This window comes from Streptomyces sp. NPDC007157, assembly GCF_040634235.1.
Classification (GTDB): domain Bacteria; phylum Actinomycetota; class Actinomycetes; order Streptomycetales; family Streptomycetaceae; genus Streptomyces.
The window spans coordinates 1-57,671 of sequence record NZ_JBEYFE010000042.1 but is presented as its reverse complement, the minus strand read 5'-3'; the positions used below and the strand labels follow the sequence as shown (position 1 = coordinate 57,671).

At 71.4% G+C, this 57,671-nt stretch carries 47 protein-coding genes and 1 pseudogene; 25 read left to right on the top strand and 23 right to left on the bottom strand.

All coding sequences use genetic code 11. The features are described 5' to 3' along the window. Positions 1-222: 222 nt before the first annotated feature. Positions 223-1,692, top strand: coding sequence for a regulator (locus ABZ642_RS43345; RefSeq protein WP_360496236.1), 1,470 nt, complete (start codon positions 223-225; stop codon positions 1,690-1,692). Positions 1,693-1,928: 236 nt separating this feature from the next. On the opposite strand, the gene ABZ642_RS43340 is transcribed toward ABZ642_RS43345, so the two are convergent. Together ABZ642_RS43340 and ABZ642_RS43335 are read right to left on the bottom strand one after the other, a co-directional pair. Next, the gene (locus tag ABZ642_RS43340) at positions 1,929-3,287 is read right to left on the bottom strand and encodes an NAD(P)/FAD-dependent oxidoreductase (protein WP_360496233.1); all 1,359 of its coding nucleotides are present in this window, start codon (positions 3,285-3,287) and stop codon (positions 1,929-1,931) included. Positions 3,288-3,447: 160 nt separating this feature from the next. Further along, positions 3,448-4,341, bottom strand: coding sequence for a TIGR01777 family oxidoreductase (locus ABZ642_RS43335; RefSeq protein ID WP_360496230.1), 894 nt, complete (start codon positions 4,339-4,341; stop codon positions 3,448-3,450). A gap of 72 nt (positions 4,342-4,413) precedes the next feature. Here ABZ642_RS43335 and ABZ642_RS43330 point away from each other — a divergent pair, with 72 nt between their 5' ends. Then, the gene (locus ABZ642_RS43330; RefSeq protein ID WP_360496227.1) at positions 4,414-4,902 is read left to right on the top strand and encodes a GNAT family N-acetyltransferase; all 489 of its coding nucleotides are present in this window, start codon (positions 4,414-4,416) and stop codon (positions 4,900-4,902) included. A 17-nt stretch (positions 4,903-4,919) separates the two neighbouring features. On the opposite strand, the gene ABZ642_RS43325 is transcribed toward ABZ642_RS43330, so the two are convergent. Further along, on the bottom strand, positions 4,920-6,104 hold the full coding sequence (locus ABZ642_RS43325) for a MarP family serine protease (RefSeq protein WP_360496224.1): 1,185 nt from the start codon (positions 6,102-6,104) through the stop codon (positions 4,920-4,922). Positions 6,105-6,294: 190 nt separating this feature from the next. Between ABZ642_RS43325 and ABZ642_RS43320 the strand changes: the two are divergent. Then, positions 6,295-7,077, top strand: a pseudogene (locus ABZ642_RS43320) (peptidoglycan recognition protein); the annotation flags it as partial. Positions 7,078-7,500: 423 nt separating this feature from the next. Beyond that, entirely contained in the window at positions 7,501-7,746 is a 246-nt protein-coding gene (locus tag ABZ642_RS43315) for a hypothetical protein (protein WP_360496255.1), read from the top strand. 3 nt (positions 7,747-7,749) lie between these two features. Here ABZ642_RS43315 and ABZ642_RS43310 read toward each other — a convergent pair whose 3' ends face one another. The 7 genes from ABZ642_RS43310 to ABZ642_RS43280 all read right to left on the bottom strand — a co-directional run bounded on the left by ABZ642_RS43310 (position 7,750) and on the right by ABZ642_RS43280 (position 18,575). Next, positions 7,750-8,268, bottom strand: a complete 519-nt coding sequence (locus ABZ642_RS43310) for a DUF4240 domain-containing protein (protein WP_360496252.1) — start codon at positions 8,266-8,268, stop codon at positions 7,750-7,752. Between the two features lie 56 nt (positions 8,269-8,324). Beyond that, entirely contained in the window at positions 8,325-9,314 is a 990-nt protein-coding gene (locus tag ABZ642_RS43305) for a WYL domain-containing protein (RefSeq protein WP_360496221.1), read from the bottom strand. A 78-nt stretch (positions 9,315-9,392) separates the two neighbouring features. Beyond that, a complete protein-coding gene (gene aceE, locus ABZ642_RS43300; RefSeq protein ID WP_360496219.1) occupies positions 9,393-12,095 on the bottom strand; it encodes a pyruvate dehydrogenase (acetyl-transferring), homodimeric type in 2,703 nt (900 codons plus the stop codon). Between the two features lie 429 nt (positions 12,096-12,524). Continuing rightward, the gene (locus tag ABZ642_RS43295) at positions 12,525-13,148 is read right to left on the bottom strand and encodes a GntR family transcriptional regulator (protein WP_360496216.1); all 624 of its coding nucleotides are present in this window, start codon (positions 13,146-13,148) and stop codon (positions 12,525-12,527) included. Positions 13,149-13,513: 365 nt separating this feature from the next. Beyond that, the gene (gene sucB / locus ABZ642_RS43290; RefSeq protein ID WP_360496213.1) at positions 13,514-15,274 is read right to left on the bottom strand and encodes a 2-oxoglutarate dehydrogenase, E2 component, dihydrolipoamide succinyltransferase; all 1,761 of its coding nucleotides are present in this window, start codon (positions 15,272-15,274) and stop codon (positions 13,514-13,516) included. Between the two features lie 60 nt (positions 15,275-15,334). Continuing rightward, positions 15,335-16,723, bottom strand: coding sequence for a dihydrolipoyl dehydrogenase (lpdA, locus tag ABZ642_RS43285; protein WP_360496210.1), 1,389 nt, complete (start codon positions 16,721-16,723; stop codon positions 15,335-15,337). A gap of 325 nt (positions 16,724-17,048) precedes the next feature. Then, positions 17,049-18,575, bottom strand: coding sequence for a leucyl aminopeptidase (locus tag ABZ642_RS43280; RefSeq protein ID WP_360496207.1), 1,527 nt, complete (start codon positions 18,573-18,575; stop codon positions 17,049-17,051). Between the two features lie 515 nt (positions 18,576-19,090). On the opposite strand from ABZ642_RS43280, the gene ABZ642_RS43275 reads away from it, so the two are divergent. Then, positions 19,091-19,903, top strand: a complete 813-nt coding sequence (locus tag ABZ642_RS43275; RefSeq protein WP_360496204.1) for an endo alpha-1,4 polygalactosaminidase — start codon at positions 19,091-19,093, stop codon at positions 19,901-19,903. Positions 19,904-19,997: 94 nt separating this feature from the next. On the opposite strand, the gene ABZ642_RS43270 is transcribed toward ABZ642_RS43275, so the two are convergent. Next, on the bottom strand, positions 19,998-20,792 hold the full coding sequence (locus ABZ642_RS43270) for an adenosylcobinamide-GDP ribazoletransferase (RefSeq protein WP_360496201.1): 795 nt from the start codon (positions 20,790-20,792) through the stop codon (positions 19,998-20,000). Positions 20,793-20,852: 60 nt separating this feature from the next. Here ABZ642_RS43270 and ABZ642_RS43265 point away from each other — a divergent pair, with 60 nt between their 5' ends. Beyond that, the gene (locus ABZ642_RS43265; protein ID WP_360496198.1) at positions 20,853-21,620 is read left to right on the top strand and encodes a hypothetical protein; all 768 of its coding nucleotides are present in this window, start codon (positions 20,853-20,855) and stop codon (positions 21,618-21,620) included. On the opposite strand, the gene ABZ642_RS43260 is transcribed toward ABZ642_RS43265, so the two are convergent. The 3 genes from ABZ642_RS43260 to cobT form a co-directional block, all read right to left on the bottom strand. Beyond that, entirely contained in the window at positions 21,557-22,282 is a 726-nt protein-coding gene (locus ABZ642_RS43260; RefSeq protein WP_360496195.1) for a hypothetical protein, read from the bottom strand. The genes ABZ642_RS43265 and ABZ642_RS43260 overlap by 64 nt on opposite strands. A gap of 10 nt (positions 22,283-22,292) precedes the next feature. Further along, positions 22,293-24,071: a phosphatidylglycerol lysyltransferase domain-containing protein gene (locus tag ABZ642_RS43255; protein ID WP_360496192.1), complete on the bottom strand. Its 1,779-nt coding sequence runs from the start codon at positions 24,069-24,071 to the stop codon at positions 22,293-22,295. Positions 24,072-24,145: 74 nt separating this feature from the next. Next, entirely contained in the window at positions 24,146-25,240 is a 1,095-nt protein-coding gene (gene cobT, locus ABZ642_RS43250; RefSeq protein WP_360496189.1) for a nicotinate-nucleotide--dimethylbenzimidazole phosphoribosyltransferase, read from the bottom strand. A 141-nt stretch (positions 25,241-25,381) separates the two neighbouring features. On the opposite strand from cobT, the gene ABZ642_RS43245 reads away from it, so the two are divergent. Then, a complete protein-coding gene (locus ABZ642_RS43245) occupies positions 25,382-26,356 on the top strand; it encodes a class I SAM-dependent methyltransferase (protein ID WP_360496186.1) in 975 nt (324 codons plus the stop codon). Between the two features lie 171 nt (positions 26,357-26,527). On the opposite strand, the gene ABZ642_RS43240 is transcribed toward ABZ642_RS43245, so the two are convergent. Continuing rightward, positions 26,528-27,727, bottom strand: a complete 1,200-nt coding sequence (locus ABZ642_RS43240) for a bifunctional adenosylcobinamide kinase/adenosylcobinamide-phosphate guanylyltransferase (RefSeq protein WP_360496183.1) — start codon at positions 27,725-27,727, stop codon at positions 26,528-26,530. Positions 27,728-27,929: 202 nt separating this feature from the next. On the opposite strand from ABZ642_RS43240, the gene ABZ642_RS43235 reads away from it, so the two are divergent. Further along, positions 27,930-28,142 (top strand): hypothetical protein, encoded by a 213-nt coding sequence (locus tag ABZ642_RS43235; protein WP_360496180.1) that lies wholly within the window; start codon positions 27,930-27,932, stop codon positions 28,140-28,142. 42 nt (positions 28,143-28,184) lie between these two features. Here the strand turns inward: ABZ642_RS43235 and ABZ642_RS43230 are convergent, their stop codons facing one another. From ABZ642_RS43230 to ABZ642_RS43220, 3 genes are all read right to left on the bottom strand, one after another. Continuing rightward, entirely contained in the window at positions 28,185-29,264 is a 1,080-nt protein-coding gene (locus ABZ642_RS43230) for a trypsin-like peptidase domain-containing protein (protein WP_360496177.1), read from the bottom strand. Positions 29,265-29,335: 71 nt separating this feature from the next. Beyond that, positions 29,336-30,037: a methyltransferase domain-containing protein gene (locus ABZ642_RS43225; protein ID WP_360496174.1), complete on the bottom strand. Its 702-nt coding sequence runs from the start codon at positions 30,035-30,037 to the stop codon at positions 29,336-29,338. A gap of 83 nt (positions 30,038-30,120) precedes the next feature. Continuing rightward, on the bottom strand, positions 30,121-30,795 hold the full coding sequence (locus ABZ642_RS43220; RefSeq protein ID WP_360496171.1) for a DUF3043 domain-containing protein: 675 nt from the start codon (positions 30,793-30,795) through the stop codon (positions 30,121-30,123). A gap of 296 nt (positions 30,796-31,091) precedes the next feature. Here ABZ642_RS43220 and ABZ642_RS43215 point away from each other — a divergent pair, with 296 nt between their 5' ends. The 6 genes from ABZ642_RS43215 to ABZ642_RS43190 all read left to right on the top strand — a co-directional run bounded on the left by ABZ642_RS43215 (position 31,092) and on the right by ABZ642_RS43190 (position 39,912). After that, the gene (locus tag ABZ642_RS43215) at positions 31,092-31,883 is read left to right on the top strand and encodes a PspA/IM30 family protein (RefSeq protein WP_360496168.1); all 792 of its coding nucleotides are present in this window, start codon (positions 31,092-31,094) and stop codon (positions 31,881-31,883) included. Positions 31,884-31,911: 28 nt separating this feature from the next. After that, positions 31,912-32,190, top strand: coding sequence for a hypothetical protein (locus ABZ642_RS43210; RefSeq protein WP_360496249.1), 279 nt, complete (start codon positions 31,912-31,914; stop codon positions 32,188-32,190). Positions 32,191-32,336: 146 nt separating this feature from the next. Further along, positions 32,337-33,581: a sensor histidine kinase gene (locus tag ABZ642_RS43205; RefSeq protein ID WP_360496165.1), complete on the top strand. Its 1,245-nt coding sequence runs from the start codon at positions 32,337-32,339 to the stop codon at positions 33,579-33,581. After that, positions 33,578-34,261, top strand: coding sequence for a response regulator transcription factor (locus ABZ642_RS43200; protein WP_360496163.1), 684 nt, complete (start codon positions 33,578-33,580; stop codon positions 34,259-34,261). Before ABZ642_RS43205 ends, ABZ642_RS43200 begins: the two co-directional genes overlap by 4 nt. 197 nt (positions 34,262-34,458) lie before the next feature. Beyond that, on the top strand, positions 34,459-37,572 hold the full coding sequence (locus ABZ642_RS43195; protein ID WP_360496160.1) for an efflux RND transporter permease subunit: 3,114 nt from the start codon (positions 34,459-34,461) through the stop codon (positions 37,570-37,572). A 114-nt stretch (positions 37,573-37,686) separates the two neighbouring features. After that, complete coding sequence (locus ABZ642_RS43190; protein WP_360496157.1) at positions 37,687-39,912, top strand: PQQ-binding-like beta-propeller repeat protein; 2,226 nt, start codon at positions 37,687-37,689, stop codon at positions 39,910-39,912. A 15-nt stretch (positions 39,913-39,927) separates the two neighbouring features. Here the strand turns inward: ABZ642_RS43190 and nadA are convergent, their stop codons facing one another. After that, positions 39,928-41,124: a quinolinate synthase NadA gene (gene nadA, locus ABZ642_RS43185; RefSeq protein ID WP_360496154.1), complete on the bottom strand. Its 1,197-nt coding sequence runs from the start codon at positions 41,122-41,124 to the stop codon at positions 39,928-39,930. A 314-nt stretch (positions 41,125-41,438) separates the two neighbouring features. On the opposite strand from nadA, the gene ABZ642_RS43180 reads away from it, so the two are divergent. Continuing rightward, a complete protein-coding gene (locus ABZ642_RS43180; RefSeq protein ID WP_360496151.1) occupies positions 41,439-41,795 on the top strand; it encodes an iron-sulfur cluster assembly accessory protein in 357 nt (118 codons plus the stop codon). A gap of 89 nt (positions 41,796-41,884) precedes the next feature. Here ABZ642_RS43180 and ABZ642_RS43175 read toward each other — a convergent pair whose 3' ends face one another. Together ABZ642_RS43175 and ABZ642_RS43170 are read right to left on the bottom strand one after the other, a co-directional pair. After that, the gene (locus tag ABZ642_RS43175) at positions 41,885-43,822 is read right to left on the bottom strand and encodes a hypothetical protein (RefSeq protein WP_360496148.1); all 1,938 of its coding nucleotides are present in this window, start codon (positions 43,820-43,822) and stop codon (positions 41,885-41,887) included. Positions 43,823-43,927: 105 nt separating this feature from the next. Next, positions 43,928-44,137: a hypothetical protein gene (locus tag ABZ642_RS43170; protein ID WP_093503947.1), complete on the bottom strand. Its 210-nt coding sequence runs from the start codon at positions 44,135-44,137 to the stop codon at positions 43,928-43,930. A gap of 133 nt (positions 44,138-44,270) precedes the next feature. Between ABZ642_RS43170 and ABZ642_RS43165 the strand changes: the two genes are divergently transcribed. Next, a complete protein-coding gene (locus tag ABZ642_RS43165; RefSeq protein ID WP_360496145.1) occupies positions 44,271-45,245 on the top strand; it encodes a carbohydrate kinase family protein in 975 nt (324 codons plus the stop codon). A 72-nt stretch (positions 45,246-45,317) separates the two neighbouring features. On the opposite strand, the gene ABZ642_RS43160 is transcribed toward ABZ642_RS43165, so the two are convergent. Next, positions 45,318-46,697: an aminotransferase class V-fold PLP-dependent enzyme gene (locus tag ABZ642_RS43160; RefSeq protein WP_360496143.1), complete on the bottom strand. Its 1,380-nt coding sequence runs from the start codon at positions 46,695-46,697 to the stop codon at positions 45,318-45,320. Positions 46,698-46,999: 302 nt separating this feature from the next. Here ABZ642_RS43160 and coxB point away from each other — a divergent pair, with 302 nt between their 5' ends. The 4 genes from coxB to ABZ642_RS43140 all read left to right on the top strand — a co-directional run bounded on the left by coxB (position 47,000) and on the right by ABZ642_RS43140 (position 51,499). Next, on the top strand, positions 47,000-47,962 hold the full coding sequence (gene coxB / locus ABZ642_RS43155) for a cytochrome c oxidase subunit II (RefSeq protein WP_360496140.1): 963 nt from the start codon (positions 47,000-47,002) through the stop codon (positions 47,960-47,962). After that, positions 47,959-49,689, top strand: coding sequence for a cytochrome c oxidase subunit I (gene ctaD / locus ABZ642_RS43150; RefSeq protein WP_360496137.1), 1,731 nt, complete (start codon positions 47,959-47,961; stop codon positions 49,687-49,689). Before coxB ends, ctaD begins: the two co-directional genes overlap by 4 nt. After that, the gene (locus ABZ642_RS43145; RefSeq protein ID WP_046727399.1) at positions 49,686-50,084 is read left to right on the top strand and encodes a cytochrome c oxidase subunit 4; all 399 of its coding nucleotides are present in this window, start codon (positions 49,686-49,688) and stop codon (positions 50,082-50,084) included. Before ctaD ends, ABZ642_RS43145 begins: the two co-directional genes overlap by 4 nt. Positions 50,085-50,236: 152 nt before the next feature. Further along, positions 50,237-51,499: an Ig-like domain-containing protein gene (locus ABZ642_RS43140; protein ID WP_360496134.1), complete on the top strand. Its 1,263-nt coding sequence runs from the start codon at positions 50,237-50,239 to the stop codon at positions 51,497-51,499. 104 nt (positions 51,500-51,603) lie between these two features. On the opposite strand, the gene ABZ642_RS43135 is transcribed toward ABZ642_RS43140, so the two are convergent. Further along, a complete protein-coding gene (locus ABZ642_RS43135) occupies positions 51,604-52,005 on the bottom strand; it encodes a hypothetical protein (RefSeq protein WP_360496132.1) in 402 nt (133 codons plus the stop codon). A 187-nt stretch (positions 52,006-52,192) separates the two neighbouring features. On the opposite strand from ABZ642_RS43135, the gene ABZ642_RS43130 reads away from it, so the two are divergent. From ABZ642_RS43130 to trpD, 5 genes are all read left to right on the top strand, one after another. Continuing rightward, on the top strand, positions 52,193-52,813 hold the full coding sequence (locus tag ABZ642_RS43130; RefSeq protein WP_351695412.1) for a heme-copper oxidase subunit III: 621 nt from the start codon (positions 52,193-52,195) through the stop codon (positions 52,811-52,813). Between the two features lie 77 nt (positions 52,814-52,890). Then, positions 52,891-53,703 carry a cytochrome c gene (locus ABZ642_RS43125; RefSeq protein WP_360496129.1) on the top strand — a complete coding sequence of 271 codons (813 nt, stop codon included), beginning with the start codon at positions 52,891-52,893 and terminating at the stop codon, positions 53,701-53,703. After that, positions 53,700-54,758 carry a Rieske 2Fe-2S domain-containing protein gene (locus tag ABZ642_RS43120; RefSeq protein ID WP_360496126.1) on the top strand — a complete coding sequence of 353 codons (1,059 nt, stop codon included), beginning with the start codon at positions 53,700-53,702 and terminating at the stop codon, positions 54,756-54,758. Before ABZ642_RS43125 ends, ABZ642_RS43120 begins: the two co-directional genes overlap by 4 nt. After that, entirely contained in the window at positions 54,755-56,392 is a 1,638-nt protein-coding gene (locus tag ABZ642_RS43115) for a ubiquinol-cytochrome c reductase cytochrome b subunit (RefSeq protein WP_360496123.1), read from the top strand. Before ABZ642_RS43120 ends, ABZ642_RS43115 begins: the two co-directional genes overlap by 4 nt. Before the next feature lie 131 nt (positions 56,393-56,523). Beyond that, the gene (trpD, locus tag ABZ642_RS43110) at positions 56,524-57,588 is read left to right on the top strand and encodes an anthranilate phosphoribosyltransferase (RefSeq protein ID WP_360496120.1); all 1,065 of its coding nucleotides are present in this window, start codon (positions 56,524-56,526) and stop codon (positions 57,586-57,588) included. The last annotated feature ends 83 nt before the right edge of the window (positions 57,589-57,671 follow it).

Genomic DNA, 57,671 nt, shown 5'->3' with positions numbered 1-57,671 from the left:
TGTGTCAGGCACATAACGCGCCCAAGCCACTGTACGTCCGCCCGTCGCGCGTCAGCCCTGGGGTCAATCCTCACACGATCGGATGAATGAACGTCGAAATGTGCGATCGGCTGCTCACTCTCCGCTACATTCGCGCCGTCCATGAGCACCAAAAGGGCTGCTCACCGGCAATCCGGGCACAAGCTACCCAGCTGAGCCAGAAGGCAGGAGACCGCACCGCAGATGACGGACCGACCCGCGCAGCGCACCCCCAACCGCCAGCTCGCCGCGCTCATCGCAGAAGCAGGGTTCTCCAACGCGGGTCTGGCCCGTCGGGTCGACCAGCTCGGTCTCGAACACGGGCTGGATCTCAGATACGACAAGACGTCGGTCACCCGATGGCTACGGGGCCAGCAGCCCCGGGGCACCACCCCCGCCCTGATCGCCGAGGTCTTCACCCGGCGCCTCGGCCGCCGGCTCACCGCCCAGGACCTGGGCCTGGACGCCTGCGCCCCGGTGTACGCCGGGCTGGAGTTCGCGGCCACCCCCGAGGAGGCCGTCGACATCGTCGGCGGGCTGTGGCGCAAGGACTCCGGCAGCCACGCCGAACTCCGCAAGATCGCGTTCACCCCGGCCGGGCTCGTGGTGCCCAGCCGGGACTGGCTGATCGGCCGCGCCGACGACCGGGTCGCCCGCGGCGAACCGGCACCGGCGGCGGTGGCCCGGGTCCCGGCGCAGACCCGCCCCGCCGTGCCCAAGCAGACGCTCGCGCCGGGACGCCCGCGCGGTCAGGCCGAACGCGGGCCCGGCCAGCGGGTCACCGGCGGGGACATCGCCGCGCTGCGTTCGGTCGGCGAACTGTTCCGCACGCTCGACGACGCGTACGGCGGCGGGCACGCCCGGCAGGCACTGGTGCGCTATCTGGAGCACGAGTGCGAGCCGATGCTGCGCGGCACGTACGGCGAGCAGACCGGCCGCAAGCTGTTCGGCGCGGCCGCCGACCTGACCCGGCTCGCGGGCTGGACGTCGTACGACATCGCCGCGCACGGGCTCGCCCAGCGCTACTTCGTCCAGTCCCTGCGCCTCGCCCAGGCGGCCGGGGACCGCTCCTACGGCTCCTACGTCCTCGTCACGATGAGCCGCCAGGCCGTCTACCTCGGCCACGGCCGGGAGGCGGTGCAGTTGGCGCGGGTGGCCCAGCAGGGCGTGGGCACCAACGCCCCGCCGGTCGTGCAGGCGCTGCTGCACGCGGCCGAGGCCCGGGCCCACGGGGTCCTCGGCGAGGTACGGGCGTGCACCGGCGCGCTGGTCCGGGCCGAACGCGCCCTGGAGGCGGCCCGGCCCGGCGACGAAGTCCCCTACTGGGCCCGCTTCTTCGACGAGGCGCAGCTCGCCGACGAGTTCGGCCACTGCCACCGGGATCTCCAGCAGTTCCGGGCGTCCGCGCAGCACGCGGAGCGCTCGCTGCAACTCCGTGCGCCCTCCTATGCGCGCAGCCGCCTCTTCTGCCGGGTCGTCCTCGCCACGGCCCGTCTGGGCCTCGGCGAACTCGACCAGGCGTGCACGCTCGGCGCGGAGGCGGCGGGCGCCGCGGCGGAGATGCGCTCGGTGCGGGCGATCGAGTACGTCAAGGACTTCGAACGCCGACTGGAGCCGTACAAGGACGCGGCACCGGTGAAGGGCTACCGCGACAAGGTCGCCGCGCTGAGCTGAACAGGCTTCAGCGCGGCACCCTTTCCGCTCCGTGCCCTGCTCGCCGCGGCTGAGATTTCTTTCCGCCGCGGCGGTGAGCGGCCACGACGGCATGGTCCGGCGGTGCCGGGCCGGTCGGCGTCACTCGCCGTTGCCGGTTCCGGTCGGTCGCCGGGTGTCGCGCCGTCGTGGCCGGTCGCGCCCGCGCGGCGGAGCCGCAGATCGAATGCGGCCCCGCGCCCCTGTAAGGGGCGCGTCTACGCTGCCCGGCGTTGCGCCGGCTCCGCCACGTGCATCGAGTCCGATACGCCAAGGTCGGTCAGGATCGCCGCCGTTGCCCGGTGGGCCGAGTGCAGGGCGCCCTGGACCGTGCTGGTGTCGCGGTGGTCGCCGCAGACGTAGAGGCCGGCCAGGAGGCGGACCGGGCGGCGGAGGTCGTGCGGCGGGCGCATCGCCGGGATCGCCTCCGGTGTGTGGTGGACGGCCAGGGTCTCCCAGCGGTGCGTCGACGTGCCGTAGAGCCGGGCCAGGTGCATCCGGACCGCCGTGTCGATGTCGGAGGGCGGTGGCCCGAGGACCGTCGAGGAGATCAGCGCGCGGCCCTGCGGCGCCCGGCTCGGGTCGATGTTGCTGACCACCGAGGTGTGGGAGACGGGCCCGCCCCGGTCCGCGTCGAGCAGGAGCGACGCCCCCGTCGTGAGCGCCGCCGGCTCGTCCGTCGTGTGGTGGACCACCGTCACCTGGTGGAAGTCCGGCACCCGCAGACCGGGCAGCAACCCGGCCGCGGCCCGCGCGTCCGTGGCCAGCAGCACCGCCCGGCAGCGGATCACACCGTGCTCGGCCGTCGTCACGGACGTCGTCGAGACCGCGGTGACCCGTACGCCCGTGTGCACCGTGCCGGGCGGGAGGGCGCGGGCGAGGAGCTCCGGGAGGACCTCGGCGCCTCCCTCCGGCACGCACAGCCGCCCGCTCGCGAAGGACCGCAGGGCGAGGTCCGCGCACCGGCTGGACGTCGTCAGCTCCGGGTCGCAGAGCAGGGCCGCGAGCAGCGGGCGCAGAAAGCCGTCGATCGTACGAGCGGGCACCCCGCGCTCCGCGAGGGCGTGCGCGGCCGGGAGTTCGGGGCGGGCGAGGATGCGTTCCACCGGGGTCGTGGCGATCCGGCCCAGCGCCGCACCGAGCCGCGCCTGGTCGACCGCGCTGCCCATCGGCGCGGTCGCCCGGGCCGGCGACACGGCCGAGCCGCCCCTGGGGGCGCTTGCCAGGGCGCGCACCGCATAGAGTGCGCCCCTCGCGCTTCCGCCGCCCGCCGGAGCGCCGGCCCGGTGCCTGCGCCCGTCGCGATGCAGCAGTACGCCGGGCGCGAACCGGCGCAGAACCAGGGCGTCCAGTCCCGGTGCCAGCCGTAGCTCCGGGTAGGACGTGGACAGGAGCTGTCCTATCCGGTCGAGCCGGAAGCCGTCGACCTTCTCGGTCGACATACGGCCGCCGGCGTAAGGGGCGGCCTCCAGGACCGCGGTCGTTACTCCTGCGCTGTTCAGCCGATGAGCCGCGGAGAGACCGGCGACACCGGCTCCCACGATGACGACGTCCGCCTGGTACGCGGGCTCATGCACGAGGCCCCTCCTCGATTGCGCGTCCGGTGGAGACGTGATGCCCCCAACCGGCTCTGGGGATACCCGAGTTCGGGTCGAGGTTAGGACGGTGATCGGTCAAGGACAGTCGCGCATGGACAGGGCACGGTCGCACGCCGGTCGCATACGGTCACATGGGTGGTCAGGCCGCGCGGATCGCGTCCTCGATGCCCGGGAACGCGAAGGTGAACCCCGACTCCAGCAGCCGCTTCGGCACCACCCGTTGGCTGCCGAGCACGTCCCCGGCCATCTCGCCGAGGGCCAGCCGCAGCGCCTGCGAAGGGACCGGGAAGAGGGCCGGGCGGCGCAGCACCCGGGCCATCGCCTCGGTGATCTCACGGTTCGTCAGGGGATGCGGCGCGGTGAGGTTGAAGGGGCCCTCAAGACCCTCGGTCTCCATCAGGAACCTGATCGCGGCCACCTCGTCGTGCAGCGCGATGAACGACCAGTACTGCCGGCCGTCGCCCAGCCGGCCGCCGAGCCCCGCATTGAACAGCGGGAACAGCCGGCCCCAGGCCCCGCCGCCGCGGGCCACCACCAGGCCCGTGCGGACGAACACCGTCCGGATGCCCGCCTCCCGGGCCGGGGCCGCCGCCTCCTCCCACTCCACGCACAACGACGGCAGGAAGCCGTCCCCGGGTGGCGCGTCCTCGTCGACGACCCGGTCGCCCGTCTCGCCGTAGAAGCCCATCGCGCTGCCGCTCACGAACACCCGTGGCGGCTCGTCCAGGGCGGCCACCGCCTCCGCGAGCGCGGCCGTGCCGAGGACCCGGCTGTCCCGGATCCGCCGCTTGTAGGCGGCCGTCCAGCGCCGGTCGCCGATCCCGGCCCCGGCGAGGTTCACCACCGCGTCGCAGCCGGCCAGCCCGGCCGCGTCCACGTACTGCCCTTCGGGGTCCCAGCAGACCTCACCGGCGCCGTGGGCCCCGCGCCGCACCAGGCGCACCACCTCGTGCCCGTCCGCCCGCAGGGACCGCACCAGGGCGTTGCCGATCAGGCCGGACGCGCCGGCCACCGCGATACGAGAGCGTTCCATGTGTCCCAGCATGCCGGGAACGGCGCCGGAAAACGCGTGGGACCCGGGTGCCGCCGGACTTAGGGTGACCACATGCCGGAAACGTACATACGCACCGCTCTGCCCGACGACGACCAGGAACTCCGCGCCCTGGACCTCGCCACCTGGTCGTACCTGCACGCCGTGCACCCCGAGCCGCAGCCGCCGTACGACCCCTTCTTCGACGAGCGCCACGCCCCTGAGGACACCCTGGTCGCCGAGGTCGACCGGCACATCGTCGGCTACGTCCGCCTCGGGTTCGCCTACAACATCGCCTCCAACGCGCACGTCCGGCAGATCCAGGGCCTCGCGGTCGCCGAGGAGGCCCGCGGTCACGGGGTCGCCCGGGCGCTGCTGCGGGCGGTGATGGAGGAGGCCCGCCGCCGTGGCGCCCGCCGGATCCGGCTGGGCGTCCTCGGGCACAACGGTCCGGCGCGCCGGCTCTACGAGTCGGAGGGCTTCGCCGTCGAGGGCGTGCTGCCGGGGGAGTTCTTGCTGGGCGGCGAGTACGTCGACGACGTGATCATGGGCCGGGCGCTGTGACGGTCAGGACGTGAGGGTCAGGACGTGATCAGCTCGCCGGTCTGCACCGGCGCCGTGGCGTCCGCCGCGCGGGTGGCGTCCGAGGCCACCTCGTCGGCCGTCAGGACGTACCCGGTCTCGTCGTCCGACGTGGAGCGGGCGAACACCACGCCGTACACCTTGCCGCCGGTGGTCAGCAGCGGGCCGCCGGAGTTGCCGGGGCGGACCGTGGAGCGGATCGAGTAGATGTCACGGGTCACGGTGGCGTCGTTGTAGATGTTCCGGCCGGTGGCCGGCACCTTGGCGGCCACCGTGGCCGCCTGCAGGTTCAGGTCGCCGTCCTGCGGATAGCCGGCCACCACCGCCGAGTCGCCGCGCGCCGCACCGGTGTCGAACCGCAGCACCGGCGCGCGCAGCCGCGGCACGTACAGCACCGCCACGTCCCGGTCCGGGTCGAAGAGCACCACCTGCGCCTCGTACGACGCCCCGACCCCGCCGATCCGCACGCTCGGGTCGGTGATGCCGGCCACCACGTGGGCGTTGGTCATCACATGCTCCGGCGCGAACACGAACCCGCTGCCCTCACGGCCCTGGGTGCCCGACACGCCCTCGATCTTGACCGTGCTGCGCTTGGCCGCCTCGGTGGCGGCCGCCGTGACGCTGTCGCCCGTCGGTTTGGCGACCCGGGCCGTCGACTCGTTCTCGAACGGGTTGAAGACCTGCGGGAACCCCGCCTCCGTGAGCGCCGAGGTGGCCCGCGAGAACCAGGCCGGCGTGGTGTCCGGCATGGTGTTCTGCACCGCGCCGAGCAGCTTCGAGTCCTGTATCGCCGTCGTCACCGCCGCCGACGAGGAGGCGCCCAGCACGCTCGCCGCCACCCAGGCCACGATCAGCACCGCCACCGAGTTGGCCGCCGCCCCGCCGATCCCGTCGGCCACCCGGAGCGGCCCCTGGTCCAGCTCGCGGCGCAGCCGCAGCGCCAGTCGCCCCGCCAGCTCGTGCCCGACCACACCCGGCACCAGCACCGTCAGCACGGCGACCACCGTCGCCGTCGCGGTCCCGCGGGTGACCAGTTCCATCACCCACGGCAGCACCCACACGCCGATGACCGCGCCGCCCACGAACCCGGCCAGCGAGACGCAGCCGGCCACCAGCCCGCGCCGGTAACCGGACGCCGCGTAGACGAGGACCACCAGGAGGAGCACCAGGTCGAGCAGGTCCACGGAGCCGCCTTTCTCTCGGTGCCCTTAATACGGTCGGGACAGGTCCAGTGATCAGTCCACGCGCGCGGGAACCTCGGGAACCGGCCACGCGTACGTGTACCCCCTGAAACGCCTCGGACCGGGACGTTGGTTCCACCAGGTGGCACAGCACACATCGCGGGCGGAGTGGATCAACCCGAGAGTGGTTGCCATGCGTGTCTTCCCCAGAGCAGGGCGGCGCACCAGAATCACCGTCCTGACGCTGCTCGGCTGTCTGCCCGGCCTCGCCGCCGCCCTCGCGCTGCTGCTGTTCGCCCAGGGCACCGACCGCCCCGTCGCGATCCACCTCGCCGCGCCCGCGCCCGCCAGCCCGGCCACCCGCTACCGGGCGCCCCGGCCGCTCATCGTGCCGCGCTCGGCCTGGCTGAACGCCACCGTCCGCCGCACCCAGCCGCCGCCGCGCTACGACGACAAGGTGGTCGCCGTCTTCGTGCACCACACCGACTCGCCCAACGGCTACTCCTGCGCCGAGGTGCCCGAGATCATCCGCCGCCTCTACACCGGCCAGACCGGCGACCGGGCGTGGGACGACATCGGCTACAACTTCCTCGTCGACCGCTGCGGCACCATCTACGAGGGCCGCGCGGGCGGCACCGAACGGGCGGTCGTCGGCGCCCACACCCAGGGCTTCAACCACCGCACCGCCGGTATCGCGGCCCTCGGCACCTTCACCGCGGGGGTGCCCGTGCCGCGCGCCATGACCGACTCGATCGCCGCCCTCGCCGCCTGGAAGCTAGGCCTGGCCGACGTCGACCCGCGCGCCAGGGCCCGCCTGGTCTCCAGCAACGGGCTCAGCCGCTACCGGGCGGGTGCCGTCGTCGCCCTGCCCGCCGTGGCCGGCCACCAGGACGGCTACATGACCAACTGCCCCGGCGCCGCCCTCACCGCCCGCCTCCCCGAGATCAGGGAGACGGCGGCCCGGCTCCAGGGCAGGGTGCCGCCGGCCGCGGCCACGGCGATCCCGCCGGCACCGCCCACGGCGATCCCGGCAGCGCCCACGGCGGTCCCGCCGCCACCGCCCACGGCGATTCCGCCGGCAGCACCCACGGCGATCCCGCCGCCACCGCCCACCGCGATCCCGCCGGTAGCGCCCACCGCGATCCCGCCGGCAGAGCCCACGGCGAACCCGGCCCGAACACCCCTGGAGACACCCCTCACCGCGCCCCTCACCGCGCCCCTCAAAGCACCCCTCGAAGTACCCCTCAGGTTCCTGAGGACACCCGTGGGAGCGCCCGTGGGAGCGCCTGCGGAAGCATCCGTGGGCGCGTCCACAGGAAGGCCATAGGCGGTACGCAGGCCGTTCAGATCCCCGCGTCCTAACGTCATGGACAACACAGGCCGACCGGAGGCGGGGATCATGAACAGCAGCCGTACCGAAGCCCGCGGGGACATCAAGGGCACCACGGAGAAGGACGGTTGGGTCAGGTCCGCGCGCGGCCCCTGGGCCGTGGTCTGCGCGGTCGTGACGGTCGTCCTCGGCCCGGCCGCGGTCACCGCGTCCGCCCTCGACCAGGCCAACGCGGCGCCGATGCACCACGCGGTCAGGGCCGAGCAGACCCAGGCGTACATCCCCTCGGACATGACCCGCCGTCGCACGGCGTAGCACTCACTCCTTGAAGCGGTCCCAGAGTCTCGGGAACCGTTCCGCGAGCGCCCGCTCGTTCTCGAAGTCGACCGGGCTGCCCTCCGGTTCGGAGGGCGCGGGGGCGATGCCCAGGTCCGGGGCCACGGTCCCGGTGAGCTGCTCGTACGCCTCGTCCGCGGCGTACCCGAGTTCCTCGCCGTCGCCGTCGATCTCCTCGTCGAAGTCGCCCAGCGACTCCGCCAGCCCGTCCGGGTCGTGCAGGGCGCCCTCGAAGACCTCCCGGCCCTGGCCGATCAGCCAGCACCGGAAGAAGTCGAACGCGTCGTCGCTGGCCCCGTCGAGCAGCACCCACGCGGCGCCCCACAGGTCCCAGCGGTAGGCGCGGTTGTAGCGGGCCTCGAAGTGACGGGCGAAGTCCAGCACCATGTCCGGGTCCAGCTGGAGCAGCCGGTCCACGAGCAGGTCCGCCTGGTCCTCCGGGTCGCCCTCGGCAGCCTCGCGGGTGCCGTCGACCAGTTCCCAGAACTCCGTCTCGTCCATCACGGGTCCAGCATCGTGCCTGTGCGCCGGGGGCGCACGCGGAGTGGTGCGGATTGTTATCCGCCGTCCTCCGCCGGTGGGTACAGCCCCGCCAGACGCCGCGCGTCCGCCGCGAAGCGTGCCCTCAGTCCCGGCGGCGCGAGCACCTCCGCCTCCGGGCCGAGCGCGGTCAGCTGACCGTGCGCGACCTCCTCGCTCTCCACCGGCAGGGTCACCGTCACCCACCCCCGCGCGTCCGGGCCACCGGCGCCCGCGAGCGCCTGCCGCGCGGTCACCGGATCGACGGCGTAAGGCAGTCTGCGCAGGCCGACCGCCGACAGCCGCACCACCACCTCGGCATGCAGGATCGACCGTGCGAACTGCTCCGCCCGCCGGTCCCAGAACCCCGGCAGGTCGAACTCCTCGTCCCGCGCGAACCGCTCCTCGCCGGCCTCGACCGAGGTGAACCGGTCGATCCGGTACACCCGGTAGGAGTCGGTCTCCGTGACCCGCGCGCACAGGTACCAGACACCGGCCTTCAGCACGAGCCCGTACGGCTCCAGTTCCCGCCGTACCTCCGACTCCCCGCGCCGGTAGTGCGCGACGACCCGACGGTCGTCCCAGACCGCGTCGGCGACGGCCGGCAGCAGTGCGGGCGTGCCGGGCTCCGCGAACCAGCTGGGCGCGTCCAGATGGAACCGCTGGGCCGCGGTCCGGGACGCGTCGCGCAGGGACGGCATCAGCGCGGCGGACACCTTCAGCCGGGCGGCACTGGCGGCGTCCGCCAGCCCCATCTCCCGCAACGCCCCCGGCACCCCGCTCAGGAACAGCGCCTCGGCCTCGCTCCGCCCCAGCCCCGTCAGCCCCGTCCGGTACCCGCCGACCAGCCGGTACCCGCCCGCCCGGCCCCGGTCCGCGTACACCGGCACCCCCGCCTCCGACAGGGCCTGCGCGTCCCGCATCACGGTCCGCTCGGACACCTCGAGCTCGGCGGCCAGTTCACCGGCGGTCATGGCGGACCGGGACTGGAGCAGAAGCACCATTCTGATCAGACGGGCGGCACGCATGCGTCCCATGATGCCGGGCCGGAAAAAGCTTCTCCGCCGCAACGGCGAGCCGTTGCGGCGGAGAGAGGTCCGCGCTTCCTACAGGCCGTAACGCTCCCGGGCTTCCTTCACCGCCGTCGCCTTGACCTCGCTGCGCCTGGCCAGCTGGGCCAGGGCCGCGACGACGACCGACTCGGCGTCGACGCCGAAGTGACGGCGGGCCGCGTCCCGGGTGTCGGAGAGACCGAAGCCGTCGGCGCCCAGGGAGGAGTAGTCCTGCTCGACCCACTGCGCGATCTGGTCCGGGACCTGGCGCATGTAGTCGGAGACGGCCAGCACCGGGCCCTCGGCACCCTGCAGGGCCTGCCGGACGTACGGCACCCGCTCCTCGCCGCGCAGCAGGGCGGCGTCCGCCTCCATGGCGTCACGGCGCAGCTCCGTCCAGGAGGTGGCGGACCAGACGTCGGCCGCCACGCCCCACTCCTCGGCGAGCAGCCGCTGCGCCTTGAGCGCCCAGTGGATCGCCGTACCGGAGCCGAGCAGCTGGATGCGCGGGGCGTTCGCCACCACCGAGAGTCCGGCCGACTCCGCCGTGTTGAAGCGGTACAGGCCCTTGACGATGCCCTCGTCGACGCCGAGCCCGGCCGGCTTCGCGGGCTGCGGCAGCGGCTCGTTGTAGACGGTCAGGTAGTAGAAGACGTTCGGGTCCTCGCCCGGGGCCGACTCGCCGTACATACGGCGCAGACCGTCCTTGACGATCGCCGCGATCTCGTAGGCGAAGGCCGGGTCGTACGACAGCGCGGCCGGGTTGGTCGCGGCGATCACCGGGGAGTGGCCGTCGGCGTGCTGGAGGCCCTCGCCCGTCAGGGTCGTACGGCCGGCGGTCGCGCCGACGAGGAAGCCGCGGCCGAGCTGGTCGCCGAGCTGCCACATCTGGTCGGCGGTGCGCTGCCAGCCGAACATCGAGTAGAAGATGTAGAACGGGATCATCGCCTCGCCGTGCGTCGCGTACGCGGTCGACGCGGCGATGAAGTCGGCCATCGAACCGGCCTCGGTGATCCCCTCGTTGAGGATCTGGCCGTTCTTGGCCTCCTTGTAGTACATCAGCTGGTCACGGTCGACCGGCTCGTACGTCTGCCCCTTGGGCGAGTAGATGCCCAGGGAGGGGAAGAGGCTCTCCATGCCGAAGGTGCGCGCCTCGTCCGGGACGATCGGCACCCAGCGCCTGCCGGTCTCCTTGTCGCGGACCAGGTCCTTGACGAGCCGCACGAAGGCCATCGTCGTCGCCACGTTCTGCGAGCCGGAGCCCTTGTCGAAGGAGGCGAAGGCCTTGTCGGCCGGGGCCGGCAGGGGGGCCAGGGCGTGCGTACGGCGGGCGGGGGCCGGGCCGCCGAGGGCCGCCCGGCGCTCCTGGAGGTAGCGCACCTCGGGGGAGTCGGCGCCGGGGTGGCCGTAGGGCACCTGGCCGTCGGCGAAGTCGCTGTCCTTGATGGGCAGTTCGAGCAGGTCGCGCATCGTCTTGAACTCGTCCACCGTCAGCTTCTTCATCTGGTGGTTGGCGTTCTTCGACGCGAAGCCCTGGCCGAGGGTGTGGCCCTTGACGGTCTGGGCCAGGATGACGGTCGGCCCGCCCTTGTGGTCCAGGGCCGCCTTGTAGGCCGCGTACACCTTGCGGGCCTCGTGGCCGCCGCGCGAGAGGTGGAAGCACTCGATGATCTTGTCGTCGCTGATCAGCTTCGCCAGCTCGGCGAGCGCCGGGTCCTTGCCGAAGAAGTCGGCGCGGATGTAGGCGGCGTCCCGGGTCTGGTACGTCTGCACCTGCGCGTCCGGTACCTCACGGAGGCGCCGTACCAGCGCACCGGTGGTGTCGAGCGCGAACAGCTCGTCCCACGCTGTGCCCCAGAGCGACTTGACGACGTTCCAGCCGGCGCCGCGGAACTGGGCCTCCAGCTCCTGCACGATCTTGAAGTTGGCGCGTACCGGGCCGTCGAGACGCTGCAGGTTGCAGTTGATGACGAAGGTCAGGTTGTCCAGGCCCTCGCGGGAGGCGAGTGCGAGGGCGGCCGTCGACTCCGGCTCGTCCATCTCGCCGTCACCGAGGAACGCCCAGACGTGGGACGACGTGAGGTCCTTGATGCCGCGCGCCGTCAGGTAGCGGTTGAAGCGGGCCTGGTAGATCGCCGAGAGGGGGCCGAGGCCCATGCTCACCGTCGGGAACTCCCACAGCCAGGGGAGGCGGCGGGGGTGCGGGTACGACGGGAGGCCGTTGCCGCCGGCCTCCTGGCGGAAGTTGTCGAGGTGCGCCTCGGTCAGGCGGCCGTCGAGGAATGCGCGGGCGTAGATGCCGGGGGAGGCGTGGCCCTGGATGTAGAGCTGGTCACCGCTGCCGTCCCCCTCCTTGCCCTTGAAGAAGTGGTTGAAGCCGGTCTCGTAGAGCCAGGCCGCGGAGGCGAAGGTGGCGATGTGGCCGCCGACGCCGTGTTTGCTGCCGCGGGTGACCATCGCGGCCGCGTTCCAGCGGTTCCACGCGGTGATCCGCCGCTCCATCTCCTCGTCGCCGGGGACGGCCGCCTCGGCGGCGGTGGGGATGGTGTTGACGTAGTCGGTCTCCAGCAGCTTCGGCAGCGCGATGCCGCCCGCCTCGGCGCGCTCCAGCGTGCGGCGCATCAGGTACGCGGCGCGGTGCGGCCCGGCCTCCCTGGCCACGGCGTCCAGTGAGGCCTGCCATTCGGCGGTCTCCTCCGGGTCCCGGTCGGGGAGCTGGTCGAGCGCGCTCGGCTGGATGGCCTGGGGGTCGGTCATGTCGCCGCCTTCCTCAGTCGAAGGGGGTTCCCTCATCGGTAAGGGTTCGGGGGTGCCCTTGGTCTTTGGCAGGACAGGGCGGCGGGCCCGGGTGCGGGCCCGTCGGCGACAATAACTCCCTGATCGATGATCGATCAAAGGGTTGAGGGGCAAAACTTCTCGATTCCGAGAAAGTCGGCACGGGGTGCCTTCGTCGGTGGCACCGGGTGACGCGTCCGCGGCGGGGTTTCTGCAGGTGAGACGGTGTTTGAGCGAGGGAGCGCTCTTGTGTGGGGGAGGGGGTGAGAGAGGCCGGAAGGGGGCCTACGGCGTTCGAAGCGTCGCCGGCCGGGCATCCTTTTCCGCCGCGACGGTGATCAGCCGCGACGGCGCCCTTCGACGGTGCCGAGCTCGCCGCGACCTTGAAGGCTCACGCCTCCTGCCGACGGCTCACGGCCTCGGGGCGCAGCCCAGCACGTGGGACTTCACGATGTCGGCGATTCTCGGGTCGCGGCGCTGGAACGCGGCCACCAGCTCCTCGTGCTCCTCCGCGTACGACTGCTGGACCGTCCCCAGCCAGCGGATCGACAGCGCCGTGAAGACCTCGATGCCCAGGCCCTCCCAGGTGTGCAGCAGCACCGAGTTGCCGGCCGCCCGGACCAGCTCGCGGTGGAAGCCGACCGTGTGCCGGACCTGCGCCGTCCCGTCGGCGTTCCGGTCGGCCTCGTACAGCGCCGTGACATGCGGATCGAGCGCCGAGCAGTCCGACGCCAGCCGCTCCGCCGCCAGCTCCGCCGCGATCGCCTCCAGACCGGCCCGCACCGGGTAGCTCTCCTCCAGGTCGGCCGCCGTCAGGTTCCGCACCCGCACGCCCTTGTTCGGCGCCGACTCGATCAGCCGCAGTGACTCCAGCTCCCGCAGCGCCTCCCGCACCGGCGTCTGGCTGACCTCCAGCTCGGTGGCGATCCGCCGCTCCACGATCCGCTCGCCCGGCTTCCAGCGCCCGCTGACGATTCCCTCCACGATGTGCTCGCGGATCTGTTCGCGCAGCGAGTGGACGACGGGCGCGGTCATGGGAGCTCCTTAAGGGCGTTGACGTTTAGACAATACGGCCGGACCGCCTCTCGGGAGAGGCGCACGGGGGCGCTTTCGCGCAGGTGAGACGAGACTTACACGCCTGCCGGCCGGGCGGGATCCGTACCCGGGCAGGTAGCCGCCCCCACAGCCGTTACCGGTGCGCGTCGTCCGGGAGCTGACCTCCCGGGACCGTCTCGGCGCGACGTACGACGTCCTCGGGGCCTACCGGACCCGGCACCTGACCCCGGCGCCCGTGGGCGGCGACGCCGGTCGGCCGGTCCGACGACCGGCTCATGCCCCGGTGATACGACGGTGCCCCGCCCGGAGCAGCTCCGGACGGGGCACCGTACGCCTTCGGCAGGTCAGAGACCGAGCTCGACCTCGAACTCGCCGGCCTCCAGGATCGCCTTGACGGCCGTCAGGTAGCGGGCCGCGTCGGCGCCGTCCACCAGGCGGTGGTCGTAGGAGAGGGTCAGGTACGTCATGTCGCGGACGCCGATGACCGTGCCCTCCTCCGTCTCGATGACGGCCGGACGCTTGACCGTGGCACCGATGCCGAGGATCGCGACCTGGTTCGGCGGCACGATGATCGTGTCGAACAGCGCGCCGCGCGAGCCGGTGTTGGAGATGGTGAAGGTCGCGCCGGACAGCTCGTCCGGGGTGATCTTGTTCGCCCGGACCTTGCCCGCGAGCTCGGCGGTGGCCTTGGCGATACCGGCGATGTTGAGGTCGCCCGCGTGCTTGATGACCGGGGTCATCAGGCCCTTCTCGGAGTCCACCGCGATACCGACGCTCTCGGTGTCGAAGTAGGTGATCGTGCCCTCTTCCACGTTGATCCGGGCGTTGATGGCCGGGTGGGCCTTGAGCGCCTGGGCCGCCGCCTTCACGAAGAACGGCATCGGGGAGAGCTTGACGCCCTCGCGCGCGGCGAAGGAGTCCTTGGCCTGGGCGCGCAGGCGCATCAGGCGGGTCACGTCGACCTCGACGACCGAGGACAGCTGGGCCTGCTCGTGCAGCGCCTTGACCATGTTGTCGCCGATGACCTTGCGGATGCGGGGCATCTTGACGGTCTGGCCACGGAGCGGGGAGACCTCCAGCTTGGGGGTCTTCTTCGCACCGGCGGCCGGAGCGGCGGCGGCCACGGGGGCCGGAGCGGCCGCGGCGGCCTTCGCGGCCTCGGCGGCGGCGAGCACGTCCTGCTTGCGGATACGACCACCGACGCCGGTGCCCTTGACGGAGCCCAGGTCGACACCGTTCTCGGCGGCGAGCTTACGGACCAGCGGGGTGACGTAGGCGCCCTCGTCGACCGGAGCGGCCGGAGCCGGGGCCGCGGCCGGGGTGACCGGGGCCGGAGCCGCCGGCGCGGGGGCCGGGGCGGCCGGAGCCGGGGCGGCGGCGACCGGGGCGGGAGCCGGAGCGGCCGGGGCGGGCGCCGGGGCAGCGGCGGCGGGCGCCGGAGCGGGCGCGGCCGGAGCCGGGGCGGCCGCCGGAGCGGCACCCGGGGCGCCGATGACGGCGAGCTTGGCGCCGACCTCGGCGGTCTCGTCCTCGGCGACCACGATCTCCAGCAGCACACCGGCGACCGGCGCCGGGATCTCGGTGTCGACCTTGTCGGTGGAGACCTCGAGCAGCGGCTCGTCCTCCGCGACCTCGTCGCCGACCGACTTCAGCCAGCGGGTGACGGTGCCCTCGGTGACGGACTCACCGAGCGCGGGCAGGACGACGTCCGTGCCCGAGGCGCCACCGGCCGGCGCGGCCGGAGCGGCGGCGGGGGCCGGGGCGGGAGCGGCGGGGGCCTCGGCCACCGGGGCCGGGGCGGGGGCAGCGGCCGGCTCCGGGGTCGGCTCGGCGGCCGGGGCCGGGGCGGCCGGAGCGGGCGCGCCGGTGCCGTCGTCGATGATCGCCAGCTCGGCGCCCACCTCGACGGTCTCGTCCTCGGCGACCTTGATCGAGGCCAGCACACCGGAGGCGGGGGCCGGGATCTCGGTGTCGACCTTGTCGGTCGAGACCTCGAGCAGCGGCTCGTCGGCCTCGACGCGTTCACCCTCGGCCTTCAGCCAGCGGGTGACGGTGCCCTCGGTGACGCTCTCGCCGAGCGCCGGAAGGGTTACGGAAACCGCCATGGTTTCGGTTGCTCCTTACGAATTGCGGAAGTCTGAGTCGTCGCGTGTGTCGACCGAGGGTCAGTCGTGCGAGTGCAGCGGCTTGCCGGCCAGGGCCAGGTGGGCTTCGCCCATCGCCTCGTTCTGCGTCGGGTGGGCGTGGATGAGCTGGGCGACCTCGGCGGGCAGCGCTTCCCAGTTGTAGATCAGCTGGGCCTCGCCGACCTGCTCGCCCATGCGGTCGCCGACCATGTGGACGCCGACCACGGCACCGTCCTTCACCTGGACGAGCTTGATCTCGCCCGCGGTGTTGAGGATCTTGCTCTTGCCGTTGCCCGCCAGGTTGTACTTCAGGGCGACGACCTTGTCCGCACCGTAGATCTCCTTGGCCTTGGCCTCGGTGATCCCCACGGAGGCGACCTCGGGGTGGCAGTACGTCACCCGGGGGACACCGTCGTAGTCGATCGGAACGGTCTTCAGACCGGCCAGACGCTCCGCCACCAGGATGCCCTCGGCGAAGCCGACGTGCGCGAGCTGGAGCGTCGGGACCAGGTCACCGACGGCGGAGATGGTCGGGACGTTCGTCCGCATGTACTCGTCGACCAGGACGTAACCGCGGTCCATGGCGACACCCTGCTCCTCGTAGCCGAGGCCGGCCGAGACCGGGCCGCGGCCGACGGCGACGAGCAGGACCTCGGCCTCGAACTCCTTGCCGTCGGCGAGGGTGACCTTGACGCCGTCGGCGGTGTACTCGGCCTTCGAGAAGAAGGTGCCCAGGTTGAACTTGATGCCGCGCTTGCGGAAGGCGCGCTCAAGAAGCTTGGAGGAGTTCTCGTCCTCGACCGGGACGAGGTGCTTGAGGCCCTCGATGACGGTGACGTCGGCACCGAAGGACTTCCAGGCGGAGGCGAACTCGACGCCGATGACCCCGCCGCCCAGGATGATCGCGGACTTGGGCACGCGGTCCAGGACGAGGGCGTGGTCGGAGGAGATGACGCGGTTGCCGTCGATCTCCAGACCGGGCAGCGACTTCGGCACGGAGCCGGTCGCGAGGAGCACGTGGCGGCCCTGGATGCGCTGGCCGTTCACGTCGACAGAGGTCGGGGAGGAAAGACGCCCCGTGCCCTCGATGTACGTCACCTTGCGGGACGCGATCAGACCCTGCAGGCCCTTGTACAGGCCGGCGATCACGCCGTCCTTGTACTTGTGCACGGCCGGCACGTCGATGCCCTCGAAGGTGGCCTTGACGCCGAACTGCTCGCTCTCGCGGGCCTGGTCGGCGATCTCGCCCGCGTGCAGCAGGGCCTTGGTGGGGATGCAACCCCGGTGCAGGCAGGTACCGCCGACCTTGTCCTTCTCGATCAGGGCGACGTCCAGGCCCAGCTGCGCTCCGCGCAGGGCCGCGGCGTAACCGCCGCTACCACCGCCGAGGATCACTAGGTCGAAAACGGTGCTGGCGTCGTTCGCCACGTCACGTCCTCCATGCATGTGCGCCGTACGCCGGTCAACGGTGACCGGGCGGCGGCTGGTGTCCGGCCGCTCTTCTTCGGCCCTGTGGTGGGGGCCCTGTCCTGCCGAGCCCCATCTTCGCACTTGTCGGAGGTGAACGAGACGCCGGGCTGGGGTGTGAGACACCACACGCTGACTTGATAACGCCCGAGGTATCAGCGTCCCGCCGGGGGCGCGGGGAACTGCGCGGTCAACCACGAACCGCCCGCAGTCGCCACATAGAAAGTCCTCAGTCAATGGGCGACGGGACCCCGCCCTACCCGCGCGCGGGGTCCCGTCGGCGACATCAGCCCAGGTCACCCTCGGCCGTCAGCTCGGCAAGCCGCACCAGCGTCCGCACCGCCGACCCCGTCCCGCCCTTCGGCGTGTACCCGAAGGGCCCGCCCTCGTTGAACGCCGGCCCGGCGATGTCGAGGTGCGCCCAGGTGATCCCCTCACCCACGAACTCGCGCAGGAAGAGTCCGGCCACCAGCCCGCCGCCCATCCGCTCGCCCATGTTCGCGATGTCCGCCGTGGGCGAGTCCATCCCCTTGCGCAGGTGCTCCGGCAGCGGCATCGGCCACGCCGGCTCGCCGACCTCCTCGGCCGCCTCGTGGATCGCCGTACGGAACGCGTCGTCGTTGGCCATGACACCGAACGTCCGGCTGCCCAGCGCCAGCATCATCGCCCCGGTCAGCGTCGCCACGTCGACGATCGCGTCCGGGTTCTCGGCCGACGCCGCCCACAGCGCGTCGGCGAGGACCAGCCGGCCCTCGGCGTCCGTGTTGAGGACCTCGACCGTCTTGCCGCTGTACATGCGCAGCACGTCACCCGGGCGCACGGCCGAGCCGGACGGCATGTTCTCGGCGAGCGCCAGCCACCCGGTCACATTGACCCGCAGGCCGAGCCGCGCCGCCGAGACGACGGCCGCGAAGACCGCCGCCGCGCCGCTCATGTCGCACTTCATCGTCTCGTTGTGCCCGGCCGGCTTGAGCGAGATGCCGCCCGAGTCGTAGGTGATGCCCTTGCCGACGAAGGCGAGGTGCTTGTCCGCCTCGGGGCTCGTGTACGACAGCTTCACCAGCCGCGGGGTCGCGGCCGAGCCGCCGCCGACGCCGAGGATGCCGCCGTAGCCGTCCTTGGCGAGCGCCTTGTCGTCCAGGATCTGGATCTTGAGGCCGTGCTCCTTGGCCGCGCGCTGCGCGATCGCGGCGAACGCGGCCGGAGTCAGGTCGTTCGGCGGGGTGTTGATCAGGTCGCGGGCGCGGTTGAGCTCCTCGGAGACCGCGGTGGCGCGGGCGAGGGCCGCCTTGTGGGCGGCGTCCCGCGGCTTGCCGCCGAGCAGCGTGGCCTCGGCGAGCGGCGCCTTGCCGTTCTTCGCCTTCGCGCTGCCGCCGTTGTCCTTGTAGACGTCGAAGGAGTAGGCGCCCAGCAGCACGCCCTCGGCGATCACGCCGACGGCGGCCGCGTCCTCGACGGGCAGCGCGAAGGCCGCCTTCTTGGCGCCGTTCAGCGTGCGGGCCGCGACGCCGGCCGCCCGGCGCAGCGCCTCGGCGTCGTAGCCGGCGCCGCCGTCGGGCTCGGCGCCCAGGCCGACCGCGATGACGAGCGGGGACTTGAAGCCGGCCGGCGAGGGCAGCTTCGTCAGTTCGCCCTCGGCACCCGAGGCACCGAGGGTCTCCAGGACGTCGGCGAGCTTGCCGTCGTAGGCCTTGTCCACGGCCTCGGCGCCCGGCGTTACGACCGGGCCCTTGGCGCCCTTGGCGACACCGATCACGATCGCGTCGGCCCGGAGGCCGGGCGCCGCTGAGGTGCTGAGAGTGAGAGCAGTCACGGTGGTGGAATCTCGCTTCCGATGTTGAGTTGCTGTGGCCGAGTGGGTGGGTCGACCGGGCCCGGGAGGCGACCCTAGGCAGTGGCCTCGGGGCGCATTACCACCGGGGCCTTCACCCTGTCGGCGAACACCCGGGACGAGCCTACGCGTGTGTATGCGTTCGCTCATTCCTACGGGCGTTCACCTGAGGGTGGCGTCGAGGCCACCTTCCCCCCTCCCGCCAGGTGACCTGGGTCACACTCGTCGCGTTCCGGCGGGTGGGGCCACCTGCCGCTTCGCATGATTTCCACTGATCCTGCCGGGAACCTCCACAAGGAGGCGCAAGGGGATTTTCCGGGAGAGGGGACCCGCGTCGGCGCATGCCGCGCATCGAAGGAGAACCGCGGCGACGGCCATGACCGCGGCCGGCGCCGGGACTTGACGCGCCCGGCGCCTCGGCCGCCACCGCACCCCGCATCGTGGTGTACCCGACGAGGCCCCGTTCGGGGCGCGTTCCCCGGGGTGGGAGATCATCGATGGGGTCCCCTGCCGCACACCCTGGAGCCCGCCCGGTGAAACTCCGCACCAGCACACCCCTGCTCGTCCCGCTGGCCCTGCTCGCCGGCTGCACCGGGGGCACGGACGGCGCCGGGCGCTGGCAGCCGAGGCCCGGGGTCACCTGGCAGTGGCAACTGAGCGGCCGCGTGGACACGTCCGTACGGGCGTCGGTGTACGACATCGACGGCTTCGACCAGTCCAAAGCGACGGTCGGCACGCTGCACGCCAAGGGCCGCAAGGTCATCTGCTACCTCTCCACCGGCGCCTTCGAGGACTGGCGGCCGGACGCGAAGAAGTTCCCCGAGTCGGTGCTGGGGCGCGGCAACGGCTGGGAGGGTGAGCGCTGGCTGGACATCCGCCGTACGGACGTCCTGGAGCCGTTGATGGCGGCCCGCCTCGACATGTGCAAGGAGAAGGGCTTCGACGCGGTGGAGCCCGACAACATGGACGGCTACAGGAACCGCACGGGCTTCCCCCTCAAGGCGGCCGACCAGCTCCGCTACAACCGGCTCATCGCCCGGCTCGCCCACGACCGGGGCATGTCGGTGGGCCTGAAGAACGACCTGGACCAGATACCGCTACTGGTCGCCGACTTCGACTTCGCGGTCAACGAGCAGTGCGCCCAGTACGGCGAGTGCGACGACCTGAAGCCGTTCACCGAGGCGGACAAGGCCGTCTTCCACGTGGAGTACGAACTGCCGACGACCAAGTTCTGCGCACGGTCCCGGCAGCTGAAGCTGAGTTCACTGGAGAAGAAGTACGAGCTGGGAGTGTGGCGCCGGGCCTGCTGAGCGCTTTTGAAGGGGCGCGGGGCAGCATTGGGTCCGCGGCTACCGCCGCGGGGCGCGACCGGCCCCTGCCGGCCCGCGGCCGCAACTCGATCCGTCAGCCCCCCAGGGAAAACACCACCAGCGCCGTGGTCGCCGCCGTCTCGGCAAGCGCCCCGAACACATCCCCCGTCACCCCGCCGAACCGCCGCCGGCACAGCCGCAGCAGCACATCCGTCGCCGCCTCCGCCACCACCACCGCGAGCAACGCCCGCAGACTGTCGGCCGATCCCACCAGCGCCCCGGCCCCCGCCGCCACCACCATCACCGCGACCGTGACCACCGACGCCCCCACCTTCGGCACCACCCCGGCCACCGCCGCCCCCAGCCCCTCCGGCCGGGCCGCGGGCACCCCCTGCACCGCGGCCAGGCTCATCGCCAGCCGGGCCACCATCGCCGAGACGACCGCGGCCAGCACCCCCCGTCGCCACGAGCCGCCGTAGGCCTGGGCCAGCGCGGCCACCTGCCCGAGCAGCACGAGGACGAGCGTGATCACGCCGAACGGCCCGATGTCCGACTGCTTCATGATCCGCAGCGCTTCCTCGGCGGGCTTGCCGCTGCCCAGCCCGTCGGCGGTGTCGGCGAGCCCGTCCAGGTGCAGTCCCCGGGTGAGCACGGCCGGTACCGCGACCGCGGCCACCGCGGCCAGCAGCGCACTCGCCCCGGCCAGGACCAGCAGCGCCCCGACCGCGCCCGCGCAGAGCCCGACGGCGAGGCCGGCCAGCGGCGCGAGCAGCATGCCGCCCCGGGCGGCCTCGCGGTCCCAGCGGGTCACCTTCACGGGGAAGACGGTGAGGGTGCCGAAGGCGAAGCGGAGGCCGTCACGCCAGGGAGTCGCAGAGGTCGCAGCCACCGGCGCAGGTTACCCGGTGGTCAGCGGGGCACAGTTCATGGCCGGGGATAAAGTGCGCACATGGGACATTGGCTGGAGCGGAACATCATCGAGCCGGGCAAACTCCCTCTGTTGCTCGCCCTGACGGCCTTCGTCCTGACCTTTGTGATCACACGGGTCATCACCCGGCTGATCCGTGCCGGAAAGGGCCCGTTCGGCAATGTGAAGGCGGGCGGCCTGCACATCCACCACGTGGTCCCCGGGGTCGTCCTCATCGTCATCGGCGGTTTCGGCGCGGTCTCCAGCGGCCGGCAGGGCTCCGGCGCGGCCCTCGCCGCGATCGTCTTCGGCATCGGCGCGGGGCTCGTCCTCGACGAGTTCGCCCTGATCCTGCACCTCGACGACGTCTACTGGACGGAGGAGGGCCGCCAGAGCGTGGAGGTCGTCGTGGTCACCGCCGCGATGGTCGGGCTGCTGCTCGCGGGGTTCTCGCCGTTCGGCGTCAACGACCTCTCGGCCGACGAACTCCAGGACCGGAGCGCCGTCATCGCGAACATCGTGGCGAACTTCTTCTTCTCGCTCGTCGCCCTCAGCAAGGGCAAGACCCGGATCGCGATCTTCGGGGTGGTCGTCCCGTTCGTCGGTGTCGTCGGCGCGGTCCGCCTGGCCCGGCCCGGCTCGGCCTGGGCCCGCCGCTTCTACGCCAACCGGCCGCGCGCCCGGGCCAGGGCCGGGCTGCGCACGTACCACCACGACCGCCGCTGGGCCCGGCTCAGCAGGACCCTTCAGGACTGGATCGGCGGCAAACCCGACCGCCCGGAACCGGCCCGGCTGCCCGGCCGCCGCTGACGCCACCGGCGCCGCAGCCGGCGCCCCGCCGCCACCGCCGCGTACAGCGCCACCACGCCCGCGATGGCCGCCAGATGCTCCTTGCCGGCGAGGTTGTCCTTGAGCGCCACCTCGACCACCATCGCCGCCGCCACCGCACCCGCGGTGACATACGCGCCGTACCGCCGGCCGAGGACGATCGCGAGCCCGACGACGGCGGCCGAGGGCCCGGTGTCCACCACCCAGGCGTCCGAGGCGGGCAGGCCCAGGGGGCTGTGCGGGCCCAGCGCGATGCCGACGCGGGCGTACAGCGTGCCGGCGAGGGTCGCGACGTACGCGACGGTCAGCGTCTGCCGCCGGCCCAGGCACACCTCGGCGATGCCGAACGCGACCAGGATCTGCGCCAGCGCGCCCCACACCGGCAGGTCCAGCGCCGGCACGAACAGCGACAGGGGAGTGCGCAACAGGGCCGGCCAGAACGGGTCCGCGGCGCGCACGCCCCCGATGTCCTGCACGAACCGGTAGCCCCACGACTGGTTCTGGACGAACTGCAGCAGTGCCGTCAGACCCACCGCCGCCGCCGACATCGGCACCGCCCGCAGTCGCCGCTTCACCAGCGGGCCGCTCACGGTGGCGTACAGCGGACCCCACTCGGCGCGGGCCCAGCGGGCGAGCGGCTTCATGCGGTGGTCCTCATCCGTGCGGGTCCCGGTCGGCGTCCAGATGCCGTCGGCGCAGCCATCTCGGCAGCACCGACACGGCCCCCAGGAACCCCTCCGCACGGGCCGACGAGAGGCCGATGCGCGGCAGGTCCGCGCTCTTCTCGAAGAGCAGGAACCGGGGTTCCCAGATGGGCCGGTACTTGGCGTTGGCCCGGTACAGGGACTCGATCTGCCACCACCGGGAGAAGAAGCTCAGCAAGGACCTCCACAGCCGCAGCACCGGACCCGCGCCGAGCCGCGCGCCACGTTCGAAGACCGATCGGAACATGGCGAAGTTGAGCGAGACCTGCGTGATCCGGATCTCTGCGGCACGCCTCAGCAACTCGATGACCATGAACTCCATCAGACCGTTGTCGGAGTCCCGGTCCCGCCGCATCAGGTCGAGGGAGAGCCCGCCCGGCCCCCACGGCACGAACGACAGCAGCGCGCGCAGCCGGCCCTGACCGTCGGTGCACTCCAGCATCACGCACCGCCCGTCCCGGCCGTCCCCGAGCCGCCCCAGCGCCATGCTGAACCCGCGCTCGGTGGCGCCGTCCCGCCAGTCGTCGGCGCGCCGCAGGAGGTACGCCATCTCGTCGGCGGGGATGTCCTCGTGCCGGCGGATCCGCACCGAGTAGCCCGCCCGCCCGACCCGGTTGTGGGCCTGCCGGACGGTCCGCATGGCCCGCCCCTCCAGCGTGAACTCGGCGACCTCGACGATCGCCTCGTCCCCGAGCTCCAGCGCGTCGAGCCCGTGCCGCGCGTACACGGTCCCGGCCTCCTCGCTCGCCCCCATCACCGCCGGGATCCACCCGTGCGCCCGGGCCTCGCTCAGCCACGGCGCGATCGCCCCCGGCCAGGCCTCCGGGTCCCCGATCGGATCCCCGGAGGCGAGGCTCACCCCGCCCACCACCCGGTAGGCCACCGCCGCCTTCCCGGTCGGCGACCACACGACGCTCTTCTCCCGGCGCAGCGCGAAGTACCCGAGCGAGTCCCGCTCGCCGTGCCGCTCCAGCAGCTCCCGCAGCCGCTTCTCGTCGTCCTCGGTGATCGGGTCGACGGCGCGGCGGGAGCGGAAGGCGGCGTAGAGGACGGCGAGGACGAGGAGCGTGCTCAGCACGTTGACGGAGACGTTCACCCAGTTGGGTGGCGCGATGTACGGGAACCGGGAGGGGTCGGCGGCGACCGAGACCAGGCGCAGGGTGCCGTAGTGCCAGCGCTCCGCGAACGTCGAACGGGCGGCGTGCGGGGCCTGGTTGGTGACGGTCACGAGGAGGGCGGCGAGCAGCGAGGCGAGGAGCCCGCCGCCGACGGCCACGGTCGCGGCGAGCCGCGGGTTCGACCGGTCGCCCTTGGCGTAGAACTCCCGGCGGCCGAGGAGCAGCGCGCACACGAAGGCGGCGGTCAGCGCGATCGAGATCCAGTTCTGCGGGTACCGCCGGATCTCCGCAAACGCCATGGCGAACGCGAACAGGGCGAGGAACAGCCCGCTCAGGACGAGGTTGAGGATCCAGGCGGCCCGCTTGCGCCGCCGCATCGTGATCGCGAGGAACGCGGTGAACACACCGGAGGCGAAGCCGGCGGTCAGCAGGTACGGCGTGAAGAAGTCCTCCTGGTTGTGCCGCCGCACGTCCTGCCCCAACGACACCCACACCGCGCTGAGGAAGTTGACGAAGGCGACGGCCCGCAAGTACCACACAGCAAAGGCGGCGGCCCGCCGGGAAACCCCGCCGGCCCGCCACCGCTCAACGGCAATTCGGACATCTCCCATGGAGATGGATCATATGGGCGCTCCCGCGGCGAACGCCGTCACACGCACGGACCTCGCCGTCGCCGGTGATACCTCTACTCCTCCGGCTTCTCCTCTTCCCCCGCCTCTTCCCCTGACTCATCCTCAGGCTTCTCCGGGAGTTCCGCCGCCAGGGCCGCCGCGGACTGGACCAGGGGGAGGGCGAGCAGCGCTCCCGCTCCCTCACCCACCGTCACGCCCTGTTCCAGCAGGGGTTCCAGGGCCATCCGGTCCAGCGCCTTCGCCTGCCCCGGCTCCCCGCTGTCGTGGCCGGCCAGCCACCAGTCCGGCGCCCGGAACGCGATCCGCTGCGCGACCAGCGCGCACGCGGCCGCCACCACCCCGTCGAGCACCACCGGCAACTTCCGCACCGCCGCCTGCAACAGGAACCCGGTCATCGCCGCGAGGTCGGCCCCGCCGACCGTCGCCAGCAACTGCAGCTGGTCCCCGAGCACCGGCCGCGCCCGCCGCAACGCGTCCCGGATCGCCGCACACTTGCGCATCCAGGCGAGGTCGTCGATGGCGAGCCCGCCCCGCCCGGTCACCACGGACGCGTCGGTCCCGCACAGCGCCGCGACGAGGACACAGGCCGCCGTGGTCCCCCCGACGCTCACATCGCCGAGCACCACCAGATCGGTCCCCGAGTCGGCCTCCCCGTCGGCCAGCGCCATCCCCGCGCGGAAGGCCTCCTCGGCCTCCTCCAGGGTCAGCGCGTCCTCGATGTCGATACGGCCGCTGCCCCGCCGCACCCGGTGCCCTGCGACCTCCGCGGGCAGCGTGTCCGGGTCGCAGTCCAGCGCCATGTCGACGATCCGCAGGGGCACTCCGAGCCGCCGGGCCAGCACCGCGACCGGGCTGGCCCCCTCCAGGATCGCCCGCACCAGCAGCCCGGCGGTGCCCGCGGGCCGCGCCGACACGCCGAGTTCGGCGACGCCGTGGTCACCCGCGAAGAGCAGGACCCGCGGCCGTTCGACCGGCCGTACCGGTACGCGACCCTGCGCGGCGGCCAGCCACTCACCCAGGTCGTCGAGGCGTCCCAGCGACCCGGGCGGCACGATCAGCCGCTCCCGGCGTGCCTCTGCGTCACGGCGCACACCGCCGTCGGGGCGCTCGATCAGATCGGTGAAGTCGTCGAGATTAAGCGAGCTCATTCGCCGAACAGTACCGGCACCGAACGAACGCTTCGGTGTCAGATCGCCACCCCACCCGCACGGCGTCTTGGCAGGCAAGATCGGTATCCCATACGTTCCGGTTTGCAGGGTATTGCGTACAGGGAGCACAGGGAGCCGCCCATGCCGCCCACACCCGAACTCCTCCCGGGCACCGACCGGTTCCACGAGCCGCGCCGCGAGGACTGTCCCTGGTGCGGTTCCAGACGCCTGCGCACCCGGCTGCGCACGTCCGACCTGCTCCACCACCGGCCCGGCAGGTTCGCCGTCGACGAGTGCCGCGACTGCGCCCACGCCTTCCAGAACCCCCGGCTGACCGCGGAGGGCTTCGTCCTCTACCACCGGGACTACTACGAGGGCCGTCTGGAGGACCACGCCGACGGCCTGCTCGCGACCCGCGGCGGCCGCCGCAGACACCGCGCCGCCGCCCGCGCGATGCTGGCGCTGACGGAGCCGGAGAGCTGGCTGGACGTCGGGACGGGCCACGCCCACTTCCCGCGGACGGCGAAGGAACTCTTCACGTACACCTCGTTCGACGGCCTGGACTCGACCCTGCGGGTGGTGTGGGCCCAGGCCGAGGGACACCTCGAGGAGGCCCACTGCGGCCACCTGACCGCACCGGAGGTGCTGGCCCGGCTGCGCGCCCGCTACGACGTCGTCAGCATGTTCCGGCACCTCGAACACGCCCCCGACCCGCGCGCCGAACTCCGCGCGGCGCTCGCGGCGCTACGGCCCGGCGGCCATCTCCTGATCGACATCGCCAACCCGCGCAGCGCCTTCGGTGCGCTGCTCGGCAAGTGGTGGGTCCCGCACGGCCAGCCCCGCCACCTGCATCTGCTGCCGCCGGCCAACCTGCGGGCAGAGCTGGAGTCCCAGGGCTGCGAGATCCTGCAAGCCGACCGGAAGGCGCCGCACATCCCGTACGACATCTCGGCGGCGCTCGCGCTGCTGCTGGGCCGGGTGCTGCCGAAGCGTGCGCTACGCGCGACGGCCCCGCTGGTGGCCGTGGCGGCGGCCGTCGATCAGGCGTTGGCCCCGCTGGTGCGCCGCACGCCTTTCTCCAACGGGTACCGGATCATCGCGAGAAAGGGGCGCTGACGGCCTGTCGCGCGGCCGCGGGCCGGTGGGGGCCGGTCGCGCCCACGCGGCGGTAGCCGCGCATCGAATACGTTCCCGCGCCCCTCACGGGGCCCGTCGTAGCCGCGGGCAGTCGTGCCGCTGGGGCGGCACTCTGCCGGCGCCGGCCAGCGACCCACCCCCCGCCCCCCACTACCGCAGTTCCACCGCCTGGCCGGCCACCACCAGCACCATGTGCTCGCACTCGGCCGCGAACGCCGTGTTCAGCCGGCCCAGTTCGTCGCGGTAGCGGCGGCCCGACGCCGTCGCCGGCACGATGCCCGACCCCACCTCGTTGGAGACGGCGACCACCGTCCGCCGGGTCGAGCGCACCGCCTCCGTCAGCTCCCGCACCCGCTCCCGCAACGCCTTCTCCCCGCCCGACGCCCACTCCGTGTCGTCCCACGCCCCGACGGAGTCCATCGCGTCCGTCAGCCACAGCGACAGACAGTCCACCAGCAACGGCGGCCCGTCCTGCGCCAGCAACGGCACCAGGTCGCACGTCTCCGTCGTACGCCACGACCCCGGCCGCCGCTCCCGGTGCACGGCGACCCGCGTCGCCCACTCGGTGTCCCCGCCGCGCGTCCCGCCGGTGGCGACGTACAGCACGTCGGGGAAGGACTCCAGCCGCCGCTCGGCCTCCACGGACTTGCCGGACCGGGCCCCGCCCAGCACCAGCGTCCGGCGTGGGACGTCGGGCACGTCCTCGTACACCCCCACCGTCAGCGTCGTACCGTCCGGCACGGCCCGCGCCCCGGCCGCCGCCAGCCGCCGCCGCAACTCCGGTCCTGGCGGCACGTCGTGGTCGAGATGGACGGCGATGACGTCGGTGGCCGGGCCCACCGCCGCCACCGCCCGCAGACGGGCCAGCGCGTCCGGGCGTCCCACGACGTCCAGGAGCGCCATGTCGTAAGCCTCCGTGCTCCCGTTCTCCAGCCCGGCCGGCGCACCGCCCGGCGGCAGGTACAGCAGCCGCTGCCCGTCGGGGCCGGTCACCGCGTACCCGGTGCCGCCCGCGTCCATCGCCAGCGCCCGCACCCGGTGCCCGGTCAGCAGCGCCAGCTCCCGGCCGTCCGGCACCCGCCCCGGCTGCGGCAGCCCGGCCGGCACCTCGACGGCGGGTCCGTCGTGCGGGTGCGAGAGCAGCACCTGCCGTACGCCGGTGAGGGACCGCCCGGCGCGTGCCGCGGCGAACGCCGCGCCCGGCGTCAGGTCGAGCAGCAGCGTTCCGTCGACGAGCGCCGCCGTGGCGGCCCGGACGTCCGCCCCGACGGCGCGGGCACAGGCCGCACAGGGACAGTCCGGGCGGGGCAGACCCGCGGGAGCACCGGTACCGAGCAAAGTCACTTCCACGGAACCGATTCTCACCCGCCCGCGCGGCCGACGCTGACCGCAGCGCCCCTGAAAGGGGCGCGGGGCTGTGGCGACGGGCGGCTCCGGCGCGTGGACGCGACCAGCCCCCACGGGCCCGCACCCGCCACACAACCAGCGGAGTCATATCGGCGTCCCCACCGAACCGCATACGATGCATCAGTTGGATCAAAGGGAGGCCTACATGGCGGCATGGACGTGGCGGTTCGAGAAGGCCGACGGGACGGAGGTCCAGCCCGCGGTGGAGCCCGAGGAGTTCACCACCCAGGGCGACGCCGAGTCCTGGATCGGCGAACAGTGGAAGGAGCTGCTGGCCGGCGGCGCCGACCAGGTGCGGCTCTATGAGGACGCCACCGAGATCTACGGCCCGATGAGCCTGCACGCGGACGAGTCCTGAGAGGTGCCGGTCCGGGGCGGCCCCGAGCGGGTCGCCCCGCCGTCACTGCTCGCCCAGTGTGACGTCCACCGTCCGCTGGACGTCCTCCCGGCTGTACGTCACCGTCGTCTTCTGCCCCGGCCGGTCCACGGCGAGCGACTCGGCCAGTGAGGTGATGGTGGTGATGTCGGTGTCACCCACTTTGGTGATGATGTCGCCGGGCCGGATGCCCGCCTTGTCGGCCGCGTCCCCCGGCCTCACGGTCACGACGGCCACCCCGGCGGGCTGGTAGTTCACGTCGACGACCGTGCGCCCGCTGATGCCGAGCGCGGCCCGCCCCGAGTCGGTCACCTTGCCCTGCTTGACGATCTGGTCGGCGACCGTCTTCACCATCGACCCCGGGATGGCGAACCCGATCCCCGGCGCCGCGGTGCCGCCCAGGTCGGGGTCGCTCGCGGCGAGCGTCGGGATGCCGATGACCTCGCCGTTGAGGTTGACCAGGGCGCCGCCGCTGTTGCCGGGGTTGATGGCGGCCGAGGTCTGCACCATGTTGGGGATGGTGGCCCCGGTGCCGCCGCCCTCCTTGTTCTCGCTGACGGTCCGTCCGGTCGCCGACACGATGCCCTCGGTGACGCTGGACGACAGCCCGAGCGGCGAGCCCATGGCGAGCGTGATCTGCCCGACCTCGACCTTCGCGGTGTCCCCGAAGGCGGCCGCCTTCAGCCCGTCCGGGATCTTGTCGAGCCGCAGGACCGCCAGATCCTGCTCGGGGTAGGAGTAGACGAGCGTCGCGGTGAGCGGTTCCTCGTTGTTCGCGGTCGTCACCTTGAACTTCTTCTCGCCCTCGACGACATGCGCGTTGGTGACGATGTGTCCCTTGTCGTCGTAGACCACGCCGGAGCCCAGGTCGCTGCTGGCCTGGATCTGCACCACCGACGGCAGGACTTCCTTGATCACCTTCTGGTACCGGTTCTGCAGGTCGACCGCCGCCATGGGAACGGCCGCCACCTGGGCGGCCCGGGTGGTCGAGCCGTCCTCGGCCGTGTCGCCGCCGAAGGCGGAGCAGCCGGAGACGAGGGCCAGACAGCAGGAGCCGAGCGCGGCGGCCGTACGGAAGGTCCGACGAGTGCGGGAAGCGTCCATGCCCCCGAGTCTCGTCGCGGGGTGCCGGTCCGGCTCGTGATGCTGACCCGAACGAGCAGCACACGGCGGGTTCAGCCGCGGACCCCGCACAGGTGCAGCAGCGCCGCGACCGAACGGTACGGATCCGTCCGCCCGGCCCGCTCCTCCGCCGCCAGCAGCGTCTCCAGGTCGGCGGGTGGTCCGGCGCCGTCCGCGGCCGTGTCCGTGAACACCCGTACGCCGTACCAGGAGTGCAGCGGCGCGGCGATGCCGGCGAGCGCGGCGGTGAGGGTGGCCAGCCGGTCGGCCCGCACCTCAAGGCCCAGCCGGTTGCGGTAGGAGACGGTGTCGAAGGCGCCCATCGCCCCCGTCCAGTCCCCGCTCAGCCCCGGCCGCATGGCCAGCGCGTCGGCGTTGCGCACCAGCAGCGAGAGCAGGCCGCCCGGGGCCAGCATCCGGGCCAGCCCGGCCAGCAGCGCGTCCGGCTCCTCGACGTACATCAGCACGCCGTGACAGAGCACCAGGTCGAAGCTGCCGGGCAGAAAGTGGACGCCCGTGTCCCGTCCGTCCCCCTCGACGATCCGTACCCGTTCGCGGATCCCCTCCGGCTCACCGGCCAGGGCCTCCCGCGCGGCCGCGATCATCGTCGGTTCCCGCTCGACGCCGGTCACCTGGTGCCCGGCGCGGGCCAGCCGCAGCGCCTGAGTGCCCTGGCCCATCCCCACGTCGAGCACCCGCAGCCGCTGACCGACCGGGAACCGCCCGGCTATCTGCTCGTCGAGCTGCCGGGCCACCAGCTCCTGTCTTACGACGTCACGCAGCCCGCCCAGCCTCGTCAGCCAGGCCTTCGCCGCACCCCCGGAGAAAGGCTCTGTGCTCAGGGCCGCTCTCCGCGCTTGACCTGCGGCTTGGGCAGCCGGAGCCGGCGCATCTGGAGGGAGCGCAGCAGACCGTAGGCGACGGCGCCCTTCTTGTTCTGGTCCGGGAAGCGCTCGGCGAGGCGCTTGCGCAGCCGGAAGCCGCTCACCGCCGCGTCGAGCACGATCAGCACGATCACGACCAGCCACAGCAGCAGCGCGATGTTCTTGATCGCCGCGTTGTTGACCACGCTCATCACCAGGATGATCACGGCCAGCGGCAGGAAGAACTCCGCGACGTTGAAACGCGAGTCGACCCAGTCGCGGGCGAGCTTGCGGACCGGGCCCTTGTCACGGGCCGGCAGGTACCGCTCGTCGCCGGTGGCCAGCGCCTGGCGCTGTCGCTCCATGGCGGCACGCCGGTCGTCCCGCTGACGTTTGGCGGCGTCCTTGCGGTTGGTCGGCGTACTGGCCACGCTGCGGCGCTGGGTCTGGGCCGCACTGCGCTTGGGCGTGGGCCTGCCCTTGGGCGCCTGCGGGTCACGGGTCTGCTTGGAGTCGGTCACCGCCGCCTTGTCGGCGGGGGCCTTCTCTTCCTTGGCACGGCTACGGAACACAAAACCCAAGGGTACGGGGTGGACGGGTGTGGGCCCTAGTCCGGCGGGGAACGATCCCGCAACGCCAGTCGTCTCCATAGGGGACAGAGGGGACGTTGCAGACGGTTCGCCCGGTTCGTACGACGTCTGTCCGGAGTCGATCCGGTGTTGTACGAGGGTTGTACGGCGGTTGCGGGCGGGTTCACCGGGGGATCGTCCCGGGAGACCCTGGGGGGCCACCTACTACCTGTGCCGGATCGGACGCGCCCGCAGTCGTCCTTGGGGATGAGCGCATCGGTCCCCGAACAGTGCGGTAATGGATGCAGGGCCCGTACTGTGGGTTCTGTCGCAGGATCTGTGAGCTGGAGTCCGTCAGAAGGGGGCGCGCGAAGCCCATGAGCGGTGTCATGAAGCGTATGGGGATGATCTTCCGCGCGAAGGCGAACAAGGCCCTGGACAGGGCCGAGGACCCGCGCGAGACCCTCGATTACTCGTACCAGAAGCAGCTCGAACTGCTCCAGAAGGTGCGCCGCGGGGTGGCCGACGTCGCCACCTCCCGCAAGCGGCTCGAACTCCAGCTCAACCAGCTCCAGCAGCAGTCGACCAAGCTGGAGGACCAGGGCCGCAAGGCGCTCGCGCTCGGCCGCGAGGACCTCGCCCGCGAGGCGCTGTCCCGCCGCGCCGCCCTCCAGCAGCAGGTGACCGACCTGGAGACGCAGCACGCCACCCTCCAGGGCGAGGAGGAGAAGCTCACCCTCGCGGCCCAGCGCCTCCAGGCCAAGGTGGACGCCTTCCGCACGAAGAAGGAGACCATCAAGGCCACTTACACCGCCGCCCAGGCCCAGACCCGCATCGGCGAGGCCTTCTCCGGCATCTCCGAGGAGATGGGCGACGTCGGCCTCGCCATCCAGCGCGCCGAGGACAAGACGCAGCAGCTCCAGGCCCGCGCCGGCGCCATCGACGAACTGCTCGCCTCCGGTGCCCTCGACGACCCGACCGGCATGGCCAAGGACGACATCGCCGCCGAGCTGGACCGCCTCTCCGGTGGTACGGATGTAGAGCTGGAGCTCCAGCGGATGAAGGCGGAGCTGGCCGGCGGCCAGCCGCAGCAGGCGATCGAGGGCGGCACCGGCCAGGGTCAGCAGGCGCAGCAGCCGCAGGACACCCCGCGCTTCGACAAGCAGTAGCCGACGCCTGGAGGGCGACATGGCCGACATGGTCGTAAGGATCATGGGGGAGGGCCAGGTGAGGCTGGCCGACAGCCACCTCACCGAACTGAACAAGCTGGACGACGAGCTCATGGCGCAGACGGAGTCCGGCGACGAGTCGGCCTTCCGCCGCACCCTGGGCGCCCTCCTGGACAAGGTCCGAGAACTCGGCACCCCCCTCCCGGACGACGCCCTGGAACCCTCGGACCTGATCCTCCCCTCCCCGGACGCCACCCTGGAGGAGGTCCGGGCCCTCCTGAGGGACGACGGCCTGATCCCGGGCTGACGGTCACACCGTCAGCCCGTCCGGCGTTTGCGGACGAGGCCGTTCAGGCCGAAGCGGGGTCTGGGGGCGCAGCCCCCAGGGACGGTCCCGACGGCGGCCCGAACCGACGGTTCCGGCCCGCACCAACCAGCCGTACTGTTCAGACCGTGAGCCCCTTCGAAAGAGCCCGCTGCAGAGTCGGCGCCCATCCACTCGCCGTGGACGCGGTCATCGCCGCGGGCGCTCTCGTGTGCATGGTCGTGAGCTCTTTCGCCGTCCCGCACGGCGCGCACGGCGTCGCCTGGGGCATCCGCACCCCGGACCCCCTCAGCCTGGTCCTGATGACGCTCGCCGCCGTCGCCCTGGTCTTCCGACGGCACGCCCCGAAGACGGTCCTGGCCGTCACCGGCGCGGCCTCCGTCGTCGAGTGCGTCACCGGCGACCCCCGCGCCCCCGTCGCGATGGCGGCCGTCGTCGCCCTCTTCACCGTCGCCGCCACCACCGACCGCCGCACCACCCTGCGGGCCGGCCTGCTCACCATGACCGTGCTGACCACCGCCGCGATGGCCGCGGGCCCCCTCCCGTGGTACGCCCAGGAGAACCTCGCGATCTTCGCCTGGACCGGTATCGGCGCCACCGCCGGGGACGCGGTGCGCAGCCGGCGGGCCGTCGTCCAGGCCATCCGGGAACGCGCCGAGCGCGCCGAGCGGACCCGCGAGGAGGAAGCCCGCCGCCGGGTCGCCGAGGAGCGCCTGCGCATCGCCCGTGACCTGCACGACGTCGTCGCCCACCACATCGCCCTGGTCAACGTGCAGGCAGGAGTGGCCGCGCACGTCATGGACAAGAGGCCCGACCAGGCCAAGGAGGCCCTCGCCCACGTCCGCGAGGCCAGCCGCTCCGCGCTCAACGAACTGCGCGCCACCGTCGGTCTGCTCCGCCAGTCCGGCGACCCCGAGGCCCCGACCGAACCCGCCCCCGGCCTGCACCGCCTCGAAGAGCTCGCCGACACCTTCCGCAACGCCGGCCTCCAGGTCGAGGTGGCCCGCGCCGACCAGGGCACCACCCTGCCCGCCGCCGTGGACCTCGCCGCCTACCGGATCATCCAGGAGGCCCTGACCAACGTGCAGAAGCACGCGGGACCCGAGGCCAAGGCCGAGGTCAGCGTCGTACGCGTCGGACCGCACATCGAGGTCACCGTCCTCGACAACGGCTCCGGCGAGGACACCGCCCCCCAGGAGGGCGGCGGCCACGGCCTGCTCGGCATGCGCGAGCGCGTCACCGCCCTGCGCGGCACCCTCACCACCGGCCCCCGCTACGGCGGCGGCTTCCGCGTCCATGCGATCCTGCCGGTCAAGACCGACACCGACGACCGTACGCACCGCCGGACGGCCGCCCTGGGGGATTCCGCATGACGATCCGTGTCCTGCTCGCCGACGACCAGGCCCTGCTGCGCAGCGCGTTCCGCGTGCTCGTCGACTCCGAGTCCGACATGGAGGTGGTCGGCGAGGCCTCCGACGGCGCCGAGGCGGTGCGGCTGGCCGGCGAGACCCGGGCCGACGTCGTCCTGATGGACATCCGGATGCCGGGCACGGACGGTTTGGCCGCCACCCGGCTGATCAGCGAGGACCCGTCCCTCGACCGGGTCCGGGTGGTCATACTGACCACCTTCGAGGTGGACGACTACGTCGTGCAGGCGCTGCGCGCGGGCGCCTCCGGGTTTCTCGGCAAGGGCAGCGAACCCGAGGAGCTGCTGAGCGCCATCCGGGTCGCCGCCGGCGGCGAGGCGCTGCTCTCCCCGACCGCCACCAAGGGGCTGATCGCCCGCTTCCTCGCCCAGGGCGACACCGGCGCGGACGGCCGCGACCCGGCCCGCGCCGAGCGGCTGGACGCGCTCACCTCACGCGAGCGCGAGGTGCTGGTCCAGGTCGCCGGCGGGCACTCCAACGACGAGATCGCCGAGCGCCTGGAGGTCAGCCCGCTGACCGTGAAGACGCACGTCAACCGGGCCATGGCCAAGCTGCGCGCCCGGGACCGGGCGCAGCTCGTGGTGATCGCCTACGAGTCGGGGCTGGTCCGTCCGAGGATGGAGTGACCTCCACCCGGCCGTACTGCGGCGGGAGTAGGAGCCGGATAAAGGACGGCACCCAGGGCCTACGTGAGCAGGGCGGCGCATGGGTGAGGGTGGTGGGGTGGACGCTCACAGGTGCCCCTGTGCCGCTCGTCCGCCGTTCATCCGCCGCTCACCGCAGCAGCTCACCGCAGCAGCTCACCGAAAAGAGACCCTGACCCATGTCCTGGCTGTCCCGATTCAGCCTCGCGCAGCGGGCCCTGATAGGCCTCATGTCACTGATCGCGCTCGTCTTCGGGGCGATCGCCATCCCCCAGATCAAGCAGCAGCTGCTGCCCACCATCTCCCTGCCCATGGTGTCGGTCATCGCCCCCTACCAGGGAGCGGCCCCCGACGTCGTCGAGAAGCAGGTCGTCGAGCCCGTCGAGAACAACCTCGAGGGCGTCGACGGGATCACCGGCGTCACCTCCACCGCCAGTGAGGGCAACGCCGTGATCATGGCGTCCTTCGACTACGGCAGCGACACCAAGCAGCTGGTGGCCGACGTCCAGCTGGCCGTCAACCGCGCCCAGCTCCCGGACTCCGTCGACCCGCAGGTCATCTCCGGCTCCACGGACGACATGCCGACCGTGGTCCTCGCCGTCACCTCCGGCAAGGACCAGCAGGCCCTCGCCGACCAGCTCGACAAGACGGTCGTCCCGGACCTGAAGGACATCGACGGCGTCGGCCGCGTCCAGGTCACCGGCGTACGGGACCTCCAGGTCACCGTCACCCCGGACCAGGCGAAGCTGGCCGGGGCGGGTCTCACCCCGGCCGTGGTCGCCCAGACGCTCCAGGCGGCCGGCGCGACCGTGCCGGCGGGCTCCTTCGACGAGGACGGTGCCAACCGCACCGTCCAGGTCGGCGGCGGACTCACCTCGCTGGGGCAGATCAAGGACCTGATGGTCAGCGGTCAGGGCGTCAAGAAGCCCGTGCGCCTCGGTGACGTGGCCTCGGTCAAGGAGCAGGAGGCTCCGGCCGACTCCATCACCCGCACCGACGGCCGTCCCAGCCTCGCCGTGAACGTCACCATGGACCACGACGGCAGCGCGGTCTCCATCTCGAACGCCGTCAAGGACAAGCTGCCCAAGCTGCGTCAGGACCTCGGTTCGGACGCCACCCTCACGGTCGTCAGCGACCAGGGCCCGGCGGTCTCCAAGTCCATCAAGGGCCTGACCACCGAGGGCGCCCTCGGCCTGCTCTTCGCGGTCCTGGTCATCCTGGTCTTCCTGGCCTCGGTCCGCTCGACCCTGGTGACGGCGGTCTCCATCCCGCTGTCGGTGGTCCTCACGCTGATCGTGCTGTGGACCCGGGGTCTCTCCCTCAACATGCTCACCCTCGGCGCGCTGACCATCGCCATCGGCCGGGTCGTCGACGACTCGATCGTGGTCCTGGAGAACATCAAGCGCCACCTCGGCTACGGCGAGGAGCGTCAGGCCGCCATCATCGGCGCGGTCCGCGAGGTGGCCGGCGCGGTCACCTCCTCCACCCTCACCACGGTCGCCGTCTTCCTGCCGATCGGCCTGGTCGGCGGCATGGTGGGCGCCCTGTTCGGCTCGTTCAGCATCACCGTGACGGCCGCGCTGCTCGCCTCCCTGCTGGTCTCCCTGACGGTCGTCCCGGTGCTGTCGTACTGGTTCCTGCGCGCCCCGAAGGGCACCCCCGAGGACGCCGCGGAGGCCCGCCGCAAGGCCGAGGCGAAGGAGGCCGACAGCCGGCTCCAGCGTGCCTACGTGCCCGTCCTGCGCTTCGCGACCCGGCGCCGCCTCACCAGCGTGCTGATCGCGATCGTGGTCCTGGTCGTCACGTTCGGCATGGCCGGGCTGCTGAAGACCAACTTCTTCGACCAGGGCGACCAGGAGGTCCTCACCGTCAAGCAGGAGCTGAAGCCGGGCACCAGCCTGGCGGCGACCGACGCGCAGGCGAAGAAGGTCGAGAAGCTGCTCGCCTCCGTCGACGGGGTGAAGGACTACCAGGTCACGGTCGGCTCGTCCGGCTTCATGGCGGCCTTCGGCGGCGGCACGGACACCAACCAGGCGTCGTACTCGGTGATGCTGGACGACGCGAAGTCGTACGACAAGGTGCAGACCGCCATCGAGGACGGCCTGCACAAGCTGCCGGGCATCGGTACGACCACGGTGTCCGCCGGTGACGGCTTCGGCAGCCAGGACCTGAGCGTCGTCGTGAAGGCGGCCGACGGGGACGTGCTGCGCAAGGCCTCGGAGCAGGTCCGGGCCACGGTCGCCCAGCTGGACGACGTCACCGACGTCACCAGCAACCTCTCCCAGAGCGTGCCGCGCATCTCGGTGAAGGCCAACTCCAAGGCCGCCGCGGCCGGGTTCGACGACCAGACGCTGGGCGCCGCCGTCACCCAGGCTGTCAAGGGCACCACGGCCGCGAAGGCCGTCCTCGACGACACCGAGCGGGACGTCGTCGTGAAGTCGGCGAAGCCGGCCGAGACCCTCGCGCAGCTGCGCGCCCTCAAGCTGGGCCCGGTGAAGCTGGGCGACATCGCCACCGTGAAGCTGGTGGACGGGCCGGTGTCGCTGACCCGCATCGACGGCCAGCGCGCCGCGACCATCACGGCGAAGCCGACCGGTGACAACACCGGCGCGGTCAGCACCCAACTCCAGTCCAAGATCAAGGCGTTGAAGCTCCCGGCGGGCGCGACGGCCTCCATCGGCGGGGTCACCTCGGACCAGGACAGCGCGTTCAAGAACCTGGGCCTGGCGATGCTCGCGGCGATCGCGATCGTCTTCATGCTGCTGGTCGCGACCTTCCGCTCGCTCGTCCAGCCGCTGATCCTGCTGGTCTCCATCCCGTTCGCGGCGACCGGCGCGATCGGCCTGCTGGTCGTCACCGGCACCCCGATGGGCGTCCCCGCGATGATCGGCATGCTGATGCTGATCGGCATCGTGGTGACCAACGCGATCGTGCTGATCGACCTCGTCAACCAGTACCGGCGCCAGGGACACGGCGTGGTCGAAGCGGTCATCGAGGGCGGCCGGCACCGGCTGCGCCCGATCCTGATGACCGCCCTGGCGACCATCTTCGCTCTCCTCCCGATGGCGCTCGGCGTCACCGGTGAGGGCGGCTTCATCGCCCAGCCGCTGGCGGTGGTCGTGATCGGCGGTCTGATCACCTCCACGCTGCTCACCCTGCTGCTGGTGCCGACGCTGTACGCGATGGTCGAACTCCGCAAGGAGCGCCGGGCCAAGAAGCGGGCGGCGAAGCGTGGCGCGGGGGCAGCGGACTCTGCCCCGGCGGCCGAGGAGCCGCAGCCCGCGGCCGTGTGACGGTCCCGCGAACGACGGCCGGTTTCCGGAACACCTCCGGGAACCGGCCGTCCGCGTCCGGCCGTTCCGTATGCTGGCGCCGCGAACTGCAGGGCGGGGAAGGGGAGTTTCGGCGTGCCGCTGCACAAGGACGACCCGAGGTCCCTCGGCGGGTACAGGCTCGCCGACCGCCTCGGGGCCGGCGGGATGGGCATCGTCTACTGGGGCCGGTCGCGCTCCGGGCGCGAGGTCGCCGTCAAGGTGGTGCACGCCCAGTACGCCGGGGACCCGGTCTTCCGCGCCCGGTTCCGGCAGGAGATCGAGGCCGCCCGCCGGGTCAGCGGCGCCTTCACCGCCCCCGTCCTGGACGCCGACCCGGACGCGCCGGCCCCCTGGATGGCCACCCAGTACGTGCCCGGCCCCTCCCTCGCCGCCCGCATCCGGTCCCAGGGCGCGCTCCGCGTCACCGAACTGCGGCCGCTGGCCCTGGGCCTGGTGGAGGCGCTGCGGGACATCCACCGGGCCGGGGTGGTGCACCGCGACCTGAAACCGGGCAACGTCCTGATGGCCGAGGACGGCCCCCGGGTCATCGACTTCGGCATCTCGCGGGCCGCCGAGAACCACAACACCCTGACCGAGACCGGGCAGATGGTCGGCACCCCGCCGTTCATGTCCCCGGAGCAGTTCACGGACGCCCGTACGGTCGGCCCCGCCTCGGACGTCTTCTCGCTCGGCGCGCTGCTGGTGTACTGCGTCACCGGACGCGGCCCCTTCGACGCCGACAGCCCCTATCTGACCGGCTACCGGGTGGTCCACAACGAGCCCGTACTGGACGGGGTCACCGGCCCGCTGCGCGCGGTCCTGGCGCGCTGTCTCGCCAAGGACCCCGCCGCCCGGCCCGAACTGGACGAACTGGCCCGGGAGTTCGCGGCGGCCCTGCCGGAGCGGTCGTCCGCCGAACCACAGACGATGACCCTGCGCCTGCCCTCCGCACGGCCCGGCACCGCCCCGTCCCTGGACGCCACCGCCCCGCCGGGCACCGGCCGCCGCCCGGGCCGCCGCACCCCCCGGCTGCTGCTGGCCGCGGCAGCGGTGACCGCCATCGCCCTGACCGGATACTTCCTGCTGGGCCCCGGGAACGGCGACGGCGAGGCACGCACCGGCTCCTCGGCGTCGCCCGGATCCCGCTGGGGCACCCTCCCCGACGGCTGGAAGCCCTGGCAGACAACGGTGTCCGCGACCGCCGAGCAGGGGGTGAAGAAGGCGCCGGGCTACCAGGGCGACACCTCGCCCTCCTGCGTCTCGGACGGTTCCTCCGTCTACTGCGGCGGCACCGCCCTTCTGCCCACCCGGGTCGACGCCACCACCGGCCGGACCATCTGGCGCTCCCCGATCGCGCCCGCGGGCATCCCGGCCGACCGCTACATCACGACAGTCCTCGGCGTGGACGACGGCCGGGTCCTCGTCGAACTGCAGGTCACCGACGCCGGCGGCGCGGGACAGGCCCAGTCCGTCATGGCGCTCGACAGCGCGAACGGCGCCAGGATCTGGTCCCACGCGGTACGCACCGACAGCCTGGGCTCGGCCTACGCCGACGGGGTGACCCTGACCCAGGAGGGCGACGGCAGCGCGGTCACCATCCGCTCGGCGCGCGACGGCAGCGTGCGCAGAACCGTGCCCGTGCCCCAGGGCTGGCTCTGCTCGCTGCTCGCCGTGGGGGACTTTCCCTATGTTGACTGCGGCGATCAGAGGGACGGTTCGCATGCCACGAAGTTCTTCGCCGTCGACCCGGCGGACGGGCCGGTGCGCACCCTGAACTCACCCGCCCAGACGGGCAGTTTCGTGGGCACGCTCTCCGGACAGCTGGTCTTCCTGGAGGCGGACGACCAGGACGTCGACAACGGCCCCGACCTGATCTACACCCGCATCGTGCGCGTCGACCCCGACACCGGCAAGCGCACCCTGACGCCCCTGCCCGAGCACTACCGGGGCGGGCTGCCCACCCTGGCCCGGGGCACCCTCTACCTCGCCACCTCCAGCGGCCTGGTCACCGCCTTCTCCCCGACGACGGGGGAGAAGCGGTGGAACAGCCACACCACCCTGGAGTCGCCGGGCCAGGCCTCGGTGGACGCGAGTGGCCGCACGCTCTACATGGCCGGCGCGAGCGGGCGGGTGGTCGCGCTGGACACGGCCAAGGGCACCGTGCTGTGGGAGTCCTCCGCCCGCGCTGAGGTGCTGGGCAACAGCGGCCTGCTGCCGACCGTGTGGTTCAACCGGGGCGCCCTGGTCCTCTCCACCTCCGACGGCACGATCTTCACCCTCGACCCGGCCGACCCCGAGCGGAAGTCCGTCTCGGGGTGACCTCGGGTCGTACGGCTACGGCAGCGCCAGCATCCGCTCCAGGGCCAGCTTGGCGAAGGACTCCGTCTCCTTGTCGACCTCGATCCGGTTGACCAGGTTGCCCTCGGCCAGCGACTCCAGGGTCCAGACCAGGTGGGGGAGGTCGATGCGGTTCATGGTGGAGCAGAAGCAGACGGTCTTGTCGAGGAAGACGATCTCCTTGCCCTCGGGGGCGAAACGGTTCGCCAACCGGCGGACCAGGTTCAGCTCCGTGCCGATCGCCCACTTGGAGCCGGCGGGCGCGGCTTCCAGTGCCTTGATGATGTACTCGGTCGAACCGACGTAGTCGGCCGCGGCCACCACCTCGTGCTTGCACTCCGGGTGCACCAGGACGTTCACCCCGGGGATGCGCTCGCGCACATCGGCCACCGAGTCCAGGCTGAACCGGCCGTGCACCGAGCAGTGGCCGCGCCACAGGATCATCTTCGCGGCGCGCAGCTGGTCGGCGGTCAGTCCGCCGTTCGGCTTGTGCGGGTTGTAGACCACGCAGTCGTCCGGGGACATGCCCATGTCCCGGACGGCGGTGTTGCGGCCCAGGTGCTGGTCGGGCAGGAACAGGACCTTGACTGCCGAGGGCTCCCCCTGCTCGAAAGCCCACTCCAAGGCCCGCTGGGCGTTGGACGAGGTGCAGATGGTGCCGCCGTGCCTGCCCGTGAACGCCTTGATGTCCGCGGACGAGTTCATGTACGAGACGGGGACGACCTGCTCGGCTATCCCGGCCTCCGTCAGCACGTCCCAGCACTCGGCGACCTGCTCGGCCGTCGCCATGTCGGCCATGGAGCAGCCGGCCGCCAGGTCGGGCAGGACCACCTTCTGGTCGTCCGAGGTCAGGATGTCGGCGGACTCGGCCATGAAGTGCACACCGCAGAAGACGATGTACTCGGCCTCCGGGCGGGCGGCCGCGTCCCGGGCCAGCTTGAAGGAGTCGCCCGTGACGTCGGCGAACTGGATGACCTCGTCGCGCTGGTAGTGGTGGCCGAGCACGAAGACCTTGTCGCCGAGCTTCTCCTTGGCCGCGCGGGCGCGCGCGACCAGGTCCGGGTCGGACGGCGAGGGCAGGTCGCCGGGACACTCGACGCCCCGCTCGCTCTTCGGGTCGGCCTCACGGCCGAGCAGCAGCAGGGCGAGCGGAGTCGGCTGTACGTCGAGCTCCGTGGTCTGGGCGGTGGTCACGACACGCACCCTTTCTACTTTTCGTCGTTCTGACGTTATCTATCATAACCGCTTCACGTCACTTTGACGATGCCCATTGTGTCGATGTGACGTGAATCCCGGTGCTGTACGGGAGGGTTGCCGGAGAGTGGCCGTGGGGTGGTTGTGGCGTGGTCGTGGAGTGGTAGACGGGCCGCTGGGCGTGACTTCGGGCATGTGCGAGCATGAAGGAAGAGAAAAACGCGAGAACGCGCATGCCGGCCAGGAATGAAACAGCGGACCCGCCGGTTGCACTCGTCGGCAAGCAGTCTCCGTACAACCCGGGAGAGATGTAGATGTCCGTATCGGACGAGACCAGCACCGCCACCGACGGCATCATCCTGAGTGACGCCGCCGCGGCCAAGGTCAAGGCCCTGCTCGACCAGGAAGGCCGTGACGACCTCGCCCTGCGTGTCGCCGTCCAGCCCGGCGGCTGCTCCGGCCTGCGCTACCAGCTCTTCTTCGACGAGCGTTCCCTCGACGGCGACGTCGTCAAGGACTTCGGCGGCGTCAAGGTCGTGACCGACCGCATGAGCGCTCCCTACCTGGGTGGCGCGTCGGTCGACTTCGTCGACACCATCGAGAAGCAGGGCTTCACGATCGACAACCCGAACGCGACCGGCTCCTGCGCCTGCGGCGACTCCTTCAGCTGAGCCGACACGGCCGGCCGAGCCGGCACGGCAAGTGGAACGAAGGCGGCGGCCCCTCCCGGAGGGGCCGCCGCCTTCGTGTGTCCTCGTCCTCAGCCCACCTGCGGGTCGAGCGTGGTCGCCTTCTCCTTCGGGACCGCCCTGCCGTCCGTGCCGACCACCTTCCGGCCGTCCAGCGGCGCCTCGAGACGCACCGTCTGGTGGTACTGCTTGGCGATCATGACGCAGATCTTGTCCGGCCAGGGTGTCTCGGTCACCTTGACCACCACCTGTTCCGAGCCCTCGTCCGCGGTTGCCTTGTAGTCGGCGCACACCCCGCCGGTGAAGGCGACGGTCAGCTCACTCCCGTCGGCCGTGTAGCCGTCCACCTTCACGTCCTTCGGGGTCCCCGGGGAGGAACTCGGCGTCGGCGAGGCGGCGGAGGCCAGGTACTCGGGGTCCACCGCCGGATAGGTGACGGTGTACGAGTCCGCCGCGCCGCGCACCTGGAACAGCCAGGACGGCACCAGCGCCTGCCGGCCGCCGACGGAGTGCGCGGCCAGCCCGAACACCGCGTTCTGGATCACGGCCGAGGGGGCGGAGGAAGCCGGGGAGGCGGACGACGTCGAGGCGGAGCAGGGCTGCTCCAGCCGGTCCTTCAGCGGTACGGAACTGGCACAGCCGCCGATGCCCATCCGGTGGTCGGAGCGGGGCGCCGCGTTCAGCAGGCCCAGCGTCTTCTCGGCGCTCAGCACCGGATACGTGTCGCCCTTGACCGGCGCCGCCAGCATCCCGTTGCCGCCGACGACCTGGCCCGCCTTGTTGACGGTCAGCCCGGTCGTCCAGCCGTAGGTGGGCAGCCCGCCGACCACGGGATCGGCGTTCACCGCCCGCTGGGCGCCCATGACCTGGCTCGCGTCGAGCTTCGCGCCGTCCTGGCCGAGCGCCTTGAGGACCGGGGCGGCCGCCTTCTCCGCGGCGGAGACGCTCACCGGGGCGGCGGCCGGCGCCGCCGGATCCTGTGCGCACACCAGGCCGCTCTTGCAGTTGTCGGTGCCGGGGGCGTAGCGGCTGTACGTCCAGATGCCCGGGGCGGCCCTGTTCACCTGGAGACTTCCGCCGGAGCCGTCGTTGTCGGTGCCGACCTTCCACACCTGGCCCTCGGCGACCGGCGCCCCCTCGATCCCGAGCGCCTTCGCCAGCGCGGCCACCCGGTCCTTGGGGACCTCGCCGGCCGGCTGGTACACCGCGGCCGCGTCGGGCCCGCCGGGGAGCGTTCCCGCCGCCTTGTAGGTCACTCCGTAGGGGTTGGGCTCGCCCACGGCGATCCCGTTGCCGCCGGAGGAGTAGCCGTCCAGGGCGAGCGGCGGGGGAGTGGAACCACCGGAGGCACCGGTCCCGGCCGCCCCCGTACCGCCGCCGGAGCCGCTACTCGCGGCGAGATAGGCCCCACCGCCGCCGATCAGCAGCACGGCGGCGGCCACGGAGGCGATGACAGCGGGAGACCGGCGCCGGACGGGACGCCCGTCGTCGGCCCGGAACCCCTCGACACCGGAGAGCGCGGCCACCTCGGACTCGGGCACCACGTCCGGGTCGGAGGCCGAGGCGGGGGCCGCGCCCGGGACGGGGGATCCGTCCGGCTCCGGGGCTGCCTCCGAGTCGAGGTTCCGCTCCGGCTCGGGAGCCGTTTCGGCGGCGGGGCCGGCAGTCGGCCGGGGGCCTTCCGCGGGCTCGGGGGTCGTCTCCGGCTCGGCCTCGGCCGCGGTGCGGGTCGTTTCCGGCTCGGCCTCGGCTGCGGCGCGGGTCGTTTCCGGTTCGGAGTTGCCCGCGGGCTCGGGGGTCGCCTCTGCGGCAGGGGGCGCGGTCGGCTCAGCGGCCGGTTCCGGCTCTGCCGGGGTCCGCTCCTCTTCCGGGCGGGCGGTGCTCTCGGCGGGGCCCGTGTCGGGCCGGGCGGCCGCCTTCGGCGACTGAGTGGTGTCCTGGGCCTCCGGGGGCTCCCCGGTGGTACCCGCGGCCACGTCGTCGTCGTTCTCGGGTCGCTCGCTCTTCACCGCATCGCTCCTTGCCGCACGTCGTATCCCGCCTCCCCTTCACGGGGGACGGCGATGGGACGCGGGAGGGGAGCGCGTGGTTCCCTGGAAACGCGCCGGGCGGCCTCAGTCGCCGTAGTCGGACATCGCGTCCAGCAGCCTGGCGGACTTCTTCGGCACAGTCACCCCGTGGATGAGTGACGGCGGCACCGGCCGGGCATCGCTGTGATCGGGAACCGCCCAGTGCGGGGCCATCCGCGCGCAGTCACCGCGCAGCGACGCCAGGTCGCCGTCGAGGTCGGCCGGAGCGGGGGCGTGGACCTTGAGGTTCGTCATGACCGAACGGTAAGCACGTCGGGCGCCGCGAAGAAAGATCTACTATCGGGTAGTTTTGGCACCTTCAGGGCGCCCCCGCCGACCCGGTAGCGTTAACTGTCAATTACGCCTCCCCCTCAGGAGAGTCCCAGCCGTGCGCATCGCAGTCACCGGCTCCATCGCCACCGACCACCTCATGACCTTCCCCGGCCGCTTCGCCGACCAGCTCGTCGCGGACCAGTTGCACACGGTCTCGCTCTCCTTCCTGGTCGACAACCTGGACGTCCGCCGGGGCGGCGTCGGCGCCAACATCGCGTTCGGTATGGGACAGCTCGGCACCCGGCCGGTCCTGGTCGGCGCGGCGGGCTTCGACTTCGACGAGTACCGGGCCTGGCTCGACCGGCACGGCGTCGACACGGACTCCGTCCGCATCTCCGAGACCCTGCACACCGCGCGTTTCGTGTGCACGACCGACGCCGACCACAACCAGATCGGCTCCTTCTACACGGGCGCGATGAGCGAGGCCCGCCTGATCGAGCTGAAGACCGTCGCCGACCGGGTCGGCGGCCTCGACCTGGTGCTCATCGGCGCGGACGACCCCGAGGGCATGCTCCGCCACACGGAGGAGTGCCGGACCCGGTCCATCCCCTTCGCCGCCGACTTCTCCCAGCAGATCGCCCGGATGAACGGCGACGAGATCCGGATACTGCTGGACGGCGCGACCTACCTCTTCTCCAACGAGTACGAGAAGGGTCTGATCGAGACCAAGACCGGCTGGAGCGACGAGGAGATCCTCGGGAAGGTCGGCCACCGGGTCACCACGCTGGGCGCACGCGGGGTGCGGATCGAGCGGGCCGGCGAGGAGGCCATCGAGGTCGGCTGCCCCGACGAGGAGCGCAAGGCGGACCCGACGGGTGTCGGCGACGCGTTCCGCGCGGGGTTCCTTTCGGGCCTGGCGTGGGGGGTCTCGCTGGAGCGGGCGGCCCAGGTGGGCTGCATGCTGGCGACCCTCGTCATCGAGACGGTCGGCACCCAGGAGTACCAGCTGCGTCGCGGGCACTTCATGGAGCGGTTCACGAAGGCGTACGGGGACGAGGCCGCGGAGGAGGTCCGGGGGTACCTGGTCTGACGCCGTCGGGTGCGGGTGCGTGGGGGCCGGTCGCGCTCAGGCGACACGGCCCCGCGCCCCTGACGGGGTGCCTCAGCTGATCCGGCGGACCAGGTAGGCCGTTCCCTTCTCCACCTTCTCCTCGCCCTCGTACTCCTGGCCCCGCATCTCGCACCACGCGGGGATGTCGAGTCGTGCGGCCTCGTCGTCGGACAGGACCCGCACCCTGCCGCCCACCGGCACGCTCCCGATCACCTTCGCCAGTTCGATGACCGGGATCGGGCACCGCTTGCCGAGCGAGTCCACGACCACTTCCTCCGCCTGCGGTACGGCCGCTGTCGGCATCGGGGCGCCCAACTTCTCCCGCACCCCCGCCACCACCCCCGGCAGCACCTCCAGGAAGCGGTCGACGTCCGCCTCGGCCGCCCCCGCCGGCAGCGAAACCCGCACGTTCCCCTCGCTCAGCACCCCCATCGCCCTCAGCACATGGCTGGGCGTCAGCGTGCTGCTCGTGCAGGACGATCCGGACGACACGGAGAAACCCTCCCGGTCCAGTTCATGCAGCAAGGTCTCTCCGTCGACATAGAGACAGGAGAAGGTGACGATGCCCGGCAGGCGCCGGTCCGCGTCGCCCACCACCTCCACGTCGGGCACCAACTGCGGCACCCGCGCCCGGATCCGCGCCGTCAGCTCCCGCAGCCGCACCGCCTCCTGCTCGGCCTGCGCCCGTACGGCCCGCAGCGACGCGGCCGCCGCGACGATCGCCGGCAGGTTCTCGAAACCGGGCGCACGGCCCGACTCCCGCTCGTCCGACGCCCCTTGGACGGCGAACCGCACCCCCTTGCGCACGACCAGCAGCCCGACCCCGCTCGGCCCGCCCCATTTGTGCGCGCTCGCCGTCAGCAGCGCCCAGTCGCCCTCGACACGGCCCCACCCCAGCGACTGCGCCGCGTCCACCAGCAACGGCACCCCGGCCGCCCGGCACACCTCGGCCACCGCCGCCACCGGCTGCACGGTCCCGACCTCGTGGTTGGCCGACTGGAGGCAGGCAAGTGCGGTGTCCGCGCGGAGGGCGGCGGCGTACGACTCGACGTCCACCGCTCCGGTCCGCCGCACCGGCACCCGCGTCACCTCCCCGCCCTCGGCCTCGAACACCTCGGCCGAATGCAGCACCGAGGAGTGTTCGACGGCTGACACGATCAGGTGACGTCCGGTGCGACGACGACCGGCCAACGCCCCGGCGACACCGGTATGGACGGCCCGGGTGCCGGAGGAGGTGAAAGTCAGTTCGTCCACCCGGCAACCGACAGCCTCGGCAGCCGCCTCCCGGGCGGCGTCCAGCAGCATGCGCGCTCTGCGCCCCTCGCGGTACAGCCGAGAAGGGTCGGCCCATCCGTCGTCCAGGGCGGCCCACAACGCCTGACGGGCCACAGGGTGGAGGGGAGCGGCGGACGCAGCGTCAAAGTAGGACACACAACAACGTTAAAGCGTTCCTGAGGGCGGCCGAGCCAAGGGGTGCCGGGAACGGCGCGACAAGCCACAACGCACCTGCACCCGCACGTCAAACCGCGACAACCCGAGCTATTGGGCGCCCAATCCCACCCTTAAGGAGTGACAGGCGGCGCGTATGCCCCCCTCCCCGCGAACCCCCGAATCGCGTCGGCTAGGGTTTGGTCCGCATAAACATCCAAACCCCTGCCCGACGCAGGGCGGCGACCGACCAGCGAGAAGGCCGCAGCCGAACAGCGCGGGCGAGACTCTCGGGAAGGCGCTACGTGAGTCCCAACGGCTCCGACCGCTCGCCGCGGCGCCCGATGCGGCGGAAGCTGCTGCAGGCAATGACCGCGGGCCTGGTCCTTGCGACCGCCACCGGTTGCACATACAAGGACTTCCCCCGCCTTGGTATGCCCACCCCGACCACGGAAGAGGCTCCGCGGATCCTCTCCCTGTGGCAGGGCTCCTGGGCCGCCGCGCTCGTCGTCGGCGTGCTGGTGTGGGGTCTGATCATCTGGAGCGCCATCTTCCACCGGCGCAGCCGCACCAAGATCGAGGTGCCGGCACAGACCCGGTACAACATGCCGATCGAGGCGCTGTACACGGTGGTTCCGCTCATCATCGTCTCGGTGCTGTTCTACTTCACCGCACGTGACGAGACGAAGCTGCTCAGCCTCACCGACAAGAAGCCCGACGTCACGGTCAACGTGGTCGGCTTCCAGTGGAGCTGGGGCTTCAACTACATCACGCCCGTCGACGGTGTCACCGGCGACGCGAAGACCGACGCGAACCTGGACGCCATTCCGGACCGGTTCAAGAAGGAATTCCCGGCCGCCGCCGGCGGCGTCTACGACGTCGGTACGCCGGGAACCAAGAACCCGCAGACCGGCAACCCCGGTCCGACGCTCTGGCTCCCCAAGGGTGAGACCGTCCGCTTCGTCCTCACCTCGCGTGACGTCATCCATGACTTCTGGGTGGTGCCGTTCCTGATGAAGATGGACGTCGTCCCGGGCCACACCAACGCGTTCCAGGTGACCCCCAATCAGGAGGGCACCTTCCTCGGCAAGTGCGCCGAGCTCTGCGGCGTCGACCACTCCCGGATGCTGTTCAACGTGAAGGTCGTCTCGCCCGAGCGTTACCAGCAGCACCTCAAGGACCTCGTCAAGAAGGGGCAGACCGGTTACATTCCCGCCGGCATCGCGCAGACGAGCCACGAGAAGAACCGGGAGACGAACAACCTGTGAGCATCCTCAACGAACCCCAGGGTGCCGAGGCTGAAGGCTCGTACGCCGACGAGCTGCCGGTCAGGCGCAAGCAGCCCGGCAATGTCGTGGTGAAGTGGCTGACGACCACCGACCACAAGACCATCGGAACGCTCTATCTGGTCACGTCGTTCGCGTTCTTCCTGATCGGTGGAGTGATGGCGCTGCTCATGCGCGCCGAACTCGCTCGCCCCGGTCTGCAGATCATGTCGAACGAGCAGTTCAACCAGGCGTTCACGATGCACGGCACGATCATGCTGCTGATGTTCGCGACGCCGCTGTTCGCGGGCTTCACGAACTGGATCATGCCGCTCCAGATCGGTGCGCCGGACGTGGCCTTCCCGCGGCTGAACATGTTCGCCTACTGGCTGTACCTGTTCGGCTCGACCATCGCCGTCGGTGGCTTCCTCACCCCGCAGGGCGCGGCCGACTTCGGCTGGTTCGCCTACTCCCCGCTGTCGGACGCGGTCCGCTCGCCGGGCCTCGGCGCCGACATGTGGATCATGGGTCTGGCCTTCTCCGGCTTCGGCACCATCCTCGGCGCGGTCAACTTCATCACCACGATCATCTGCATGCGCGCGCCCGGCATGACCATGTTCCGCATGCCGATCTTCGTGTGGAACGTGCTGCTGACCGCCGTCCTGGTCCTGCTCGCCTTCCCCGTCCTCGCCGCCGCGCTGTTCGCGCTGGAGGCGGATCGGAAATTCGGGGCACATGTCTTCGACGCGGCAAACGGCGGAGCGCTGCTCTGGCAACACCTCTTCTGGTTCTTCGGCCATCCAGAGGTGTACATCATCGCGCTGCCGTTCTTCGGCATCATCTCCGAGGTCATCCCGGTCTTCTCCCGCAAGCCGATGTTCGGCTACATGGGTCTGATCGCGGCGACCATCGCGATCGCCGGTCTGTCCGTGACGGTGTGGGCCCACCACATGTACGTCACCGGCGGTGTGCTGCTGCCGTTCTTCTCCTTCATGACGTTCCTCATCGCCGTACCGACCGGCGTGAAGTTCTTCAACTGGATCGGAACGATGTGGAAGGGGTCACTGAGTTTCGAGACCCCGATGCTCTGGGCCACCGGCTTCCTGATCACCTTCACCTTCGGTGGTCTGACCGGTGTCATCCTGGCCTCCCCGCCGATGGACTTCCACGTCTCCGACTCGTACTTCGTGGTGGCCCACTTCCACTACGTGGTCTTCGGTACGGTCGTCTTCGCGATGTTCTCCGGCTTCCACTTCTGGTGGCCGAAGATGACGGGCAAGATGCTCGACGAGCGGCTCGGCAAGATCACCTTCTGGACGCTGTTCATCGGCTTCCACGGCACCTTCCTGGTCCAGCACTGGCTGGGCGCCGAGGGCATGCCGCGCCGGTACGCCGACTACCTGGCGGCCGACGGCTTCACCACCCTGAACACGATCTCGTCGATCAGCTCCTTCCTGCTCGGCCTGTCGATCCTGCCGTTCCTCTACAACGTGTGGAAGACGGCCAAGTACGGCAAGAAGGTCGAGGTCGACGACCCGTGGGGTTACGGCCGTTCGCTGGAGTGGGCGACCTCCTGCCCGCCGCCGCGGCACAACTTCCTCACCCTGCCGCGGATCCGCAGCGAATCCCCGGCGTTCGACCTGCACCACCCTGAGATCGCCGCTCTGGAGCAGCTGGAGCACGGCCAGGCCGTCGCCGCTGTCGCGGGCAGCAAGGAGGCCGGCAAGTGAAGATCCAGGGCCGCATGTTCGTGTGGCTGAGCGTCTTCGTCCTCGCCATGGCGATCGTCTATGGCGTGTGGTCGAAGGAAGCGGCCGGAACCACGGCGCTCTTCATGGCCTTCGGCCTGTGCATCATGATCGGCTTCTACCTGGGCTTCACGGCCTCGCGGGTGGACGCCGGTGCCCAGGACAACAAGGAGGCCGATGTCGCGGACGAGGCGGGCGAGGTGGGCTTCTTCAGCCCGCACAGCTGGCAGCCGCTCGCCCTCGGTGTCGGCGGCGCGCTGGCCTTCCTCGGTGTCGCGGTCGGCTGGTGGCTGCTGTACTTCTCGGCGCCCATCATCATGATCGGCCTCTTCGGCTGGGTGTTCGAGTACTACCGCGGTGAGAACCGCACCCAGTAGGCACGCGCCGAGCGCACCGGGAGCCCGGACCCTCTGTCAGGAGGGTCCGGGCTCCCGGCGTTCCGGGGGCGGCTCCCGCCTTCGGCGCAGTGGCGTCCCCCGTCCGGGCTATCCGACATGCCGGTCCGGAAAACGTCTCATAGCGTGACCATATGAGTCAGACTCCGTGCGCCCGCACCGTCGTCAGCTGCGCCCTGCTGGTGACCGCCCTCGGAGCGGGCATCACCGCCTGCGGATCCGGCGGCGACCCGCTGTCGGAGAAGCCGCACGACGCGGCGGACCAGGTCTCCTTCAACACCCCCACCGGCGCCGGGAAGCGGGCCGACCCCGACAAGCCGCTGGAGGTCGTCGCCAAGAGCGACGCGGACCGGATCACGGACGTCACGGCCGAGGACGCCACCGGTCGCCTCGTGGCGGGCGAACTCGACGCCGACGGCCGTCGCTGGCACAGCACCTCCCCGCTGGCCGCCGACGCCCACTACACGGTCCAGGTCAGCACCGAGGACGAGGACGGCGCGCCCGGCCGCAAGGTCCTCACCTTCGACACCAGCAAGCCCACCACCCAGCAGCGGCTGAAGGTCACGTTCGGCCCCAAGGCGGGCGAGTACGGCGTCGGCCAGCCCGTCACCGCCCAACTCGACCACGCGGTCAAGGACAAGGCCCAGCGCGCCATCGTGGAGCGCGGCCTCAGGGTCGACTCCGTCCCCGCCGTCGACGGGTCCTGGTACTGGGTGAGTGACAAGGAAGTCCACTACCGGCCCAAGGACTACTGGCCCGCGCACGCCACCGTCCAGGTCCACAGCGACCTGGACGGCGTCCGGATCAGCGACCGCCTGTGGGGCGGCGCGGCCACGCCCCTGAAGCTCACCATCGGCGACAAGCTCCTCGCCGTCACGGACGCCGCCGCACACCAGATGACCGTGTACAAGAACGACAAGGAGATCAACCAGATCCCCATCACCACCGGCAAGCCGGGCTTCGAGACCCGCAACGGCGTCAAGGTCGTACTGGAGAAGCAGTACTTCGTACGCATGCGCGGCTCCACGGTCGGCATCGCCGAGGGCACCTCGGACTCGTACGACCTTCCGGTGTACTACGCCACCCGGGTGACCTGGTCGGGCGAGTACGTCCACGCCGCACCCTGGTCGGTGGGCTCCCAGGGGTACGCGAACGTCAGCCACGGCTGCACCGGCATGAACACCTCGAACGCCGAGTGGTTCTTCGACACCTTCCACCCGGGCGACCTGGTGAAGGTCGTCAACTCCAACGGCGAGGAGATGGAGCACTTCGGCAACGGCTTCGGCGACTGGAACCTCGCCTGGAAGGACTGGCGCAACGGGAGCGCCCTCACCACCGGCACCCAGGACACCCAGAACCCCCAGAACGCGGCACGTCTGCAGCCGACGTCGGTGTGAGAGACCAGGGGCGCGGGGCGGTAGTCGATATGCGGCTACCGCCGCGCGGGCACGACCAGCCACATGCGGCCCGTACGTGCGTATCCACCGCGCCCCGCCCTCTCCTAGGCGCTCTGCAGCCTCCGCTGCCGCAACAGGGACGCCAGCGCGGCCGCGAACTCCACCGGATCCACCGGCAGCGTCACGGCCGCGTCCGCACGGCTCCACGTGGCCAGCCACGCGTCCTGCGGCCGCCCGATCAGCAGCAGCACCGGCGGGCAGTTGAACACCTCGTCCTTGATCTGCCGGCACACCCCCATGCCGCCCAGCGGCACGGCCTCGCCGTCCAGCACGCACACGTCGATGCCGCCCTTGTCCAACTCGGTGACGACCGCCTGGGGCGTCGCGCACTCCAGGAACTCGACGAACGGCACATCGGGAGCCGGCCGCCGGCCCGAGGCCAGCCGTACCTGCTCGCGGGTGTTGGAGTCGTCGCTGTAGACCAGCACCGTGGCGGTCGGCTGCATTGTTCCTCCGATACGCGGGGACGGGAGTCGTCGTACGGACAGGACCGATGCGCCGGATGCTACTCCCCCGAACACCTCGTCAACACCTGTTGGAACACGGCTTCGATGGGCCATCCGGGCAGTACACACGGTGCGGACACCCCGAACGGCACCCCCCGGAGTGAGCGCGAGATAAGCGACCGACATAATGTCGGTCGTGGCGACAGCAACGACAGTAGAAACCGGGCACGCGCACCCGTCGGTCAATCGGCCGAACCTCACCAGCGTCGGAACCATCATCTGGCTGAGTTCCGAGCTGATGTTCTTCGCGGCCCTCTTCGCGATGTACTTCACCCTGCGATCGGTGACCGGTCCGGATCACTGGAAGGAGATGGCGAGCCATCTCAACATTCCGTTCTCCGCGACCAACACCACGATCCTGGTGCTCTCCTCCCTGACCTGCCAGCTCGGCGTGTTCGCCGCCGAGCGCGGGGACGTGAAGAAGCTCCGGGGCTGGTTCATCGTCACCTTCGTGATGGGCGCGATCTTCATCGGCGGTCAGATCTACGAGTACACCAGCCTGGTGAAGGAGGACGGGATCTCGCTCTCCTCCGACCCGTACGGCTCGGTGTTCTACCTGACGACCGGGTTCCACGGCATGCACGTGACGGGCGGCCTCATCGCCTTCCTGTTCGTTCTCGGCCGCACCTACGCGGCGAAGCGCTTCACGCACGAGCAGGCGACCGCGGCCATCGTCGTGTCCTACTACTGGCACTTCGTCGATGTCGTCTGGATCGGTCTCTTCGCCACGATCTACCTGATCAAGTAGCGGGGCCGGCTCCACGCGCTGCAGAAGCGCACAACCCAGAAGCATCGACGCAGAAGATCCTGACACCGGGGTAATCCGTGAAAAAGCTCTCCTCACGACGACGCCATCCGCTGGCGGCGGTCGTCGTCCTACTCTTTGCGCTGGCGGCCACTGGGGGGCTGTACGCCGCGCTCGCGCCCGCGGGCCAGGCGCAGGCCGATGAAACCTCCCAGTCCCTGACCATTGAGGAGGGCAAGAAGCTCTACTCGGTCGGCTGTGCCAGCTGCCACGGCACCGGCGGTCAGGGATCGTCCGACGGCCCCAGCCTGGTCGGCGTGGGCGCCGCGGCCGTGGACTTCCAGGTCGGCACCGGCCGTATGCCGGCCGCCACCTCGCAGGGGCCGCAGGTCGTCGCCAAGAAGAACATCTACACCCAGGCCCAGATCACCCAGCTCGCGACGTACATCGCCTCGCTGGGCGCCGGTCCCGAGGTGCCCACCAAGGAGCAGTACGGCCCGGGCGGTGCCGACATCGCCGCGGGCGGTGAGCTCTTCCGCACCAACTGCGCGCAGTGCCACAACTTCGTGGGTGCGGGTGGCGCGCTGACCAAGGGCAAGTTCGCGCCGAGCCTGGAAGGCGTCGACCCGAAGCACATCTACGAGGCCATGCAGACGGGCCCGCAGAACATGCCGTCCTTCCCCGACACCACGCTGTCGGAGAAGAACAAGAAGGACATCATCGCGTACGTCGACGCGGTCAACAGCCCCAAGACGGTGAACCCCGGCGGTCTCAACCTGGGCGGCCTCGGGCCGGTCAGCGAGGGCCTGTTCGCCTGGATCTTCGGTCTCGGCGCCCTGATCGCCGTCGCCGTCTGGGTCGCCGCTCGGACCGCAAAGGCCAAGAAGTCATGAGTAGCCAAGAGATTCCAGAAGAGAACCTGCCCGCTGAGCAGGGCCACGCGCACGGCGCGGTGAGCGTCGCGGACGAGAAGGACCCGTTCTCGGACCCCGGCCTGCCGCCTCACGAGCACCGGATCCAGGACATCGACGAGCGGGCCGCCAAGCGGTCCGAGCGCGTCGTGGCCCTGCTGTTCACGGTGTCGATGCTGGCCACCGTCGGCTTCATCGCCTCCTATGTGACGATCCCGAAGGACAAGGCGATCTTCGTCTTCCCGATCGGTCACATCAGCGCGCTGAACTTCGCGCTGGGTCTGACCCTCGGTGTGGCGCTGTTCTGCATCGGCGCGGGAGCGGTCCACTGGGCCCGCACCCTGATGTCCGACGTGGAGGTCGCCGACGAGCGGCACGCCATCTCGGCTCCGCCGGAGGTCAAGGCCAAGGTTCTGGCCGACTTCAAGCAGGGCGCCAAGGAGTCGGCGCTCGGCCGGCGCAAGCTGATCCGCAACACCATGTTCGGCGCGCTGACCCTGGTCCCGCTCTCCGGCGTCGTGCTGCTGCGCGACCTCGGCCCGCTGCCGGGCACCTCGCTGCGCCACACGGCGTGGTCGAAGGGCAAGCTGCTCGTCAACATGAACACCAACGAGCCGCTGCGTCCCTCCGACGTCGCCGTCGGCTCGCTGACCTTCGCCAAGCCCGAGGGCGTCGAGGAGTCCCAGGAGGACTTCCAGAACGTGATGGCGAAGGCGGCCCTGATGATCATCAGGCTGCAGCCGGACAACATCAAGGACAAGCGCGAGCTGGAGTGGTCCCACGAGGGCATCGTGGCCTACTCGAAGATCTGCACCCACGTGGGCTGCCCGATCTCGCTGTACGAGCAGCAGACCCACCACGTGCTCTGCCCGTGCCACCAGTCCACCTTCGACCTCTCCGACGGAGCCCGAGTGATCTTCGGCCCGGCCGGTCACGCCCTGCCGCAGCTGCGCATCGGCGTGAGCGAGGAGGGCTACCTCCAGGCGCTCGGCGACTTCGAGGAGCCCGTCGGTCCTGCTTTCTGGGAGCGCGGATGAGCACTAACGAGAACTCCGAGTCCCGCGAGCGCGGGAAGGCACCGGCCGGCGAGCGTGTCGCCGACTGGGCCGACGGACGGCTCGGGATCTACTCCCTGGCCAAGTCCAACATGCGCAAGATCTTCCCCGACCACTGGTCGTTCATGTTGGGTGAAGTGTGCCTGTACAGCTTCATCATCATCATCCTGACGGGTGTGTATCTGACGCTGTTCTTCCACCCGTCGATGAACGAGGTGGCGTACCACGGCAGCTACGTCCCGCTCCAGGGACAGATGATGTCCGAGGCGTTCAGCTCGACCCTGCACATCTCCTTCGACGTGCGTGGTGGTCTGCTCATCCGGCAGATCCACCACTGGGCCGCGCTGATCTTCCTCGCCGGCATGTTCGTGCACATGATGCGCGTGTTCTTCACCGGCGCGTTCCGCAAGCCGCGTGAGATCAACTGGCTGTTCGGCTTCCTGCTGTTCGTCCTCGGCATGTTCACCGGCTTCACCGGTTACTCGCTCCCGGACGACCTGCTCTCCGGCACCGGTGTCCGCTTCACCGAGGGCGCCATCCTGTCCATGCCGATCGTCGGCACGTACATCTCGTTCTTCCTCTTCGGCGGGCAGTTCCCCGGCCACGACTTCGTCGCCCGGTTCTACTCGATCCACATCCTGCTGCTGCCGGGCATCATGCTCGGCCTGGTGGTGGGCCACCTGATCCTGGTCTTCTACCACAAGCACACGCAGTTCGCGGGTCCCGGAAAGTCCGAGAAGAACGTCGTCGGCATGCCGCTGCTGCCGGTCTACATGGCCAAGGCCGGAGGCTTCTTCTTCCTGGTCTTCGGTGTCATCGCGGCCATCGCGGCGACCACCCAGATCAACCCGATCTGGGCCATGGGCCCCTACCGTCCGGACCAGGTGTCCACCGGCGCCCAGCCCGACTGGTACATGGGCTTCGCCGAGGGCCTGATCCGGTACATGCCGGGCTGGGAGATCAACTTCTGGGGCCACACCCTGGTCCTGGGCGTCTTCATCCCGCTGGTCCTGTTCGGTCTGGTGCTGGGTGCGATCGCGCTCTACCCGTTCATCGAGTCCTGGGTCACCGGTGACAAGAGCGAGCACCACATCCTGGACCGGCCGCGCAACGCCCCGACCCGCACCGGCTTCGGTGTCGCCTGGGTGACCGTGTACATGATCGGCCTGGTCGGTGGTGGCAACGACCTCTTCGCCACCCACTTCCACCTGTCGATCAACGACGTGACCTGGTTCGTCCGGATCTTCTTCTTCGCCGGACCGGTGATCGCGTTCCTCGTCACCAAGCGGATCTGCCTCGGCCTGCAGCGCCGGGACCGCGAGAAGGTGCTGCACGGTCGTGAGACCGGCATCATCAAGCGGCTGCCGCACGGTGAGTTCATCGAGGTGCACGAGCCGCTCAGCCAGGAGCAGCTGCACACCCTCACGGCCCACCACCAGTACGAGCCGGCCGAGATCGGCGCGGCGGTGGACGAGAACGGTGTCGAGCGCAAGATCAAGGGCTCCGAGAAGCTCCGCGCCAAGCTGAGCAGCGCCTACTACGGCGAGGACAACCAGATCCCGAAGCCCACCGTCGAGGAGTACAAGGAGATCACGAGCGGCCACGGCCACCACTGATCGACCGCGTCGCCACGCCACGGTCGAAGGGCCCCCGTCCGATGTACGGATGGGGGCCCTTTGCCGTGCCCGGGGCTGGATAGGGTAGGCCTGAAACTGTTTTTGCCGGTACGACGATCAGGAGCGGCCTTATGAGCGCTGTGACCCCCGCTGGAGGCGACATCGCGGCGGGCCGTTCCTGGCCCGAGGTGCTGAACGCGCTGCTGTACGGCCAGGACCAGAGCGCGGACGCGACGGCCTGGGCGATGGACCAGATCATGCGCGGCCAGGCGACCGACGCCCAGATCGCCGGCTTCGTCGTCGCCCTGCGGGCCAAGGGCGAGACGGTGGACGAGATCAACGGCCTGGTCCGCACCATGTACGCGCACGCCAACGTCATCGAGGTACCGGGCCGCACGGTCGACATCGTCGGCACCGGCGGTGACGGCGCCAAGACGGTGAACATCTCCACGATGTCGGCGCTGGTGGTGGCCGGTACCGGGGCGAAGGTCGTCAAGCACGGCAACCGGGCCGCGTCCTCCGCGTCCGGCGCCTCGGACGTGCTGGAGAAGCTCGGCGTCAACCTCGACCTGACCCCGCGGCGGGTCGCCGAGGTCGCCGAGGAGGCCGGCATCACCTTCTGCTTCGCCGTCAAGTTCCACCCGGCGCTGCGCCATGCCGGCGCGGCCCGCGGCCAGCTGGGCATCCGCACGGTGTTCAACATCCTCGGCCCGCTGACCAACCCCGCGCAGGTGCGGTCCCAGGCGGTCGGGGTCGCGGACCCGCGCATGGCACCGGTCGTCGCGGGCGTCTTCGCCGAGCGTGGCAACTCCTCCCTGGTCTTCCGCGGCGACGACGGCCTCGACGAGCTGACGACCACCGCCACGTCCCACGTCTGGATCGTCCGCGACGGCAAGGTCACCGAGGAGACCTTCGACCCGCGGGACGTCGGCATCGAGCTGGTCCCGGTGGAGGCGCTGCGCGGCGGCGACCCGTCGTACAACGCGGAGGTCGCGCGCCGGCTGCTGGACGGCGAGACGGGCCCGGTCCGTGACGCGGTCCTGCTGAACTCGGCGGCGGCCCTGGTGGCCCTGGACCCGGGCACCGGGACGCTCGCCGAGCAGATCCGGGCCGGCATGGACAGGGCGGCGGAGTCGATCGACTCGGGCGCGGCCAAGCGGGTGCTGGAGCGCTGGGCGGCGGCGACCAACAAGTAGGGAGCGCGCGGTCAGGAGGCTGAGGCGCGGGGCCGGGCCCCCCGGCCCCCCCCCCCCGCCCCCCCCCCCGGGGCGCAACCCCG

Excerpts from the sequence above, each read along its gene's own strand:
- ABZ642_RS43170 (WP_093503947.1), bottom strand. The coding sequence starts at position 44,137 with ATGACGAACCTCAAGGTCCACGCCCCCGCTCCGGCCGACCTCGACGGC.
- ABZ642_RS43140 (WP_360496134.1), top strand. The coding sequence starts at position 50,237 with ATGAGTCAGACTCCGTGCGCCCGCACCGTCGTCAGCTGCGCCCTGCTG.
- ABZ642_RS43295 (WP_360496216.1), bottom strand. The coding sequence starts at position 13,148 with ATGACCGCGCCCGTCGTCCACTCGCTGCGCGAACAGATCCGCGAGCAC.
- ABZ642_RS43315 (WP_360496255.1), top strand. The coding sequence starts at position 7,501 with ATGAACAGCAGCCGTACCGAAGCCCGCGGGGACATCAAGGGCACCACG.
- ABZ642_RS43120 (WP_360496126.1), top strand. The coding sequence starts at position 53,700 with ATGAGTAGCCAAGAGATTCCAGAAGAGAACCTGCCCGCTGAGCAGGGC.
- ABZ642_RS43305 (WP_360496221.1), bottom strand. The coding sequence starts at position 9,314 with ATGCGTGCCGCCCGTCTGATCAGAATGGTGCTTCTGCTCCAGTCCCGG.
- ABZ642_RS43245 (WP_360496186.1), top strand. The coding sequence starts at position 25,382 with ATGCCGCCCACACCCGAACTCCTCCCGGGCACCGACCGGTTCCACGAG.
- trpD (WP_360496120.1), top strand. The coding sequence starts at position 56,524 with ATGAGCGCTGTGACCCCCGCTGGAGGCGACATCGCGGCGGGCCGTTCC.
- ABZ642_RS43180 (WP_360496151.1), top strand. The coding sequence starts at position 41,439 with ATGTCCGTATCGGACGAGACCAGCACCGCCACCGACGGCATCATCCTG.
- ABZ642_RS43335 (WP_360496230.1), bottom strand. The coding sequence starts at position 4,341 with ATGGAACGCTCTCGTATCGCGGTGGCCGGCGCGTCCGGCCTGATCGGC.
- ABZ642_RS43210 (WP_360496249.1), top strand. The coding sequence starts at position 31,912 with ATGGTCGTAAGGATCATGGGGGAGGGCCAGGTGAGGCTGGCCGACAGC.
- ABZ642_RS43275 (WP_360496204.1), top strand. The coding sequence starts at position 19,091 with ATGGGGTCCCCTGCCGCACACCCTGGAGCCCGCCCGGTGAAACTCCGC.
- ABZ642_RS43230 (WP_360496177.1), bottom strand. The coding sequence starts at position 29,264 with ATGGACGCTTCCCGCACTCGTCGGACCTTCCGTACGGCCGCCGCGCTC.
- ABZ642_RS43115 (WP_360496123.1), top strand. The coding sequence starts at position 54,755 with ATGAGCACTAACGAGAACTCCGAGTCCCGCGAGCGCGGGAAGGCACCG.
- ABZ642_RS43330 (WP_360496227.1), top strand. The coding sequence starts at position 4,414 with ATGCCGGAAACGTACATACGCACCGCTCTGCCCGACGACGACCAGGAA.
- ABZ642_RS43220 (WP_360496171.1), bottom strand. The coding sequence starts at position 30,795 with ATGGAGACGACTGGCGTTGCGGGATCGTTCCCCGCCGGACTAGGGCCC.
- ABZ642_RS43235 (WP_360496180.1), top strand. The coding sequence starts at position 27,930 with ATGGCGGCATGGACGTGGCGGTTCGAGAAGGCCGACGGGACGGAGGTC.
- ABZ642_RS43135 (WP_360496132.1), bottom strand. The coding sequence starts at position 52,005 with ATGCAGCCGACCGCCACGGTGCTGGTCTACAGCGACGACTCCAACACC.
- ABZ642_RS43265 (WP_360496198.1), top strand. The coding sequence starts at position 20,853 with ATGGGACATTGGCTGGAGCGGAACATCATCGAGCCGGGCAAACTCCCT.
- ABZ642_RS43195 (WP_360496160.1), top strand. The coding sequence starts at position 34,459 with ATGTCCTGGCTGTCCCGATTCAGCCTCGCGCAGCGGGCCCTGATAGGC.
- cobT (WP_360496189.1), bottom strand. The coding sequence starts at position 25,240 with ATGAGCTCGCTTAATCTCGACGACTTCACCGATCTGATCGAGCGCCCC.
- ABZ642_RS43310 (WP_360496252.1), bottom strand. The coding sequence starts at position 8,268 with ATGGACGAGACGGAGTTCTGGGAACTGGTCGACGGCACCCGCGAGGCT.
- ABZ642_RS43200 (WP_360496163.1), top strand. The coding sequence starts at position 33,578 with ATGACGATCCGTGTCCTGCTCGCCGACGACCAGGCCCTGCTGCGCAGC.
- sucB (WP_360496213.1), bottom strand. The coding sequence starts at position 15,274 with ATGGCGGTTTCCGTAACCCTTCCGGCGCTCGGCGAGAGCGTCACCGAG.
- ABZ642_RS43260 (WP_360496195.1), bottom strand. The coding sequence starts at position 22,282 with ATGAAGCCGCTCGCCCGCTGGGCCCGCGCCGAGTGGGGTCCGCTGTAC.
- ABZ642_RS43255 (WP_360496192.1), bottom strand. The coding sequence starts at position 24,071 with ATGGGAGATGTCCGAATTGCCGTTGAGCGGTGGCGGGCCGGCGGGGTT.
- ABZ642_RS43130 (WP_351695412.1), top strand. The coding sequence starts at position 52,193 with ATGTCGGTCGTGGCGACAGCAACGACAGTAGAAACCGGGCACGCGCAC.
- aceE (WP_360496219.1), bottom strand. The coding sequence starts at position 12,095 with ATGACCGACCCCCAGGCCATCCAGCCGAGCGCGCTCGACCAGCTCCCC.
- ABZ642_RS43215 (WP_360496168.1), top strand. The coding sequence starts at position 31,092 with ATGAGCGGTGTCATGAAGCGTATGGGGATGATCTTCCGCGCGAAGGCG.
- ABZ642_RS43345 (WP_360496236.1), top strand. The coding sequence starts at position 223 with ATGACGGACCGACCCGCGCAGCGCACCCCCAACCGCCAGCTCGCCGCG.